The sequence below is a fragment of the Dokdonia sp. 4H-3-7-5 genome (assembly GCF_000212355.1).
Taxonomy (GTDB): domain Bacteria; phylum Bacteroidota; class Bacteroidia; order Flavobacteriales; family Flavobacteriaceae; genus Dokdonia.
The window spans coordinates 2,333,871-2,387,500 of record NC_015496.1; the positions used below are offsets into that span (position 1 = coordinate 2,333,871).

A 53,630-nucleotide genomic window follows, 5' to 3' on the forward strand; every position below is an offset into this window, starting at 1 on the left:
GTGCTTAGCTTTTCATAGTTAAGACGAGCCTTAATAAAATCTGCTACATACTCTTCGTCAGTATCTACGCTTAATACAACAACTTCATGTTTGTTGTTTACCATTAATGTTACTTGAGCAACAAGCTCCTTAGTAACTTCAAATTCTGGCTTGTTTAAAAGTACAGCTACTTGCTCTGTAACTGTTTTTTCTTTGTTGTCTGATGTTGGTTCTGTTCCTGTTGCAAAGGCAGTGTTTACTGCAAGTAAAGCGGCTACCAATAATACGTTTAATGCTTTCATAATTTTCTTTTTTGTCTCGATGTATTCGAGGTTTTTGATGAATTATTACAGTACAAATAGACGACTTATTTCTCGTTTTTCTATGGGAGTTAGTCAAGCTTAACTGTTGTTTAATGCTGGTTATGAGTTGTTAACGTAGGGGGTTTGTTCTGGTAACGCTTTCGCGAAAGCGTGATTATCAATTTCATAATGTATTGATAACAACAGTAAGCATTACGTGAAATATGGAGTGATATTTTATTATAATAGCTTTGGAATCCTTAAAGAAAGTATGGAGTAGTCAATGTTAAGAAAATGACCTATTTGGTAGATGTCTAGCTATAGATTATAATACCTAATGACATTTGTAAAACAAAAAAATCCCACTTTAAAGAAAGTGGGATTTAAAGGATGCTACAAGTAGCATCTATGTATTAAAAAGTATTAAGCTAGTACAGCCTGTACTTTGTCTGCAGCTTCTTGGAATTCAATAGCAGATTGAACATCAAGTCCAGAATCATCTATTAATTTCTTTGCGATATCTGCGTTAGTTCCTTGTAAACGTACAATGATAGGCACGTTGATAGTTCCCATGTTTTTGTATGCATCAATAATACCTTGTGCCACACGGTCACAACGTACAATACCTCCAAAAATGTTTACTAAGATTGCCTTTACAGCTGGATCCTTAAGTATTAATTGGAAAGCAGCTTCTACACGCTCAGCATCTGCAGTACCTCCTACATCAAGGAAGTTTGCAGGCTCACCACCAGATTGCTTGATAAGGTCCATAGTTGCCATTGCAAGTCCAGCACCGTTTACCATACATCCTACGTTTCCGTCTAGATCTACATAGTTAAGTCCTTTCTCACCAGCTTCAACCTCTACTTGGTTTTCTTCACGCTTGTCACGCATTGCTGCATATTCCTTACGACGGTATAATGCGTTATCATCTAGTGATACCTTTGCATCTACTGCCATAATTTTATCATCACTTGTTTTAAGAACAGGGTTGATTTCAAAAAGTGAACTATCAGAATCTGTATATGCTTTATAAAGAGCAGCAACAAATTTTGTCATGTCTTTAAAAGCAGCACCACTTAATCCTAAGTTAAATGCAATTTTACGTGCTTGGAAAGGAAGTAATCCTGTTGCAGGATCAATTTCTTCATGAAAAATAAGGTGCGGAGTTTCCTCTGCTACTGTTTCAATATCCATTCCACCTTCTGTAGAATACATAATCATATTGCGACCAGTACCACGGTTAAGTAGTACAGACATATAATATTCTTCTGGCTCGCTGTCACCTGGGTAGTATACATCTTCTGCAACTAGCACTTGGTGAACTCTTTTACCTTCTGCACTTGTTTGTGGAGTAACAAGATCCATCCCGATGATCTGATCTGCAATAGATCTTACTTCATCTAGGCTCTTTGCTAGCTTTACACCACCACCTTTACCACGACCACCTGCGTGAACTTGCGCTTTAATAACGTGCCATCCAGTACCAGTTTCCTCAGTAAGTCTTTCGGCAGCTGCAACAGCCTCATCCGGAGTCTGTGCTACATAACCGCGCTGGATACGTACGCCAAAACTATTTAATATCTCTTTTCCTTGATATTCGTGTAGATTCATAATCTTCGTTTAAGATGCTTAATTTGCCTCGCAAAAATAACAAATGCGCCACGAGAGCGCAATAGTTATTGTGATTAATTATAAGTATTGGATTTTATACAATTTCTGCACTTAGTCCTGCTTGTAAAAGTTTTGAGCATCGAGGCTCTAGATCTTTATACTCACCAGACTTTACAGAGCATTTTCCTTTGTAATGCACTAGTAACGCACATTGATGTGCTTGATTCTCCTCATGATCACATGCATAAATAAGCGTATTTATCACATGGTCAAAAGTATTTACTTCATCATTATACAGAATAATCTCGTGTGATGGAGTTTCTTCTGTTAGTACATCTACGTCTTCTTGATATTTTTCTTGATTACTCATAGCGTTGAGATTAATGATGCAAATTTACAAATTTTAGAGATTACGCTTTCGCGAAAGCATAATTCTAACAATTATTTATCATCAATAATTTGAAATCATCCTCTTTTTTCAAACTTACAAGCCACCCAATTATTGCGTTCATAATTACTTACAAAGTAAAGTCCATGCTCATTGCACTTTTCTGAAATTAAAGGAATGTCTTCTGTATAGAAGCCGCTTAATAAGAGTATGCCATCCTCAGAAAGGCAACTCGCATACACGCCGATATCTTGTAAAAGAATGTTGCGGTTTATGTTTGCGATAATGAATTCGTAATTTTTATCAGATAGCAAGGAAGCCTCACCTTCATAAGTAGTAATGTGCTTACAGTTGTTGCGTTCTACATTTTCAATAGTATTAAGGTAACACCAGTTATCAATGTCTATCGCATCTATAGGTTGTGCACCTCTCATTTCGGCTAGGATAGCGAGTACGCCAGTACCACAGCCCATGTCAAGTGTTTTTCTGCTAGCAACATTAAGTTTGAGTAAGTGCTTGATCATCATGTGTGTAGTCTCATGGTGACCCGTGCCAAATGACATTTTTGGCTCAATCACAATATCAAACTCAACATCAGTTTTCTCGTGAAAAGGTGCGCGTACGGCACATTTTCCGTCTACCTCAATAGGTTCAAAGTTTTTCTCCCATTCCTCATTCCAGTTTACTTGCTCAATTTCTTCGGCCGTATAGATGATGTTAAACTCATCTGAGTTTAAAATTTGAATATCAGAAAGTAGCGCAGCAAAATCGACTTCACCACTAGGAAATGCTTCTTCTTTCTGGATATATGCAATCACACCACTTGTAGTTTCTGTAAAGCTTTCAAAACCAGCGTAGCCTAGCTCTGCAATGATAATTTCTGTAGCAGGGTCACGTGGCTCAATGGTAAAGGTGTATCCTAAGTAAATGGGTGTCATTCTTTTATAGTTTCTAAGTTATAAGATGCGTTAGGATCAATAGTAAGTTTTATAGATCCGTTTTCTCCAGGCAAAAGTACGGTTTCTGCATTGATGAGAATCTCATCTTTTGCAGTAAAATCTACTCTAGCGTCCTCTATAAATTGCTGATTCTTAATCATGATTTTATACGCGGCATTGATTTTAAAGTTCCACCGAACAAATCGCTGATTTTCAATCATCATATATGCATTAGTTTGAAGCATATCATATGTCATTTTTACAGCTCTCCCTGTGTGTAAAGATCCCGCTCCCCACAATCCTTTAAGTGGTGCGTTTGCTTTTATATGGTCAATATTAGTCGCGCTTAATTTTATAATGCTATTTACTTCATCTACAGATAATGAAGGGTTGAGTGAAAACATAAGTCCTATAGTCCCAGTGACAAGTGGTGCGGCAGGAGATGTTGCTTGATACGGATTATGGACTATTTTTCCATTATCCTTATAATTGTAGTATTGAAAAATATCATTTCCCGGTGCGACAATATCCACAGAGCTATCTAGATTATTTGTAGAACTGAGGTATAGCGTATATTCATTTTGCGGATCATTATCTTTAAAGCCGCCGGTACGCGATAAGTGATATTGCTGCTTCTCTGCATAGTATTTTCCGTTCTTCTCTTCAATGAGAAGTTCATCTGAGATTTCATCATTTTTATGCTGCACACTCCCTACAGATATCACATGCTCATAAGCGCCTGGATATCTCAATTGTTCTCCGTTTGTAACACTATATGCCGCATTATGTGGTACAGAAACAATGACGGTACCAAGGTCGCGCATCTCATTAATTGCTTCTTGTGCGGTTTCATAATAGGTGCGTGATCCCCAGCTGCAATTAATAACTTTTGCGCCTGCTCTGGATAGTTCTAGTAGTTGATCTAGCTCTTTAAAGTTACCATAAGTGGTTGTGTATATGTTACAGTCATAGCAAACTCCTGCTGCGCCATATCCATTATCACCACGAGCTGCAGCGATGGCAGCGATTGTAAATCCATGACCTTTGGAAAGACTGCTTTTTTTATAAACGGTAGTTTTACCTTTGAATTCTGGATCTTCTGGGTCTACATATCCATCAGATATTCCAATAATTACTTCTGGAGAACCAGTGGTGTAATACCAAGCTTGGGGTACACCAAGGAAATCATAATAGTCTAAAACAGCTTGTGTGCCTAGGTTTTTGCCAGTAGTACTTGTAACGCCGTAATCATTAGGTTCATAAATTTGTAGTGATTCATTTGAGATACTCTCGGCAAACTCAAAAAGATCTGGAGCTAGATTCAATAACCCCTCTTTAAAAGTTTTACTCTCTGCAATAACAAAGTACGTGCGTTTTAGTTTGTCTCGCTGCGCGTACTTAAATTCCTTTCTAAATGTTTTAACCTGATGCTCAGCAAATAATTCTTTAAGTCTTGCATCATTACCTAAGTAGGTAACAATGGAGTCCTTTGTACTTATAGGTACCTCCACTTTTTCAGATGTTGTGCGTATGTAAAAGCGATCTTCTTGCGCTTGAAGCAGGCAAGAATAGAATAGGAGAGATAAGATAATGAGTTTAGCCATTATTCTTGGTGTCAGATGGAGCGATAGTTTCTTTGAGAGCCTGTACGTCTTTAGTTAGTTGGTCAATTTGTTTTTCTTTCTCAATGAGGTATAAGGTGAGCTCCTCAATTTTTTTTAGAAGTAGTGCATTCATTGCGCCCAGTTCAATACCGTTTTGTTCAACTTCTGCGGCAGACGGAATTTCAGGTAAATGCCCATTTTGTTGAATGTAGGTTTCAATTTCGCGTAAGCGTGATAAATCATAGCCATCTTCAAAAACGGTATCTGCCCATTCCTTTATATCCACCTTTATAGACTTAGCGTGTATCTGGCCATTTACTTCAAGCTTATCTGTAGGTTCTTTTTTGCCTATTCCCATATTGCCATTTTTTGTAATATAAATGGCGTCAACTTCTTGTGTGTTGTTAAGCAGAACAAGTGTACCATCTTCTTGAGTGCTTGTGGTAACTGCTTGTTGTGAGGTGCAACTACACAAGGTGAGGAGTAGGACTAGCGGTGTAAAAAAGAATTTCATGTGATAAAAGATTAAGCTCTAATGTACTAATACCAATTGATATAAAATAAAATGCGCTTCCAGAGATGGAAGCGCATTGTCAATTCTAAAATTATTTGAGACTATGCAAACGCATTTACAATATCAAAAAAGTCATCTGCTTTAAGTGCAGCTCCACCTATGAGTCCACCATCTACATCTGGTTTCTCAAAAATTTCTTTAGCATTAGCAGGCTTTACAGATCCTCCATAAAGGATTGATACATTCTCTGCTACTTCATTGTTATATTTTTCAGCAACAGTTTTTCTTATAAAGGCATGCATGTCTTGTGCTTGCTCTGGTGATGCTGTTTCTCCAGTTCCTATTGCCCATACAGGCTCATAAGCAAGAACAATATTTGACCATGCGCTAGCATCTAAGTGAAATAATGCATTTTTGAGTTGGCTACCCACCACATTTTCTTCTTTTCCAGCCTTACGGTCTTCTAGTTCTTCACCAAAACAGAATATAATTCTCATATCGTTTTTAAGAGCGCTATCTACTTTTTGAGCAAGTAGCTCATCACTTTCGTGAAAATAAGCACGACGTTCACTATGTCCTAAAATCACAGTGTCTACACCTATTCCTTTAAGCATACCTGCCGAAATCTCTCCCGTAAAAGCACCACTTTCTGCTTGATGCATGTTTTGCGCAGCAACAGTGATATTAGAGTCAGAAAGACTATCAAAAGCACTGTAAAGGTTTACAAATGTAGGAGCGATAATAACCTCTGCATTTCCCTCGTTCTTCTTTTGTTTAAGTGCTGTTATTAAGGTTGCTGTAGCACCTAGGTCATTATTCATTTTCCAGTTTCCAGCGACGATATTTTTTCTCATTATAGTTCTTTTTTATCTCTTCATACAAAGAGATCTCGTTAGTAGTTAATTTCAGAAGCACCAGTTATATAAACCAGTGTAGCATTACATATGGTTTTGAAAAGGCGTATGTGTTTTACTTTATTGTGTTTCGCTTTCGCGAAAGCGAATTCCTTTAAAACCAAATATACTAAGAGTAAGAGAGGTTTGCTCTTGATTTAACCCAGTTTTCACGATTACGTTTTCGTAAAAACTTTGCGACCTAGCGCAGCCTAATTTTTGGATCTAGCCAGCCGTAGATAAAATCTACAAGAATATTAATGATTACAAATAGGGTAGCGATAATAAGCACGGCACCCATGATAATAGGTAAATCCAGTGTGTTGAGCGCATCTACTATTTCTTTACCTAAGCCATTCCACCCGAAAATATATTCCACAAACACGGCGCCTGCGAGCATAGAAGCAAACCATCCAGACACTGCGGTGACTACAGGATTTAATGCATTTTTAAGTGCGTGATTTTTTATAATCTGGTAAGTGGTGAGCCCCTTAGCTTTTGCAGTTCTTATATATTCTTGATTATAAACCTCTAGGAGCGAATTACGCATTAATTGAATCACAACGGCAAGCGGACGTATACCTAAAACTAGTGCTGGTAAAATCAAATTTTTCCACTGGATGTGCACATGCTCACCAAAATCATCCATCTCATACAAGCTACCTGTCATATTGAGATTGGTGTATTTATGAAGGACATAACCAAAGAGCCAAGCAAAAAGAATAGCACTAAAAAAACTAGGAACACTCATTCCTAGTGTACTTACAATCTGTATTGTTTTGTCAACCCAAGTGTCCCGCATTTGAGCAGAAATAATACCTAAAAAAACGCCAATACATATGGCAATAACAATAGCGCTTACAGCAAGAACAATCGTGTTGGGTAACGTTTCGGCAATTACTTGTGTGACAGGTTTACCTGTCTTTTGAAAACTCTCTCTTAGGTATGGGTATTTTATAGCTAGTGTCGTATTTTCTATACCTAATAATGGAGTTGCGCTGTACTTACCAGAAGCAAGAGAGGTATAGTTTTGCTCATCATTAGCGTGCAGAGAGAGCAAAGAAAGGTCGTTTAAGTAGTACGCGTACTGCGTACTTATGGGTTTGTCAAATCCATATTTTGCACGCACTTTTGCTAGCTGTTCTGGATCTTCATTTTGATCTAGCATCATACGAGCAGGATCTCCAGGCAATACCGTAAATAAGAAAAAAATAACAGTTACTACTCCCCACAATGTGAGCAGCGCATAACCTAATTTATATAATAGGTATTTAATCAATTTGATGCAGCATTACCTTTGAGCATTTGCTGTTTTGCAGCAAGCGCTTCGTCCAGAGTTATTTCTTTGTATTCAAAGTCTTGCCCAAAGAGATCTTTTCCATATTGCTCAATAGTTTGAGGAAACCCAGCTGCAGCACGTCTTTCATTTACATCTTGTGGATTTGCTATAGGCCATATAAAATCGGCCATGTTTGGATATGTTGCTCCTTGGGTACCGTAAATTTGAGGTTTACCATTACTCATAAGTAAGCGGTCTTCCATCATAGCAACAAGTCTGTATGGTAATTCTCCATCTTTTCCAGCTTTTTTGATGGTATCTATGTAGGTTGGGATTTTATCGGGATTATGCTGGATTACATACCAAGCAGCAGTATTTGTAGGTTCGCCCACCATGCTTTTGCCAGGATATCCTTTCGTTTTTATAGTATATTCAATACGCTCAAGATTAATACTATCTAGCAATTCTTGTTGCTTCCAGATAAAATTTTGAAATTCCTCTGGAGCTACGCCTAGCTTTTTAGCTTCGGCATTCTTTTCTTCCCCGTCTTGCAAGTACATCATCCGTCTGTACTTTTGATCGAGAATAGCGATACTATCTAGCTCATATTTGAGAGTAAAATCAAGGTTTGGTTTACTGTTTTCTAGGGTTTGTAAGCGCAAGTCTTTCGCGTCATTATAGTGAAGCTTTTGTAAAATAGTTCCTTTATGAAGACTCACAATCCCAGGATTTGCACGTACAATAGTTTTTAAAACCGTTTCATCTGTAAAGTAGAATTTAAAAGGAAGTTTAAAGTCTTGCACAAACTCATCTGTTACATCTTGTGACGAGGAGCTTAGACCTATGACGTTATATCCTTTTCTAATAGCATCTTCTGCAATTGTTCTAATATTATAGTAACCTTCTCGCTCCGTATTAGTTAAGTTATAAGCAACAATTACAACGAGATTTTCTTTCTCTAGAAATTCTGTAGTATAGTTTTCTTCTCCGCGCTCTATTGTAAAATCGTGTACTGGTGGCTCATAACCTTCGGTTGTCTGTACCACCTCGTATGAGATAAACTCTCCGTCTACCTGCGGATAGCCACCTTCTGTGGTAATAACTTCTTCCTTGCCATCAATATTAAATTTCCATTGGTACTCAAACGTAGCTTCTGGTGCGCCTTCTGGAATTTTCATTCCTTCGGCTATGTTTGAGCCTACTTTGTAAGCTCTAAAATCTAACCATGGTAGGTGCTCGAGTACGTGCATACCAAAGAACATACATGCTAAAAATGATACAAAGACAATAGAGGTGTTAATGAGTTTCCCAAAAAGAGGCAGGATATATTTCTGATTAAACATCAAGAAAAGGATAAGCACTAGCAAAATCACATCCTTTGCAAAAGACTCCCAAGGCACTAACGGAATAGCATCACCAAAACATCCACAATCTGTTACCTTATTAAAATAAGCCGAGTAGAAGGTGAGAAATGTAAAAAACGCAATCATTGCAAACAGTAGCCACAGGGTGATTTTTTTACGGTAACCTACGAGCAAGGCAATTCCTAATAACACTTCAATTACCACAAGTATGATGGCAATAAGTAGGGCGTAAGGTGATAAGAATTCAAGACCTAAAACTTCAGCGCTAAAATATTCTTGAAGCTTATAAGAAAACCCTAGAGGGTCGTTAAGCTTTATAAATCCGCTAAAGATGAAAAGTGCTCCTACAATAAAGCGAGCTATGTGTGTAAGTAGTTTCATATATAAACCAGCAGCACTGGAGGTGTGATAGTCACGTTTTCGCGAAAGCGTAACTTTTATTCATAAATACTAATTCTTATGCTTCACCTAAGTGAATCATTGCAAAAACAGCATAATTAATCATGTCTTGGTAGTTTGCATCAATACCTTCAGAAACTAGCGTTTTTCCCTTGTTATCTTCTATTTGCTTCACACGTAATAATTTCTGGAGAATCAAATCTGTAAGGCTGCTCACTCGCATATCACGCCATGCCTCACCATAGTCGTGATTTTTATCCATCATTAACTGTTTTGTGAGTTTTATTTTCTTATCGTAGGCACGAGTGGCCTCCTCAAGTTGCATGTCTGGTTGTTCTACCACGCCGCGCTCAAGATTCACCAGCGCCATTGCACAGTAATTTATGATCCCTATAAATTCAGATTGCTGCCCTTCATCCACTTTTTGCACATCGTTTTGCTGTAAACCGCGTATGCGCTGTGCTTTTATAAAAATTTGATCGGTGAGAGAAGGAAGCCTCAATATGCGCCATGCACTCCCATAGTCATTCATTTTTTTAATAAAAAGGTCTCTACATTGTGTGATTACCGCATCATATTGGGCAGAAGTGTCGGGCATACTGTGTTGTTTGATTTTTGGTAAATTTCGGTTAAAATCTTCAATATAAGAAATGAGTTGCGCCTTAGAAAATAATGCTCACTATTATCCTTTTGAAGCACAGCGTTTATGATGTATTTTTGAAGCAGTATCCCGCTTTCTGTTGCAATTCCTCGCGGCGGTTGCACCAGCCAGCTGTGGGATTTTCACTACAATCGGGGCTATGGAGTAGGGATGGTGTGTGATTAAAAGTAGCTGCTAAAGAAGTAAAACTATCAATGAATAAAAACCAAGTATTTATAAATAATCATCCATGAAAATAAACTGTAAAGGAAAGCTAATAGATCTCTCAAAGCCTAAGGTGATGGGAATACTAAACCTTACTCCAGATAGTTTTTATGATGGTGGTAGGTATAAAGATATGGAAGCTGCTATTGACCAAGTAAGAACAATGCTTGATGATGGCGCCACATTTATTGACGTAGGAGCTTACAGTTCTCGACCAGGAGCTATTAATATTTCGGTAGAGGAGGAGGAGTTAAGATTGATTCCAGTGATAGAACAACTGGTTACATCATTTCCTGAGATTATAATCTCTGTAGACACCTTTCGGGCAAGCGTAGCAAAAAAAGCCATAGCAGCGGGAGCAGCATTAATTAATGATATCAGTGCTGGGCAGTTAGATGATGAAATGATGCCTACAGTAGGGGAGCTGGGTGTTCCTTATATAATGATGCATATGCGAGGTACTCCTCAGACTATGAAGGAACTTGCGGTGTATGATGATGTTTCCAAGGAAGTATTGCATTATTTTAGTAAGCGAGTTGCTCTCGCAAGAGCACATAAAATAAATGATGTTATTGTAGATCCAGGATTTGGTTTTGCAAAAACATCAAGTCAGAGTTTTGAGTTACTTAATAAGTTGGCAATCTTCAAACAGTTAGGCCTCCCTATTCTTGCAGGAGTTTCCCGCAAATCTATGATCTATAAGACTCTTGAGACATCACCAGATAAGGCACTTAATGGGACCACAATATTAAATACAATCGCCATTAATAAAGGCGCTCATATATTGAGAGTTCATGATGTAAAAGAAGCTATGCAAGTGGTTACCCTCTGTGGTGCATGTTTGTCATAATTTAATCTGATTATTTAGCTACTGCAGGCATTGCTAGTGGGGGATTTTATTGTTAATAGTTCTTAACAAATCGAGGCTTCTTTAACGAGATTTTAGCAAAAAAACGCTATTTTTCGCTTCTTAAATAATCCCATAATGAGAATCCTACGTGTAGCTTTAATTCTAATAGCTTTTTCTTTTATAAATACGTCGCTTTTTGCCCAGACATCGGCAGGAGGTTCGACATTTCAGGAAGCAGTTCCTTTTTGTACGAATGATCCAGTTTTTTCAACGCCTTTTGATGCTTGTTTTACAGGTAGCACAGATTCGTCTTGTACAACAGATGCTCAACCTGGACCTAATTATGGTTGTTTAGGTAGTCAGCCTTTTCCTACTTGGTATTTTTTGCAGATAGGTCAAGACGGCGATTTAGATTTTCAAATAACTCAGAATACATCAATAGATGATGACGGAACACCCATAGGAACTGGTCTTGATGTAGACTTTATTATTTGGGGACCCTTTCCTGATACAGATGTTTTTGATCAATTAACTGGTGCAAATATCGAGGATTGTAGTTTTTCAGGAGCAGCTGTAGAGACTCCAAGTATCTCTAATGCACAAGAGGGGGACATCTATGTTTTTATGGTGACTAATTTTTCTGGTCAGCAAGCTGAAATTTTTATAGAGCAAACCAATGATCCAGCTACGACGGGGGCTGGGAGTACAGATTGTTCTATTGTCAACGCGTCATTAGGAGCAGATCAAGATGCTTGTGAGGGAACGACTGTTACACTAGATGCCACAAGTACCGAAGCAGCGAGTTATGCATGGGCTGTCGATACTGGAGCAGGTTTTATGCCTGTTTTAGATGGTGGTGGAGCTCAAGTTACCACAGCGATGCTTGATGTAACTGCTAGTGGTGAATATCAAGTTACTATTACAGATACTGCTGGTGATACAGGAACAGACGAGGTTGTCGTTACATTTTTTACAGTTCCAGTAGCAACAGCACCAAATGATATTTTTGAGTGTGATACAGATGCAGATGGTTTTGCAAATTTTAATTTAGATACTCAGAATTCTGATATTTTAAATGGACAGAATGCCACAGATTTTTCAATAACCTTTCACTTAAGTCAATCAGACGCAGATACAGGTACAGGAGCTTTAACAGGCACTTCATCATATAATTCTGTAAGTGATGAGATTTTTGTTCGTGTAGAAAACAATGGCTTGCCTGCTTGTGCAAGTACGACTTCATTTAACATTGAGGTTGTTGCATTACCTGTTGCAACAATGCCAGCTACCTATGAGATTTGTGATGATAATATAGATGGAGATGATACTAATGGGGTGGCAACGTTCAATCTCTCAACATTAGACAGCCAAGTTCTAAATGGACTTGACCCTGTACAATTTGAAGTGAGTTATCATGTTAATGGGACAGAGGCATCCAGTAATACAAACTCACTTCCTGCAGCTTATACAAATACATCCAGCCCTAATAACGACACTATTTTTGCTAGAGTTGAAAACACTGCATTTACTGGTTGTTTCTCAATAACACCTGTCAATCTAAGAGTAAACGCCCTTCCGGTGCTTACCACACCAGTAACCTTACGTCAGTGTGATGATGATACAAATGGTGTTACGACTTTAAACTTAACACAGTCACAGAGTGAATTAAGTACAAACTCAGCTAATGAGACTTTTACATACGTAGACGCTTCTGGCGCACCTATAACTGATCCAACGGCTTATGTAAATAGTGCTTCTCCTTTTACAGAGGCTATTGCTGTAACAGTTACAAATCTAGATGGATGTTCACGAGAAGGCGTTATTAATGTGATTGTGAGTGCTTCTCAAATTTCAGATGGAACGCTCTTTGCAGATGAGATTGAGTGTGATACTGATGGTGATGGTATCGTTGTATTTGATTTCTCTGCTGCTACCACCGCGATAATGACATCGTTCTCACCACAGGTAGTATCTGTTGCTTATTATGAAACAGAACAAGAGGCTTTATCTGAGATTAATCCTATTACGGATATTGCTGCTTATAGCAACAACCCACTATTTACAAGTGCTGGCGGTGTTCAAGACATTTGGGTTCGTGTAGAGGCAGCTACAGATAGTGGATGTATAGGTCTTGGAGAGCATGTGAGACTCACCGTCACCCCCAACCCAACATTCCTACCAAGCATCAGTAGTATTGAAACCTGTTCTGCTGTAGCCAATGCTGCTACTTTTGATTTAACGCAGCGTATAGCAGAAATTACTGGTGGAGATGCAGATCTAGAAGTTACTTTTTATGAGAGCATTGCAGCTTATACGGCTACACCTCCAGTAGCGATTGCAAGTCCTGCCTCTTTTTCAAATAGTAGTAACCCGCAGACTATTTTCTATAGTCTAAGAAGTACAAGCAGCACGTGTACGACGTTTGATACAGCAATGAACTTTGAGATTATTGTGAATCAGAATCCTGTGGCAATTACGCCATCAGAGCTTCAAGTGTGTGATGATGATGGTGTAGTAGATGGATTTACCACGGTTGATCTTTCTCAAAAAGATGCCGAAATCACTAGTGGTTTTAATGCAAATCTCACGGTAACCTATCACTTGGACGCTGCTGGCGCTACTACTGGCGATGCAAGTATTCCAGATAGCACGATGTTTACCACCACGAGCAATCCTCAGATTGTAGGGGTACGTGTGACTAATAATATAACAGGTTGTTTTTCAACGACGAGTATGAGCATCCGTAGCTTCCCAGTGCCTGTGGCTGTCACTCCAGCCGATTATGAGGCTTGTGATGATGATAATGATGGTGTATTTGACTTTTTTGTACTTTCTTCTAGAGATGCCGAAATCACTGGTGGTGACCCTAGTTTAAATGTTGCCTACTACCTTACCCAGGCAGATGCAGATAATGCGCCTGTAGGTCAAGAGCTGGACGCAGCAATGTATATCAACAACGACCCTTTTGAGCAAATCATTTTTGCTCGTGTGTTTAATGCGATAGGTTGTTATGACACGACACCACTTACGCTGAGAGTACTTAACAGACCGATGCCTAATGAAAACCCAACTCCTTTTACGCTTTGTGACGATAATAGCGACGGACTACAGATTTTTGATTTAAGTACACAGGTAGTAAATATTTTAGGAAGTTTAGATCCTGCAACTCATAGTGTGGAATGGTTTTCTTCTCTCGCTTCCGCGGAAGCTGGAACTCCTGCCATCGCAACTCCTAGCGCTTACACCAGCAATACGGCAACTGTTTTTGCAGTGGTGACAGATACGGCGCAACCAACGACCACAGCTACTTTTTGTAGTAACATAGCGACCCTTTCTCTTGTTGTAAATCCGCTTCCTACTCCGGTGCAAGCTGCCGAATATGAGCTTTGTGATGATCTAGAGAGCGGTAGTGATACCGATGAGTTTGCAAGTTTTGATCTTCGTAGCCGTGATGATGAGATTACTGGAGGTAATGATGACTGGGCAGTGAGCTATCACCTTACCCAAGGTGATGCCGATGCAGGTGCGCCAGCACTTCCGGATGTATATCAAAATACCGTGATGGCCAACCAAACTATTTTTGCTAGAGTAGAGAATATCGTAACTAGCTGTTTTGAAACCACCACCCTTACGTTAGTGGTAAACCCATTACCATCACCTACCACTATTGCAGCGGTAGAAGAATGTGATACCATGGCAAACGATGGAGATGTAGATAATGATGGAGACGCAGTATTTGATCTTACAGGTCAAGTAACTGCAGATATTATCAATGGAGAGACGTTTATGTCACTCACTTTTCATGAGACACTCGCTTCCGCGGAATTGGGTAGTCCATCGATAGCAACTCCTGCAGCTTATGAGACTGTATCTAGAACAATATACGTACGAGCAACCGATACGGACCCAGCAACAGCAACCCAGTGTTACCGTGTTATCGAACTAGTACTTACCGTACAACCAGCACCTGTACTTCCTACAGTAATCCCAGATTTAACCTCTTGCGATGATAATGAAGATGGACAAGCGCTTTTTGATCTTACTCAAAACGATGCAATTGTTCTAGGAACACAAACCACTGCTGATGTTACCCTTACCTATCATGAAACCCTTGCTAGCGCAGAAGCGGTAGTAGGAAGTGCAAGTGATATGCCAGTTGCCGATCCGCTGAACTATTTAGCAAGTGCGCCAACCACGCCAATCTGGGTGCGTCTAGAAAATACAACTACAGGATGTACGGTCGTTGGCACTTTCAATCTAAACATAGCGATGATTCCAGTAATCACACCTCCTGGAGTTTTTGAGCAGTGCGATAGCGCAGGAGCACTGGTAGGCAACGATACTGATGGGATTACAAGTTTTGATTTAACGAGCCTTGATACTTTAATTACTGGAGGAGACACCACTTTAAGTGTTAGCTATTATGAGTCGCAAGCCGACTTAGATGCTGGGGCAACCAATGCTATCATGACCCCAACAGCCTATATAAATACAGGCATGAGTCCGCAGACCATTTTCATTTTAGTTACAAGTGATCAGGCAGGAATGTGTGGTGCTCAAACTACGGTAGACCTTCAGGTGAATCCACTGCCAGTCATTGGAGAGCCATTACCAGCGGCAGTAGCTTGTGATGAAGATAATGATGGCTTTGGAGCATTTGACCTGCAGCAATATAATGACGACTTACTAGCAACAGTAACGAATGTAGCCTTACGTTTTTATGAGACCTTAGATAATGCATCGGCAGATACAGGAGCAGGTCAGATAGATATTACGGTTCCTTATAATAACATTTCAGGAATGACTTCGCTGTATGTCGTTGCACAAGACACGGATGCTACCACAGCCACAAGTTGTACGAAGATCTATGAGTTTGAACTTATTGTATTCCCTATTCCAGAGCTTCCAGCAACACTAGCAACCCTTGCAGCATGTGATGATAACAATGATTTAATGGAGGTTATTGACCTTACTCAAAATGAGGCTGCGATTATAGGAACGCAAGATCCAGCAACCCTTGTCATTACCTACCATAATACACAAGCAGATGCCGATTTAGGAATCAATCCAATTGTAAACCCTACCGCTTATACAGCAACACAGATAACACCACTAGAAACTATCTGGGTAAGATTACAAGTAAGTGACGGCTCTCCAAATATATGTGCTGCCATTGGTTCTTTTGAGATATCAGTTGAGACACCACCTACGGCAAATCCGAATGGTGATGAGCTAGACCTGATGATTTGTGATGATGATACAGATACTTTTACCGTATTTGACTTAAGCGTAAACCAAGCCAGTCTCACTGGTGGTGATCCGCTGCTTACGGTGACGTATTATGAGAGTCTTGCAGCTTTGAATGCAGGAACTCCTATTGCAGATCCTTCGGCGTATACAAATGTTTTAAATCCTCAGACCATCCAGGCAGTAGTATCAAGCCCAGCAGGATGTAGTGATGGAACGACCTTTAATATTGAAGTGTTACCACTGCCAACGCCAAATACCAACCCAGATGCGCTTGAAGTGTGTGATACGACTACAGATATTGACACAGATGGTGACGGAGTGATTGATGCAGGTTCAGGTTCGGCAACAGATGGTTTTGAAGTCTTTGACTTAACACCTGCTATCGCGCAGATTGCTGGAGCTGAACCTGTGAATGTAACGGTGTATACAGAGCTCGCTTTCGCGGAAGCGAACCCAGAAGACACCACGCTAGCCATTGCAGATGTGACTGCGTTTATCAATACCGTGACTGGCAACCAAACATTATACGCACGAGTGGAACGTGATGTGCCAGGCGATAGTGACTTGGATAGCGACGGAAATCTATGTTTTGTAGTTGTTCCTTTTGAAGTAGTGGTAAACCCGCTACCGATCTTGGCAGAAGCTGGACCTGTAGATTATACCTTCTGTGAAGAATTTGATGGTGATGACTCGATGGGAAGTGTCGATTTAACAACCCTCGCAGATTTGGCTGGATTACTTGCTGCGCCGCAGGTAACCAGTGATTTTATGATCACTTACCATGAACTAGAGGTGCAAGCGGCAGCAAATGCAGCAGCGCTTAGCTCGCCATATACGGTGGCAGATAATCAGGAATTATTTGTACGTATAGAAAATGCGACGACAGGATGTGTGAATTTTACCAGCATCATCTTTACGGTAGAATCACGTCCAGAAGTATTCCCAGCAGATAATATCGTGCAATGTGCAGACGATTTTGGAGTAAATATCGCGCCAGAGCAGAGTACGGCAACTTTTGATCTTACTCAGCAAAACGCTGTCATCACTGGAAACGTAGCCGCAACTTCCGTAAGTTATTATACTAGCCTTGCAGATGCGCAGGCGATGACAAATGCGATTGCTACTCCTAGTGCTTTTGAAAACACCATAAATCCGCAGGTGATTTATGCTAGAGCGGTAAACACTGCAAGTAGCTGTGAGAGTAGCACGATAGAGAGTTTTGAGATATTTGTACAACCGTTGCCATACACCAACTTAACTAATGAAGGCGGACAGATTTGTGTAGATGAAATTACAGGCGAAGCGCTTAATCCGTTTATCATTGATGGTACGGTGGAGAGTCCGCAGATTGGGGTTACTTATAGTTATGCTTGGACACGTGACGGCGCATTGGTATCACTAAACCCTGAGGTGACTATTGATGCTGCAGGGACGTATCAAGTAATGATTACCGCTACTTATGGAGATGGTACAAGCTGTGATTATGTGGCAGAAGCGGTATATAGCGCAGAGAGTGCTCCCGTTTTTGAAGCGGTCGTAGTAGAATCTTCTTTTAACAATAGCGGATTATACACGGTAGAAGTAATTAATGTTACAGGAGCAGATGCAGCTTCAGAATATGAGTTTGCGATAGATGATGGGCCGTTCCAGAGCGGCACTACTTTTACAGGAGTAACACCAGGAACACACATTGTTTTTGGGAGACTGGCGAGTGGTAACTGTAGCGTGTCAGAAGTAGAGATAGGGATTATCGATTACCCACGATTCTTTACGCCAAATGCAGATGGTTTCCACGACACATGGAATATCATAGGACTGGGAGTAGCACCAAACTTAAACGCAAAGATCTTCATCTTTGATAGATACGGAAAACTCCTAAAGCAAATCAGTCCAGTGGGCGCTGGATGGGATGGTACCTTTAATGGACAGCCTATGCCTTCAAGTGATTATTGGTTCCGAGTAGAATTTACAGAAGTAGATGAGGAGGGCACACAGAGAACGGTTAATGGTCACTTTACATTGAAGCGATAAGGAAAGCATACATTGATCACAAAAAAGCCTTCAGTATGTGTTACTGAAGGCTTTTTTTTGTTGCTTTCGCGAAAGCGAGATTACACAACTTATTATAAAACTTTTGAAGTAGCTTTAAAACACTTTCATCGAAATTCCGTTACTTTGAGTGTAATAATAAAATTTATGTCTACACCTGTTCTTGAACTCTCACACGCTGCTATATATCAGCGAGAAAATTTAATTTTATCTGAAGTTAATGTTACCATTGAACCAGGTGACTTTGTGTATCTCATAGGTAAAACGGGCTCTGGAAAAAGTAGTTTCATGAAAACGCTTTATGGTGATTTACCGCTCACAGAGGGAAAAGGGAATATTGTAGGGTTTGATCTCAATGGACTTAAGGAAAAGAATATCCCTTTTTTACGTCGTAAACTTGGTGTTGTTTTTCAAGATTTTAAATTATTAAATGACCGAACCGTTATCGAGAATTTAAAATTTGTTTTAAAAGCAACTGGATGGAAGGATAAGGCTGCTATGACAAGTAAAATAGATTCGGTTCTTGATAAAGTAGGCATGAAAAACAAGGGATTTAAATTTCCTTATCAGCTTTCTGGTGGAGAACAACAGCGTATTGCTATTGCACGCGCTTTACTCAATGATCCCGAGCTTATCCTTGCAGATGAACCTACTGGAAATCTTGACCCGCAAACCAGTGTTGAAGTCATGGAGGTGTTACAAGAGATTAATAAGAATGGGAACACTATACTAATGGCAACTCACGACTATGCGCTCTTATTAAAATATCCATCTAAAACACTGAAGTGTGATGGCAATAAGGTTTTTGAGGTTGTACAGAAAACAGTTTAAAATCTTTTCTGAGCATATATATTATCCAATTCATCAATAAATTGGTGTTTGATGGATAATGAAGTCTCCCTCATATAAATTAATGAGTGAGACTTCATATAGATTTTGGCTAGTAAAATGACTAAAACTTCTATTTAGCGTATATTGACATTACTTTAATGCTTTCTATACTTATCCCTACATATAATACTGACATCACAGATCTTGCCCAGTCTATCTGTGAGCAAGCACATCGTGTGAAAATTACTTTTGAAGTGATTTTCTGTGAAGATGCATCTTATCTATACATAGAAAAAAACGTACAACTTCTAGGAAACACTAACGTAAAACGGCTAATAAACGCTACCAATTTAGGTAGAACTGCCACCCGTTCTAAACTTGCTGATAACGCAACATATAGTTGGCTACTATTTCTAGATGCAGATGTTGCACTACCTTCAATAAATTTTATTGAAAATTATGTTTCGCATTTAAATTCATCCCATGATATTATTCATGGTGGTATATCATATGCTATAGATAATAACGATGATTTCACTCTTAGGAGTACATATGGAACACAAAGAGAAACACAACTAGCCAAAAAAAGATGTAAAACTCCTTATTTTATTATTTCTCAAAATATACTTGTAAAAAAGGAAGCGTTCTTAAAGCTCAATATTATTTCTTCAAACAAATATGGTCTGGATAACATATTCTCTTATCAAATCCTTAAACAAGGTTATGATGTCCAACACATAGATAATCCAGTAATACATCATGGTTTAGAAAAGAACGATGTGTTTTTAAAAAAGTCTTTACAAGCGATAGAGACTCTCATATATTATGAAGATAAAGGTATGATGGCCCATGACTTCACACGTTTACAAAAAAGCTATCTTACTCTTAAAAAGTATAAAGGAATACTTTTTTTTAGGGCTATTATAGGTAAGAGTTTGAAGTACGTTGAAAAAAAATTAATAATGAGCGAGAATCCATCTTTATTGCTTTTTGACCTGTACAGATTGCATCACTATTTAAATCTTAAAGAAAATGCCTAAATTTTCGGTAGTCGTACCACTATATAATAAAGAAAAAGCGATTGCTCAAACCATCGAAAGTATCATTAACCAGACGTTTACAGATTATGAAGTAATTATTGTAAATGATGGATCTACCGATAGTAGTATGGATGTTGTCGATAGATATAGTGAACATAAATTCGCTATATTTAGTAAAAAAAACGAAGGTGTTTCCACAGCTCGTAATTACGCAGTAAGTAAAGCACAAGGCACGTATATCGCATTTCTGGATGCAGATGATCTGTGGGAACCTGATCACCTTAAAGAGCTAGATAATCTTACATCCAAATTTCCAGATGCTGCATTGTATTGCGCTGCTTATCAAAAGCAGTATTCTCTATCGTTTACACGTACTATAAAAACTCCGTTGGGAGATAAACCCCAAGGGTGGCAAGGTTATGTAGATGATTATTTTCATGCGAGCCTTAAAGGTGCAGTAGCTTGGACCTCTGCTGTTGCTGTTACTAAGAAAATTTTTCATGAGCTTAATGGATTCGATACATCCATTACTTTTGGGGCAGGTGAAGATACAGATCTATGGATACGACTTGCGCTGGCATACAGAATAGCATACAGTAATAAAGTTACTGCTACTCACATTTTACATAGTGAAAACAGAATCTCAAATACAACGACTAAAAAACGTAGTTTTCTTGATTTAGATAAATACGAGCCTCAAGTAAATGAAAAGCCTAACCTAAAAAAATATCTAGATATAAATCGATACGCACTTTCCATACATTATAAAATAGCAGGAGACCAACTTAACTTCAAGAAGAATAGTAAAAAAATAAACCCCATTAATCTAACAACTAGACAGCAATTTCTTCTTAAAATGCCAAAAGCAATTGTTATAACTTTAAAAGAACTTCAACAATTTCTTATTCGACATGGTATTTACTTAAGTGCATATATGTAGTCGAAAAGTATCGTGTGAGCGTATATAATCTTCCTCATCATAAACATGCGATGCAAGCACCAGACAGACGGATCCTGAAGAAAAATTTTCAAGTTCTCGCCAAATATTCACATCAATCAATAAGCCTTCACTAGGATTATTAAGCATTACGCGTTCTTTAGTTGTACCATTATCGAGTATCACTTCAAAGCTACCGCTTACTGCAATGAGCAATTCTACACATTCTTTATGTGCATGACCGCCGCGATAGGCTCCACTAGGCACATCGTGTAAATAATAAACTCGCTTAATATCATGTGGAAACACACCATTTTCTATAACGGCAAGATTACCTCGTGGGTCTGTTATTCTTGGGATTTCTATAATTTTCTTCATAAGGAATTTATCAGTGCATTCCAGTCATTACTAATCCGTTCTTGTGACAAGTGTGCTACACTGTCTTTGGCATTTGATTTACAATGTGCTAAAAATTGTCCATCAAGAACTAGCGTACGCATAGCTACAGATAGTGCCTCTATCTCATAATTAGGAACTAATAATCCATTATGACCGTGTTGTACTATTTCACTAGGCCCAGACTCGCAGTCTACGCTTATCACTGGAGTTCCTAGTGACAATGACTCTACAAGCACCATTGGGAAACCTTCATAATGACTGGTAAGGAGTGTACACAAAGCTTTTTCTACAATAGATGATGGATTTTCTTGATAACCTATAAAGTAGACCTTGTCGGTCACTTTAAGTTTTTTGGCAAGATTGTATAATTTTTCCTTATCAATGCCTTCACCCATAATTACTAAGGGAAGTTTTAAGTTCGCTTTCGCGAAAGCTGAAATCATCAAACTAAAATTCTTAACATCATCCACCAGTCGGCCATAGCCTAATACATAATCATAAGGAAGCGCTAGAGTATCATTTATTTCTGAAAATCGCGGTATTGCATTATAGATATTGCTAATGTGTTTAAAACCATAGCGCTCTTTTATTTTCTTACATATACGTTTTGACACTCCAACAAAGTAGGCATCTTTATAGATATATTTCGTTATTGCAGCTGGTTTAGGGAAGTACATTTCTAAGTGACCACTTCTGACCATGCATAAAACATTTAAATTACGATACACATATTGTGTATACCAAATTTCTTTAAATAAGGAAGGTCGCGATCTATTATCTATAATTAAATGAAAGCCTTGAGATATTAGATATGATCTAAGTTGCCTTAAGTGATTCCATTGATCTAGCACATTATCATCATTTGATTTATAACTACCTAGATTAAAAAGTGTTCCAGCATATGGGACTTTAATGTCATCTCTTAACGTCACGATATGTACCGAGTGCCCTAGTCTGGATAACATAGTAGATAAAATCCCCAGCGATCGCTCTGCTCCACCACCTGCCAATGAGATGGTAACTAGCGCAATTTTTTTATGAGTATCTTTAGGCAACAGAAGAAATTTTGAATACCAAATATAGTCAATGCGCATCTTACTTGTAGGCGAATACAGCCGACTTCACAATTCGCTCAAAGAAGGACTTTTACAGTTAGGACACGAAGTAACGATTGTGGGTAGTGGCGATGGATTTAAAAACTATCCTGTAGATATTAGACTTGAAAGAGGCTATACTAGCGGATGGAGAAAAAAACTTAAGCTCATTATTCTCAAAATAACTAGCATTGATATTTCTGAGATCGCTCTACGAAAGTCATTCAATCTTTTAAAACCAAAACTTTCTGGTTATGATGTGGTACAACTTATCAATGAATCTAGTTTTGACACCACACCATCATTAGAACTAGAAATAGCTCAGTATTTAAAAAATCACAATAAGAAAATATTCCTCCTCTCTTGCGGTGCAGATTATCCAAGTATCACACATGCATTTACTGAGGAGCTTCCATACACTATAGTAACACCGTTTCAAGAAGAAAAGATAGATAAGAAATCTTTTGCCCCTGCTCTTAAGTATCTCGAGCTTGATTACAAGGAACTGCATAAAGAATTATATGAGCTTATAGATGGCGTGATTGCTACAGATCTTGATTATCACATACCGCTCAAAGATTATGATGCATATATAGGTTTGATTCCTAATCCCATAAACACAGATACCATTAAGAGCTTACCTCAGGAGAATACAAATCCTATTATCATCTTTCATGGCATAAATCGCGCAAACTATTTTAAGAAAGGAAATGATATTTTTGAAAATGCGCTTGCAATAATTAAAGAGAAATATGCTTCAAAAGTTACTATAATTACCACCGAAAGCTTACCCTATAAAACCTACATTAAAAAGTATAATAGCGCACATATTATTCTAGATCAAATTTACTCACATGATCAAGGCTATAATGCACTTGAAGCAATGGCAAAGGGTAAAATAGTATTTACTGGCGCCGGCAGTCACTTTAAGGAGCATTACAATCTTTTAGAAACTGTGGCCATAGATGCTACGCCAGATGTAGATCAAATAGTGCGCAGTCTAGAAAAACTCATTGAAAATCCAGAAACCATTGAGGAGATAAGAAGGAATGCTCGATTATTTATTGAAACTCATCATAATTATAAGAAAGTCGCACAAACTTACATTGACACTTGGAATAATTAATTCTTTAAGAAAAGCTAGAAAACGTTGTTCCCGCAGCTACATTTACTGTAACCTTACTTCCTGACGCTATCACGGCATTATCTCCTATAGTTACACCTTTCCAGATACTCACATTATTTCCTATAAAAACATTCTCACCTATAGTCACAGCTGCGCTAGACCCTGTATCTGATCTTCGGTATTCGGGATTAAGACTATGAAAATTACAATTATAAATACTACAATTTAAACCTATGGTTGTTCTGTCTCCTATAGTTATAGAAGACTCATTTGCAATCGCACAAAAGTTATTATTAATAGCAACGTCTTTCCCAAAGATAATCTCACTGCCCACTTTCCTTGCTTCTATATACGCATAGGTATTATAAAATAATGGCGAATTGATAACACCTATATGTACGCTTTCGCGAAAGCATACTTTTCCTTTACCATTAATTTGCGCAGGTTGATGAAGTACCGCATGGCCATCTATACTTTTATGTGATGAAAGTATTTTATACTTCCATATTCTAAAGGATTGTAATATGTTACTAAGTCTACTCACTTGCTGCAATTATTTTACCAAATAATGGTTTCCGAAAGATAAACAGTAATACCAATAAATGTATAAAATAACTAAAGCAATGTCCCATAGACGCTCCCTCATATCCAAATTTACGCACCAAGTAAATTCCAGAACAATAGATTACTCCTAGAGATATTATCTCTGTTATTAAAAATAACTTTAGATTGTTTGTTGCAATAATTTGATATCCTATCACGATGGAAGCTACCTTAAAAAAATCACCTAAGAGCTGCCATTTAAAAAGATGCGTCATGGGGATAAAATCTTCGGTAAAAACAAGTCCTATAATAAAATGACGTAGTAGAAATATTACCACAAGTCCAACTCCAAAGAGTGGAAGAACAGTTTTATAAAACCCAAATATCTCCTTTCTGAAGGATGCGTCTGTACTTGCCTTTGCGAGTTGAGGAAGTATATACAACGTCATTAGTGTGGCGACAAACTTCACATAATAACTAGATATTCTGGTCATTGCATCCCAGTAACCAGCACCATCACCTATCTCTTTACGTATGGCAATGTATACGAGCGGCAGCACAATCATAGAGAACAAAGCCATAAGTGTGTACGATCCTAGCTTTAGTAGCGCTGCTGTATCAAAGTTTGACCATAAAATACTTCTCAATACATCACCTTGCTTTCCTAATGCAATTAAGGTAATCACAAGTATCACTGCTGGACTTATAACTAGTGCAAATAGTGCACCTTGCACACCGTAGTATACAATACTTAACACCGCTATAGCAAGACCTAAAAGATTAGAAAATATTTGAATGTTAACCACCTTCTTATAAGCCGACTGCCCATTAATAACGGCTAGCAGAATACCGTTAAGTGTTATAAACGGCAAGGCTATAGCTAGCAATTTAAATACGTATATGTACTGTGTCCTTTCTCCAAAAACCTGTGTATTAAAATATGTTGCGCCTACATATAACACCGACGATACAATTAAAGTCGCAACGAGACTCACAATAACAACTGTAGATAATAATTTTGACAATAAATGACTCTTCTCATCACCGGTAGCTACATACTTGACAATACCGTTAGACAAACCTAGATTTCCTGCAGCTTGAGCCGAAGTAATAAAATTGCGCAGATAACCTAGCAATGCCATGCCACGCTCTCCTAGATAAATAGCAATAAGTTTTGAAGTTATAAGACCTCCTAAAATTTGAAGAATTACACTCACAGCATTTATCGAGCCTATCTTTAAAAGAGTATTATTACCTATACTAGCGCGTATTTTACTTAGCATCTAAAGTTGTTTAGCGCTGTTATAATTTCCTCAACATTTTCCTCTGATAATGCTGGTGATAGAGGAATACTAAGTACCTCATTATGCAATTGCTGACAAACGGGAAATGATTGCATATTGTACTCGCTAAGTGCCTCTTGTTTATGAGGAGGAACTGGATAATGAATATTAGTCCCTATCCCTTGATTTTGTAAGTGTGTCTGTAATTGATCTCGATAAACACTTCGTATCACAAACAAGTGCCACACATGATTTTCCTCTTTATCTAATTGAGGTAGTAAAATATGTTTATTATCAATCTTACTGAGATATTGGATCGCAATCTCACGACGTTTTTGATTTTGTATGTCTAATTCTCTTAATTTTATTCTCAAGAAGGCCGCTTGTAACTCGTCAAGTCTAGAATTAACTCCTGCATATTCGGCTACATAGCGTTCTTTAAAGCCGTAATTTCTATATTTTTTTACCACCTGAGCCAGCGATTCATTATCTGTGGTAATTGCTCCGGCATCTCCTAAGGCTCCTAGATTTTTAGTAGGGTAAAAACTGTGTGCACTCGCATCTGCTAGTGATCCGCTGCGATTTCCTTTAACATCCTTCGCTCCGTGTGATTGTGCGCAATCTGTAATTACAAATAGGTTATACGCTTTCGCGAAAGCGTTAATCCTTTCCATATCCGTAAGTTTCCCATACAAGTGTGTAGGTAACACTACTTTCGTTTTAAGAGTAATTTTATGTTCTAGATCTTCAAAATCGAAATTATATGTAAGTAACGAAGCTTCTACTAATACTGGAATCAAACCAGCTTGCTTAATAGCGATAATCGTAGCGATATACGTATTACTTGCAACTAAAACCTCGTCTCCTTCCTGAAGCTGTTCTAAGATTTTATAGCCTTCAAAAATGAGTCGTAAAGCATCGAGACCATTTGCTGTACCTACACAATGTGTTGTTCCACAATACTGAGCATATTCTGCTTCAAAGAGTTGCACCTCTTCTCCTAGTACAAACCAACCTTCCGCTAAAAAGGAATCGAACTTGTTTTTAAACTCCTGTTCAAAGGGAGCATTTATTTTCTTAAGATCTAAAAATGGAATCATACCAGTACGTTATTTAAATAGATATGATTTGCAGTGTTTATTTTAAAGTTTCGATGCACAAAAGTACGTGCGCCAAAACATTCCTTCCAATAAGTAAGTCCTTTATTGAGTTGTTTTCCTGCATTCTCATTTGATGTTCCAAAATCAAAATACCGCTTGTCTTTAAAGGTAATTTTTATAAGATGATTAAAGAGAAAGTCTAATGTACCTAAAGTTTGCTTTTTACTATTTGCCGAGATATACTGGACATGTGCTGTAGTACTTGTCTCAAATATTGTAGCACCACCAACAATTTGCCCATTATGGTAAACATTAAACTGTCTAATATTATTAGGGAACGCTTTCTTTAATAAGGTTATCTCTTCTATAGAGTGTGTAGGTTCCGCATTATGTTGCTCTTTAAGGTTAGGAATTAATATAACATCCCAGAAATCTTCAAGATTATCTTCTTCTTTAATAAGTAAATCGTGTTTTTGAGCTTTCTTTACACCTTCAAGCCTATTAGATTGAATCTGTATGTCATTTCTATAATCAATGACTGAGGCGCTATCCACTCTATAGCAAGCCCCTTGAACGAGTTGTAAAAGATAGTCTAGTCCTTCGCTAGGCAAACGATTGTAAAAACTAGGAATCTGCTTTAAGTAAAGCGTCTGGATATTTATGGACTCTAAATAAGTGAGTAGCTCTTTAAATAACTCTAGTACGTCCGCAATCTTGAGGGAGGCTAGCATTAATAATCCTCCATAAGTAAGTCCTTGATGACTATAGATTGTTTCTCCTTTAAGATTTGCCGGTAGCAGTGCGACTACTTTTTTGTTCTTATAAATCATCAGTGAGTTATCTATAAAACGATCAGAATGATACTCCATAAATGCCCTATTATGAAGAAATGTTGCGTTGCACGATAGCGCGACAAAATCGTTCCACTGGATGGTGTCCTTTTGTTGAAACTTATGGATGGTATAAGATGATTTCAAATACTGGGAGTTGCTCTATTAGTACTGTAAAATACAAACATAATTATATATAATCGTTGTTTTGATAGATGTTAGCCAGCGTATATAGATTTTCGAAATTTAAACGAGCTACCTCAAATACTAGACTTAAAAGCCACTACAAATAGTATCAATCACTATTGCCCATAAAAAAACCTACTCAGTACGAGTAGGTTTTTTCTATAGTATTTTTATTTCTAAGATTCTTAAGCTATTTTAAAACGCTTACGATCTACCTCTTTAAGGTAAACTTTACGTAATCTCAAGTGATTAGGAGTAACCTCTACATACTCATCTTTCTGAATATATTCTAGCGCCTCTTCTAATGAAAACTTGATAGCAGGAACAATCTTTGCCTTATCATCTGCACCAGATGAACGTACGTTAGATTGCTTCTTAGCTTTTGTGATGTTGATGTTCATGTCATCTTGACGAGAGTTCTCACCAATTACTTGACCTTCATAAATATCTTCACCTGGAGATACGAAGAATTTACCTCTATCCTGTAATTTATCGATAGAATAAGGAATTGCATTTCCATTTTCCATAGATACTAAAGATCCAGATATACGTCCAGGAATATCTCCTTTAAAAGGCTGGTATTCTTTAAAACGGTGAGCCATAATTGCTTCTCCTGCAGTTGCAGTAAGTAGTTGATTACGTAATCCTATAATACCACGTGATGGAATTAAGAATTCAATAATCATACGCTCTCCTTTTGCCTCCATAGAAAGCATTTCACCTTTACGCATTGTCACAAACTCAACAGCGCGACCAGATACATTTTCCGGAAGGTCAATAGTAAGCTCTTCTATAGGCTCACATTTTACTCCGTCTATTTCTTTTATAATTACTTGCGGCTGCCCGATTTGTAATTCATATCCTTCACGGCGCATTGTTTCAATTAGTACAGAGAGGTGCATTACTCCACGACCATACACTAAGAATTTATCTGCACTGTCTGTATCATTAACACGAAGTGCAAGGTTCTTTTCAAGCTCTTTTGTTAAGCGATCTTTAATGTGACGTGATGTTACAAACTTTCCATCTTTTCCAAAGAAAGGTGAATCGTTAATTGAGAAAAGCATACTCATTGTAGGCTCATCAATATCGATAGTTGCAAGACCTTCTGGGTTTTCAAAATCTGCAACAGTATCACCTATTTCAAATCCTTCTAATCCTACAATTGCACAAATATCACCAGCTTGAACGCTTGGTACTTTTAAACGACCTAAACCGTCAAAAGTGTGTAATTCTTTAATACGTGTTTTCTTAATAGTTCCATCACGCTTTACAAGAGATACTTGCATACCTTCTGTAAGTTCACCACGGTTAAGACGTCCTATTGCGATACGTCCTGTAAATGAAGAAAAGTCTAAAGATGTAATTAACATCTGTGTGTTACCTTCCTTTACTTCTGGTACTGGAATGTGCTCCATAACCATTTCTAACAATGGCTCGATAGAATCTGTTTCTTTCTCCCAGTCGTCACTCATCCAGTTATTCTTTGCACTACCATATACAGTAGGGAAGTCTAGCTGCCACTCTTCTGCACCTAATTCGAACATAAGGTCAAAAACCTTTTCATGTACAATATCTGGAGTACAGTTTTCTTTATCTACTTTATTAATCACCACACAAGGCTTAAGACCAAGGTCAATAGCTTTTTGTAGTACAAAACGTGTTTGCGGCATAGGCCCTTCAAATGCATCTACAAGAAGACATACACCGTCTGCCATATTCAATACACGCTCTACTTCACCACCAAAATCGGCGTGACCAGGAGTATCGATAATGTTAATTTTCGTTCCCTTGTACATTACAGAAACATTCTTAGAAGTAATTGTAATCCCGCGCTCACGCTCAAGATCGTTATTATCTAAAATAAGTTCTCCTTTAGATTCGTTTTCTCTAAAAAGCTCACAGTGATACATAATTTTGTCTACCAGGGTTGTCTTACCGTGGTCTACGTGGGCGATAATCGCGATATTCCTTACGTCCATAATGGGTTGTATTAATGCCGTGTTTTTGGCGGTGCAAAAGTAAGTATTTTTAATTAAAATATTTACTATTACTATATTATATGTGCTTTCTCCTTTTAAAATGAATCAAAAAGCACTCAAATTATTGAAATAAAACAGCTTAGTTAATATATCAGTCTACTATTCAGAGCGATTACGGCGTCATATTATATGGGCGTTACCCTACGGGTCAGGCTATCCGTTTTTACTCCTCCTCATTAAGAAAACCTCGCTATCAGCTCACATAAAAGTGAGATGGCTCGATGTTCTCAATTCGTGTGGGGTAACCACTACTATCCTTAACGCAACAATAGCTGTAAATAAAAATGCTTCTTCTATGTTATATAGAAGAAGCATTTAAAATAAATCCTAGTGTGTAAAAACACATGTAAGATATGTATATGTTTATTGCGCTAGCAATTAAAACATCTCACGTCCAGAAAAATGGAAAGCACCTTCAATAGCTGCATTCTCATCACTATCAGAACCGTGTACTGCATTTTCTCCCATAGAAGTTGCATATAAAGCACGGATAGTACCTTCTGCAGCATCTGCTGGGTTTGTTGCTCCAATAAGCGTACGGAAATCTGCTACTGCATTTTCTTTTTCAAGAACTGCTGCAACGATAGGTCCGCGTGTCATAAACTCTACAAGCTCTCCAAAAAATGGACGCTCGTTGTGTACTGCATAAAATGTCTCAGCGTCTGCCTTCGTCATTTGAGTAAGTTTCATTGCTACAATACGGAAACCGCTAGCAGTAATTTTTTCTAAGATTGCTCCGATGTGTCCGTTTTCAACGCCATCAGGCTTAATCATTGTAAAAGTTCTGTTTGTCATAATTCTTTAATTTCTGCAATGGCGGTATTATCTCCCTACCTTCACTTAGTTTTTAGATGCCCACGTGTTGGGCTTTTAAAATTTTCGCGAAAGCGTAAAAACTCTTTCTTGAAATCGCGTGCAAAAATACTGCTTTTTAATGTTACCACCATATTAAGTTTTCATCTCCTTGAAAAGCTAAATATTTAATCACAAGCAGAAATAGAGCACAGCAGAAATTGTATATTCGCAAACTATGAATATCTCTCAAATCTCAACAACAAAAGAGTTACTTAAAGACTCAAAAAGCATAGCTGTAATTCCTCATAAAAATCCTGATGGAGATGCTATGGGAAGTACACTTGCACTTGTAGCATATTTAAATAAAAAAGGTCATAAGGCAGTTGTAGTGGCGCCTAATGAGTATCCACATTTTTTAAAGTGGCTGCCAGGTCATGACGATGTACTTTTTTACACATCTAATACAACTAATGCAAGGGATGCAATAAAAACAGCGGACCTCGTATTTACGTTAGACTTTAATCATTTTTCTAGAGTAGGAGACTTAGAAGAGGTGCTTGATAATGTCAAGGCTCCATTTATCATGATAGACCACCACCAGCAACCAGCAGATTATGCTGCGGTTACTTATAGTGATACTGCCATGAGCAGTACTTGTGAGATGGTATATCATTTCATAAAAGCTTTAGGTGATGAGCAGCTAATTACTGCAGACATGGCTAGCTGTTTGTATACAGGCATCATGACAGACACTGGATCTTTTAGATTCTCATCTACCACCGCTACTACTCACGAGGTTATTGCTGCTCTTATTAAAAAAGGAGCAAATAACGACCAGATACACCAAAATATTTACGATACTAATAGCGAGTCTAGACTTCAACTCCTAGGTGTTGCTCTTAATAATCTTGTAGTCTTAAGGGAGTATAGAACTGCTTTTATTACTATGACGCAGAAAGAGCTAGATGACCATAATTTTCAAAAAGGGGATACAGAAGGTTTTGTAAATTATTGTCTTTCGCTAGAGGGCATTATATTTGCTGTGATATTTATAGAACATAAAGCAGATAGTATTATAAAAATGTCGCTTAGATCTAAAGGTGAGTTCTCTGTAAATGAATTTGCTAGAGCTCATTATAATGGTGGAGGACATACTAATGCCGCAGGTGGAAGAAGCGAGGTAGCACTTGCAGAAACTATTGCTAACTTTAAAGAGTTATTGCCTTCATATAAAGACCAATTATCATCATGAGAAATTTAATATTTCTGTTTTCTATATTCCTTATTGTTTCATGCTCTGAGACAGTTGCTCGCAGACCAGTTTCTCAAAAAACAGGATCTTACGTGAAGACAGAAACTATCTCTCGCAACAAAGAGCTTATTGCTCAAGATGAAGCAGCTATTAAGAAATTTATAGCTAGTGATACTTTAAACATCTATAACCCTTCACCTAATGGTTTTTGGTATTCTTATATTGCAAAAGATACACTAGGTAAGCAAGCTCCTCAAGTAGGTGATCTTGTTTTGTTTAATTACAACCTCGCAACAATCAACGGTAAGGAACTTGTTACGCAAGAAGAACTAGGAAATACGGTTACTCAAATAGATCAAAGTAATCCAGATATAATTACCGGAATAAGGGAAGGACTTAAATTAATGAAGGAAGGAGAAACAATGACATTTCTATTTCCTAGTTATAAAGCTTACGGCTATTACGGTTTTGAAGATAGAATACCTAGCAATACCCCAGTGCGTAGTACCGTTACTTTACTTGAAATAAAAGACCAATCAAACGAATAAATAAATCACAAACAATGAAGAAAACAAGTATGTTATTAGTTGCAGTAATTTTATCACTCTTTTCATGTAATGATAAATATCCAGATCTAGGAGATGGATTATATGCAGAAATCATCACAGATAAGGGAACCATGGTTGCAGAGCTTTTTTATAATGACGCCCCTGCAACGGTTGCAAATTTTGTTGCGCTAGCAGAAGGTACACACCCTCTAGCAGATAGCACATATGCTGGTAAGCCATTTTACAATGGATTAACCTTCCATAGAATCATAAAGGACTTTATGATTCAAGGTGGTGATCCTACAGGTACAGGTTCTGGTGATCCTGGATACAAGTTCTTTGACGAACTTACTCCTGAGCGTAGACATGATTCTGCAGGAGTTCTTTCTATGGCAAACTCTGGATATGCGACTAACGGAAGTCAGTTCTTTATTACACATAAAGCGACACCACATCTTGATGGTTATGACTCAAACGGAAATCTTAAAAACTGCGATAACCCTAGAGTAAGTTGTCATACAGTATGGGGTAAAGTAGTTACTGGACTAGAAGTTGTAGATGCTATTACAGAGGTAGAGCTTGAAGATCCACGTGCTGGAAAACCAAAAACTCCAGTAATTATCCAGCAAGTAAATATCATCAGAAAAGGAAGTGATGTAAAGAATTACAACGCTGGTGAGACCTTTACAAATGAACTAGCTGCCTTTGAAGAAAACAAAGCAAAAGAAGCTGCCGAAAAAGCAAAGCAATTTGCTGGTAAAAAAGCAGAACTTGATGCTAAGAGAGAAGGAATTGAAGAACTTCCTAGCGGATTAGGAATTTACTTTGATCAAAAAGGAAAAGGAATAAAGCCTAATACTGGTCAAAAAGTAAAAGTAGAATATGCTGGTTTCTTTACAACGGGAGAGTTATTTGATACAAGTAGCGAAGAAGTAGCTGCTGCAAATAATAAACTAGACGACCGTAAGAAAGCTGCTGGACAATACAAACTTCTTGAAACAGTATATAGCCCAGAAGCTAGACTTATTGCTGGATTTAAAGAAGGATTACAATTAATGTCTATAGGTGATAAAGCAACACTATTCATCCCTTACCACTTAGGATACGGAGCACAAGGTTACCCTGGTGCAATACCTCCTAAGGCAGATCTTGTATTTGAAATTGAACTTGTAGAGATTGTAAAGTAATACAAACATTACAACCTATTAAAAAAGCTATCCATCTACGATGGCTAGCTTTTTTTTATCTAATGATTTGAAGAAATAATCAGCTGTTAAGCAACTGGTATATCTTTCAATATTTCTATTACAAAATCCCAGTACTTTTGAGCACTAGAGATGCTTGCTCTTTCATCGGGAGAATGCGCTCCCTTAATAGTAGGCCCAAAGGAAATCATATCCATCTCAGGATAATTCTGACCTAAGATACCACATTCAAGTCCTGCGTGACAAGCCGCTACATGTGGATTCTCATTATTGATCTCTTTATATTTTGCTTCTAGCACCTTTAAGATAGGACTCGCCATATTAGGAGCCCATCCTGGATAATCACCAGAAAGTGCTACGTCAAAGTTTGCAAGTTCAAACGTAGCTGTAATAGCATTTGCGAGATCATCCTTTGTGCTATCTACTGATGAGCGTGTAAGACAACCTATTTTTATAGATCCATCTTTTACAATCACTCTAGCTATATTATTAGAAGTTTCCACTAGATTTTCTATCTCTGGGCTCATTCTATAGACCCCATTATGAACTGCACTTATTGCTTTAATAAGCTCTTGTTGAGCTTCCATGTTCATTACATTATCAGGGTGATCTGTTTTCTCTGCGGTAATACTAAGGTTTTCTTCTAGCGAATTGTACTCTACTTGAATACCACTTGCCACATCCTGAAAATCTGCTTCAAAAGCTGCCAGCTGATTCTCATCTACTGCAATGATAGCTACACTTTCTCTTGGGATTGCATTTCTCAAACTTCCACCATCAATGCTTGAAATACGTATATCAAAATTTTCTGATGCACTGCGCAATAAGCGGTTCATCATTTTATTTGCATTACCAAGTCCCTTGATGATATCCATTCCAGAGTGACCTCCATTAAGACCATTTACAGTAACTTTATAAGCTACAAGACCATCATCTATTCCTTCTTCTGGGTAATTGCGAGTAGCTGTGATATCTACACCACCTGCACAACCTACACCTATCTCGTCATCTTCTTCTGTATCTAGATTAAGTAAGATGTCACCTTTAAGAATTCCTCCTTTAAGACCCATCGCCCCAGTCATACCTGTTTCCTCATCTATAGTAAATAATGCTTCTATAGCTGGATGTTCTATGGTGGTACTTTCAAGTACAGCCATTATTGTCGCCACTCCAAGACCGTTATCTGCTCCTAGTGTAGTTCCTTTTGCACGTACCCAGTCACCATCTACATACATCTCGATACCCTGATTATCAAAATCAAAATCGGTGTCATTATTTTTCTGATGTACCATGTCAAGATGCGACTGCATCACAATCATTTTCTTGTTCTCATGACCAGCAGTAGCAGGTTTTCTTATGATCACATTACCTACTTCGTCTTCTATTGTTTCTAAACCTAATTTTTTACCAAAGTCTTTCATAAACGCAATGACGCGCTCCTCCTTTTTTGAAGGACGAGGCACAGCATTTAGATCTGCAAATTTATTCCAGAGTGCCTTTGGGGCTAGATTTCTTATTTCTTGATTATCCATTTTCTAAGTTTTACACAAAGATAATGGCTACATAGATGAAAGACTACGCTTGCTCTTTAAAAACAATAGAAAGAAGGATGTACAGAATGATGATGATAGGTATCCCTAAAAACTGGAAGAACACAAGCAGTAACACACTTGCAAGTAAAAAGAGGTAACGCACTTTGTTTTCCCCAAAAGACCAGTTTTTAAACTTTAAAGCAAATAATGGAAGCTCTGCATTGAGCATAAAACAACTTAATGCGGTAAGTACTATAAGGGAGTATGGATTTTCTAATAACGCTTTCGCGAAAGCGTACTCTTCAAACATCAATATAAGAGGTAAGCTTAGTATAAACAAGGTATTTGCAGGAGTTGGAAGTCCTATAAACGAGTTAGTCTGACGATCATCTACATTGAACTTTGCAAGTCTATATGCCGAAGCCATCGTTATTGCAAAACCTATATAACCCAAGTGAAAGTGCTGCTCTTCTAGTGCCGCACCCCAAGGAATACCGCTAGCATCTTCTAGCAGTTGATACATAACCACTCCTGGCACAACACCGCTAGTAACCATATCTGCAAGAGAATCTAATTGTAATCCTACCTCACTTGAAGCATTAAGAATTCGTGCAAAAAAGCCGTCAAAAAAATCAAAGAAAATCCCAAGAGCTACAAATATCGCAGCAAGCTCTAGACGATCATTTACAGCAAAAACTACCGCAACACAACCGCTTAACAGATTACCCATTGTAATTGCATTAGGAACGTAACTCTTTATAGACATTGTTTAATTTTTAGTAAAAGTATGGAAGAATTTTCGACTAATATAGGCTTGTGCAATATCTAGCTCGTTTTATTGTTTACAATGTGTACTAAAAGTGGGATATTTGTCCCATAAATCCTGCTATTGAAAAAATCACTTTCTATACTATTTCTACTCATTTCAGTTACTGCTGTGTCACAAACGGTACGTAAATATTCGAATGAATTTTTAAATATTGGTGTTGATGCTGCCGCTCTTGGTATGAGTAATGCCGTTGTTGCTGGTACGAGTGATGTAAATGCAGGCTATTGGAATCCTGCAGGTTTAGTCAATCTAGAAGATAATCAGATCTCATTAATGCACGCCTCCTATTTTGCAAATATTGCAAATTATGATTACATCGCTTTTGCAAAACCTCTTGATGATAGAAGCGCCATAGGTATTTCTGTAATACGTTTTGGAGTTGATGATATTTTAAATACTACCCAACTTATAGACGATCAAGGAAACATAGATTACAATCGTATCAGTCTATTTTCTACTGCAGATTATGCTTTTACTGTGTCTTATGCAAGAGCATTACCGCTAGATGGTTTGAATCTAGGTGTGAATGCAAAAGTGGTACGTCGTGTGATAGGTGATTTTGCAAACAGCTGGGGTTTTGGCCTTGATGTAGGGTTACAATGGAAAAAAGGAGATTGGGATTTTGGAGTTATGGCTCGAGACATCACCACTACAGTAAACGCGTGGAGTATTGATGAAGATGAGTTTGCTACCATAAGCGATGCCGTCGAAGGTCAAAATCAAGACTTACCAGAAAGTACAGAAATCACCATCCCTAAACTTCAAGTAGGATTCGGTCGCCAGTGGATTTTTCATTATGATTACTCCTTACGTGCAGAACTAGATATGAATTTTAGATTTGCGCAAACTAATGACATTATATCATCGTCTGCCGTAAGTGCAACACCTGCCTTGGGCCTAGAGTTTGGCTATGCAGAACTTGTTTATGTGAGAGCTGGCTTTGGTAATTTCCAAGAACTTACTGCTCTTGATAACTCTACGTCTATAGGTTTTCAGCCTAACATAGGTGTAGGATTCAAGTACAAGGGAATTCATGTAGATTATGCTCTTACAGATATAGGTGACCAGAGCGCCGCTATTTATTCTAACGTGTTTTCTGTAAAGTTAGATTGGGAGCTTTTTAGATAGCTTTTTCCTTTCCCTCAGGGCGTGCCCCTATCCTTCATTCATTTCATTCTTGAAGTTTAGTGACCGGGCTATACGTTCATACGCTTCGTGATGCTGCGCTATCGCTCCACAACACTGCAGGGTAACCACTGCTATCCCTCACGCACGTAATTAAAGGTTATCCATGTATTATAAAGTACTAAAACTTGCTTAAACGCTAAGATTACTTAGCAGATAACTGATATATTTCTATTCTAAACATCAATACATAAAAAAGCCCCCAGTATCATATACTGAGGGCTTTTTAAATCTAGATGATGATTGTTTATCGCTTCAATGTAAAGTGTCCGTTTACGGTTCTTTGTGTTCCTAGCTCGTCTACTTCTGTAAACTCTACGCGGAACCAGTAATCGTTTGATGGCATAGGTTGTCCATTAAAAGTACCGTCCCATCCTGCACCTACTGGGCTGATTTGCTTTAGGAGTTTTCCATATCTATCAAAGATGAAGATCTTTGCGTTTAAGTTTGGTGCTACTCCCAGTCCTATGATATTCCATGTATCATGGAAACCATCTGCATTTGGCGTGAAGAATCTTGGGTAATCAATTATCCCTATCTCTACTTCTGATACGCTACAGTTACCACTCGCCAGTCTTCCAAAAACAGTGTGTGTCCCCGGTGTTACTCCTGTAAAAGTAGTACTACTCTGGAACGGCCCATCATCTATCGCAAACTCATATGCTGAAGCGACATCTGCTCCTGTAACATTAATTACTTCTACCGTGTATAATCCGCTATTGTTAAAGGAAGATTCTACTACGACCGCTTCAAAAACGGGTGCGCTCTCTGCGCTATATACCGCTTCTGCTACATAATCACAGCTCGTGCCATCTCCATAAGTAGCGGTAATCATCACTTGATACGTCCCTGCAGCATCAATAGTCACCTCAGGGTTTAGCGATACTAATGCGCCATCGCGTGTCCAAGCATAACTATAAGTAACCCCAATCTGCGGACTCTCCACCGTACCATCAATGATAAACGGATTAAGCGCTTCGCCTGTAATCTCATCTACACAAATCTGTCCGCCTTCTTGAGTTAAGTTGGTGTATGGTAACGGTTGTACAAATATCTCAAAACTCTCTATCGTGCTACTCTCACAGCTACTTGCAGTGTTTACCGCTCTAGCATAAATCACTTGCGGGTTCGTTGTGTTTTCAAAAGCACTAGGAGTAGCAATCGCATTTGTCATCGCCTGCGCATCTGCAAGGCTAGTATAATAACTTACGGAAGTAACGGCTACGTTTCCAGTGATGACAGCGTTTTGCTGAGTAAGATCAAAAGTTGCCGTACTTTGCTCTGGTGCGATATTTACTCCAAAATCGTCTGCACATTGCACGATATTAAATGCTGGAAATACCTCTGGGCGTGATTCTACCGTAAAGATGATGCTGGTGAAATTCACGCATCCCGTGGTCGCATTTTCTATACGTACAAATAATTCTTGATTATCTGCCACCGTGTATGGCGAGCTAAGCGCTGCTGCATTTGCTGCCGCTTGCACCTCTAGTTCATGGTAAGTGATCATAAAATCACTGGTTACCTGCGGCGCAGCAAGTAATCCAGCCAAATCTGCGAGGGTTGTTAAATCGACACTTCCCATCGCGTCATCACCATCAAATTCTTCACAGAAGGTATAATCTACAGGTCCTGCTGCTGCCAAGATCGGTAGCGGGTTTACCACCACTTCAAAAGGAACTACTACAAAACATAGATTTCCGTCGCTATCCAAGTCGCTATCGCCTGGCACATCACGTTCCACCCTTGCGTATAATGTTTGGTTGCCAGTCACGGTATTGATAAACGCAGTCACATCTGTAATGGCGAGCGTAGTGTCGTCTGGGTTCGCTTCCGCAAAAGCGAGTTCTGTATACACCGTTATATTCACCGGTTCTGCCCCCGCAATCTGTGCAATAGCAGCTGTTAAATCAAAGACTTCAAAACCATCTGTTGCCGAACCTGAACCTGCATCAATCACTCCGTCACCATCTGTATCGATATCTGTAGTCGTGTCACACACTTCTAGCGCATCTGGATTGGTATTTGGCGTTGGCAGTGGTAATACTTCGATATTAAAGGTCGTTCCATCACTACATCCTGCTGGACTTGATACTACTGCCTGGATGGTCTGAGGATTTAAAATATTAGTGTAAGCCGAAGGATCTGCAATAGGAGTTCCGGCATTCAAAGCAGCAAGACTCTCATAATACGTCACCGTAAGCAGCGGATCACCACCAGTGAGACTGGCTTGGTTTACGCTCAAGTCAAATACGGTAAAAGTATCTGTATCATCATCACAAATCATCAGGTCTAGCTCATCACCATTCGGGTTTGCCGTAGGTGGTGTCTCTACCGATATCTGAAAGGAACCAATGGCAGCACATATATTTGGAGAGCCATCACTTACTTGTAAGCGTACCCAGATAGTTTCTAGTGGTGTTATCTGTGTTGCTGTATAAGCGGTAGGGTTTACAATTGGATTGATTCCCAAATCAGCATCTGCTTGTGTATTATGGTAGGTAATGACAAGGGTTGCTGGATCTTGCGTTCCTATAATCGCTGACTCATTTTGGGTAAGGTCAATGATTTCCATTAAATCGTTGTTATCATCACAAGCAGCAAGGGTTGCTAGTGTTGCTGGAAGCTCTGGAATAGGGAATACAATAAGTTCAAACTCATAGATCTTCGTACAACTTGTGGCTGTGGTAGCATCCGTGTCTTGTGCAACGACATACAGCGAAGTCATTCCTGAAATGTTATTATAAGGAACCGTAATATCTATCTGACCTGCTCCTGTATCTGCCGATGCATTATCTAAGGTCTCATAAAAACGTAAGGCTACATTCGTTACTGTTGCTAGTAAGTCGTCATTATATTGCTGCAGGTCAAATGCTCCAAAGCCATCATTATCTTCATCACAAGCTACTGCCGCTGGTAATGGCTCTCCAATGACTGGCAGTGGATTCACCTGAAGGTCTACCGTAGTTTGAGCACCACACATTCCTGCCTGATCACTTGTAACTAAAATGAAAATGGTCTGCGGACTCATTCCTGTATTTACATAAGCTGTTGGAGTAGAAATCGCATTGGTTGTCCCAGCATCTAAGTCTGCTTGCGATTCATAATAGCTAACACTTAAAGTGGTGTCTCCTCCAGTAATTAAAGTATCAAGGCTTGTTAAATCAAAACTTGTAATTCCATCAGTATCGGTGCCTACCAGTGCTCCTTCGCTATCACACTCCTCAAAAACACCAGGAGGTGTGATTGCTGGGATCATCGCTATGTTTAGATTGAAAGTGCCAACGACCGTACATCCTGTAGTTGTATTTTCTAGACGCACCCAGATTGGCATGGTTGGCGCACTTGCTAAGTAGTTCAGCGGATCGGCAACGGGCATATCACTTGCACTTCCTACTACCGCTTCTGCGCTAGCAAGGGTTTCATGATAGGTAAGGGTAACATCAGCAGTGGTTTGTGTTCCTAGAACAATTGCATCGTTTTGAGTAAGATCAAAAAGCGCTTGTCCATCTTCATTATCATCGCAAGAGGTTAAATCTGGAATCACCGCTGGAAGTACAGGTGCTGGTTGTACGGTAAGTACTAGTTCGATAACACGGTAACACTGGGTTGCTGTTGCTGGGTCCGTATCGGTTGCTCGTACATATATTGTTCTAGATGCAGTCTCATAAGCTGCAGGAGTTGCTATCGATGGACTTCCTAGTTCCGCGGAAGCGAGTGTCTCATGAAAAGTGAGTGACATAAACGTCTCTCCATTAATAATATCTGTAGTTACTTGTCCTGTAAGATCAAATATGGCATCTCCATCATTATCTACATCTCCATCGTTTGCCATGGTATCACATTCTTCTACCGCTGCAATAGTGGTAGGTGATGGTAATGGGTTTACCACTAAAGTAAGTGTAGTGGTTTCAAAACAATTAGTTACAATATTCTCTACTCTAGCAAAAATAGTTTGGTTAGCCATCACGGTATTTTGATATACATCCGGAAGTGCTGGCGCACCTGCATCGGCATCACCTTGGGTAAGGTGATAGCTCACTGCCCAGTCATCATTACCTCCAGTAATCTCATCATCACGGCTACGAAGATCAAAACTTGCAAACTCATCGGTATCACTACCGCTCTCTAGATCATCACAAAGCTCATACTCGGCAGGTTGCACTGGAGTAGGAAGCGGATTTACAACAAGAGAAAGGGTCGCTATGTTACTACAAAAAGTAGCTGTGGTCGTTGGTTGTGCCGTATCTGTCACCACTGCAAAAACAGTTGCCGTATTGCTGGTGTAAGCGCTAGGAGTTGCGATGGCAGGAGTTCCAGCTTCCGCGGAAGCGAGAGAAGAAAACCATTCCACACTATGAGTTGCAGGATCTAAACTTCCTAAAATATTTACTACCTGCGTGCTTAAATCAAAAATCTGTAGTCCGTCGCTATTATCGTCACAAAGCGTAAAAGGAGTTGGGTTTTCATTAGGCATCGGTCTGTTAAGTACTCTCAGCGTAAGTGGTGTCGTGTCATAACAACCTATCGCATTAAACACACGAGCAAAAATGATTTGCTCAAAAGGGTCGTTGTTGATATACATTGCTGCGTCCAGCTCTTGACCTACAGGCGCATTATCTGCATCTGCCTGGGTAAGGTAGTAGGCAACATTTAAACTAGGGTCACCACCAGTGATTTCGGCATCTCTAGAAGAAAGTACAAAAAAGTCAAATACACCATCATTATCATCATCACAAGCCTCATAATCGGCTGGAGTGACAGCCACAGGCACTGGGAAGCTACGGATGCTCATACTCGTCGTTGAAAAACAACCTGTTATATTATTAGTCACACGTACCCCTACAATCTGAGGATTGCTCGTGGTGGTAAACATCGTGCTATCTGGAATACTTGCATCGCCAGTAGTAGCGCCAGCAGCGTCCAAGTGATAGGTTACCGTGAGATTTGCATTAAAACCACTAGTGATTTCGGCATCTTTTTGAGAAAGATCAACCGTGGTAAATCCATCTACTACACCATCATCATCACACACTTGAAGCTCTGATGGCGTAATTGCCACAGGATTCTGATTCACAATAATCTCAAAGTTCATTGCTGTATCAAACGTCGTACACGTGCTGCTTGTACTTCTTAGACTATAGAAAATAGTCTGCGGGTTACTACTATTTGAAAAAGAGGCAGGACTTGCAATCGCCACAGGAGCTGCAGCCGTATAAGTTGCAATGCTCTCATAAAAAGTAACTTCTAGATCTGCATCTCCACCAGTAATTTCTGCTATACGCTGCGTTAAATTAAAAGTAGCAGCATTGGCTACAGCAGAACAGGTTTCAATACTACTGATGCTTGGTAAGAATGTTGGGTTGGGAGTGACGGTGAGTTGTATATGCATACCTAAACCACGACAGTCATTTGCAGTGTCACCATCTACGCGTACCCAAATATTTTGGTTACCACTATTATCAGTGAGATTTAGGTTATTAGTATAAGAATCTATGATACTATTAAGTGAACTAATTTCAGTCTCTGCTTCTTGCTGTGTTTCATAATAACTGACTGTAAGCATTTGCCCTACAGGAAAAAGCGCTAGGATTTGTGCCGTCGCGTCCGAAAAATTAAAAATTGCTTCACCATCATTGTCCGTGTCGCATTCAAAATATTCTAATAGAAACGTATCAGGTATCTCAGAGGTGTCAACCTCAAGATTAATTTGTCCCTGAAGAATACAGCCATTTGAAGTAGTAACGGTTACAAATATAGACTCATTATTTACGGTTTGATTTGTATAGCTGGTAGGGAATGATATTGGATTATTACCAGAGTCAAAGTAAGTAAAGGTTTCATTTTGCCAATTAAGGCTTAAAAGTGATTCAGCTTCGGTCAAGTTAAATAGAGCAAATCCGTCTGTGTCAGTATCACATTGACTAAGTAAGACTGGTGTCGCGATTACCGGAAGTGGCGCTACTACAATATCAAAAGTGGTCATAGCAAAACAAGAATCATTCTGATTATTTGAAACCCGTGCAGTTATACTTTGTCCACCAGCATCTGTATTGTAAAATGTAGACGGCAAGGGATTTGAATTTGATGTTGCGTCATTTAGGTTAGCGTGGTAGCTTACATTAAATACGGAGGGGTTTTGGCCATCCAGAATTACTGAATTTAAAGTAAGAAAATCAAAATTTGCAAAGCCGTTGGTGTCACTTCCATCAATCGAATTATCACAGACAATATAATCTCCTGGATGTACAGCAGTAGCTTGAGGGATGATATTCACAGTAATATCTGTAAACTGAGCGCATAAGTTATTATCTGAATTATAGATTCTAGCCGTTATAGTATCAGTTCCATTGACATTAAAAGTAGTTGGGTCAGCAATAATATTAGTGCCACTGATCGCATCACCATTAGTAGGGTAGTAGTCAATATTGAATGTTGAAGCATCTTGACTACCAAGTACTATAGAAGATAAATCTGTTAAATCAATTATTTCAAGTCCATCACCTGATAGATCATCACAAATATTTTGAGTGGTAACAGCATTAGCCGTAGGTTGTGCATCTACAAATAGAGGTATTGCGATTGTGTCAAAACACGAGTTATTAAAATTATTTTCAATTCTTGCATACACTGTTGTACTAGAAGTCTCAAAAGCCGAAGGATTAGAAAAGGATAATACGTTATCTATAGCTTGCTGTTCAGTTGTGTGCCAAGTTATGCTAAAGCTTGTTTCGCTTTGTGTCCCTAGAATAGTTGTTTCAGTAAGAGTCTCTAAATCAAATATTGCAATTCCATCATTTGTAATATCATCACAAATTCTTATTGTAGGTACAAGATTTGCAACAGCTTCGTCACTTATGGTGACTGTAAAGCTTAATTCTTCTGGGCATAAATCTGGACCTCCAAAATTCTCATCATAAACAAATATTGTCGTAGTAGCTGTTATAGGTACAGTCCAGTCTATAACTGTTGTTGTCATATCTGATTGTAGTCCGCTAAAGTATTGAGGGGCGTTGAGAAAATTTCCCGAAAGGGTAGAAGGGGCAGTAAGAATGTATGACTCGCAAGCATCAATATCATTTATAGGGTCTAATGATGGATTATTAATAAGAGTAATTGCAATATCGATATCTATTGGGTCGCAATCTCCAATAGCACTGTAATTATAAATAAGTGAAGGATTTGAAACAGGATCTGTTATTGGATCAAAAATATTTGTACCACTATCTAATGGAGGTGTCCATACTCCTCCAGATGGTGGGTTTCCATTGAAACGCTCAAGTAAATCAATAGGTCCTGCTTGAGAACAAATATCAGTAGTAGTATCTTCTGGGGTTACTGAGAATCCTGAATAATATCCAGCAAATCCTGCAGATTGAAATCCGCCAAACAAACCTGCTGCAATAGGACCATCTGCAATAATCTGTGCATCTCCATTGAGACCACTTACGTAATATGTTTCCCAGTCTGGCGTTCCGGGATTAGCTAGCGCGGTAGAGATGTCTAGTGTATTACCATTTACAGTGACTGTATTTCCTACTCTAGAAGTAATTAAAATGTCTCCTGTAAAATTTTCAAAATTACCAGGGTATATTTCTCGCACAGCTGGAATTAAATCAACAGTGTTTTGAAAAAAACAACTCAAAGGTGGTATAAAATTCATTCCTGGCGTCGCACTAGGAAAATTATTGCCATTTCCAGCAAAGGGATCGTCATTAGTACCTGATCTGCCCGCTAGCATCTGGTAAACATAAATTGTCTTAGAGGGATCGTTGGTTGTAACATACATATTTCTATGTTGCACATTTGCATCAGGGAGGTAATAACTAGGGCTTTCTAAATAAATAAAGTCTCCTGCATTAGCTATAGTCCCCACAAGATTCCCATTCACGTAAATATCAGTATTGTCGTGATTTGCTATTATTAATGGAACTTCAGAACTATCATTACCACCTCCTCGTATAAGCATATATTCAAAACCTGTAGAACTTTCATCCACAATTTGATCAATCAACATATCAGAAAACAGATTTGCATATTGACCTTGATAGAAGTTTCCGTTTAAGTTTCCAGAGTTTACTACAATAGGCTTATCAGATTCTAACAGCGCACCTATAAAACCTTCACTATTTGCTATAGTTCCACTATATCCAGATACTACAAAAGTTTCTCCTGCATTAAGAATAGTAGAGGGGTTTAAACCGTTTTCAAAAATCATATTGGCAGTATCATAATCTGAGAAGGAGATGGTAGTATTATCTTCAGTAGCCATTACACTAGCAAAAAAACTATGAGAACCATTTGTTTCTAGTAGGCGTGCACTTCCTAATCTAAAACGTTGCCCCAGCGCATCTTCTCCTTTGGCAGTTAAATACCCAGCGTGATTTGTTACAAAAGTTCTAAGACTTACATATATCAAATCATCTGCTTCTATAATGATCCCCTTTCCTTGTAGAGCGGAGTTGAGCTCGGTATTATCAACAAGTATTGGAGAATTGTTAAACACATCTATTTCGTAAAAATCTGTAGCGCCACTCCATATCTGATGGGTTGATAGAAGGGTTCCATTACCACTAGATATAGTTACGTTAATTGGAGTAGTTGCATCACCATTTGGGGTAGACAAATAGATGGTTGCATTAGAAACACCCACTCGAGAATGTAGAGGTGGTATGTAATGAGTGTTGCCTAGTTGAGCACTAAGTGATATAAAGGAAAATAGAAATAATACAAGTAAAGAGTAATTTTTAATCTGCATAGCCTTCAGTTGGATGCTGTGAAGCCTTTAAAAATAACAATATAATTGGCTAACTGACTCTTTGCAAGACTTAAAATTATGATTATTGATACATAGCTTTACTGTAAGATTTAGCGAAAATTGAATTACTCAGTATTACTAGTGAATGTTATAGAAGTTTTTTAAAACAAAAAGTCCTGCTCTTTGAGCAGGACTTTTTAATAAGTGAGATGTATTATTAAATGAGGCTCGCGCCTTACTTTACTTTATTGATTACTGCTTCAAACGCTTCTGGGTGGTTCATAGCAAGATCTGCAAGCACCTTACGGTTAAGCTCGATTCCATTTGCTTTTACTTTCCCCATAAACTGAGAATAAGACATACCGTGCATACGAGCACCCGCATTAATACGAGTAATCCATAATGAACGGAAATTTCTTTTATTCTGACGACGGTCTCTATATGCATAAGACATTGCTTTGTCTACTGCATTTTTTGCTACTGTCCAAACGTTTTTACGTCTTCCAAAGTAACCTTTGGCTTGCTTCATCACCTTTTTTCTACGGGCTCTTTTAGCAACTGAATTTACTGATCTAGGCATAATTTAATGTGTTTTTGTAGCAGGCGGTACACGCTGTATACTCTTTTGTTCTCTCTCTTAAGCGGAGAGAAGGCCATACTCCAGGGTTTAAAAATATTTGTTTTAACCGGTTAAACGGATTACTTAAGATTAAGCATCAATTTAACATTACTCGTATCTGCATCGTGCACAAGGCCATCATGCGTTAACGCAAGCTTACGCTTTTTAGATTTTTTAGTCAAAATGTGACTCTTAAAAGCGTGCTTTCTTTTGATTTTACCAGTTCCGGTAAGCTTGAAACGCTTCTTAGCACTGGATTTTGTTTTCATTTTAGGCATCTGTTCCTATTTTTTAAATTATCTCACTTATTTTCTTACTAAACCCTCCTGACTCAAAAGAGTAGGAGGGTTTTATGTCTAGCTGCTATATACTAACAACTTATGCTTGTAGGCAAGCTTATTTTTTCTTAGGAGCGATGAACATTGTCATACGCTTTCCTTCTAGTCTCGGGAGTTGTTCTACTTTTCCTAATTCTTCTAGCTCTTGTGCTAGCCTTAGAAGTAGTATTTCTCCTTGATCCTTATAGATGATAGAACGACCTTTAAAGAATACATAAGCTTTAAGTTTTGCTCCTTCTTTAAGGAACTTTTCAGCATGCTTCTTTTTAAATTCGTAATCGTGATCGTCTGTCTGCGGACCAAAACGTATTTCTTTGATAATCACTTTTGAGGCTTTTGCCTTCATTACCTTCTCGCGCTTCTTTTGCTCATATACAAACTTTTTATAGTCTATAATTTTACAAACCGGCGGTGCGGCATTAGGTGATATCTCTACAAGATCTAGCTCTAATTCTGCAGCTAATGCTTGTGCTTTTTGGATAGGGTAAATCCCTACTTCCACGTTCTCTCCCACGAGTCGTACTTCTTTGGCACGAATCTTTTGGTTGATTTTGTGTTGGTCTTCCTTAATGATCCTAGCAGGACCTCTCGATCTTTTTCTACGTATTGCTATGGCGTTTCTATTTTAAATTAAACTTCAAATGTTTTTATTGTGGATGCTATCTCGGCGTTTACCATTTTCGCGAAAGCGTCTATAGTCATACTACCTAAATCCTCACCACCATGTCTTCTTACAGATATTGTGCCATCATTTTCTTCTTGCTCTCCTATGATAATCATAAACGGAAGTTTTTGCATTTCTGCTTCCCGTATTTTCTTACCCATAGTCTCACCGCGGTTATCTATAATAGCGCGAATTTCGTGATTTTCAAGCAAAGTTAAAACATTCTGAGCATATTTCTCGTATTTCTCACTCAATGTCAAAATAGTGGCCTGCTGTGGCATTAACCAAAGTGGGAAGTTTCCTCCCGTGTGCTCTAGTAAAATTGCGATAAAACGCTCCATACTTCCAAAGGGTGCACGGTGAATCATCACAGGGCGATGCATTTCATTATCACTACCTTTGTATTGCAATTCAAAACGTTCTGGCAAGTTGTAATCTACTTGTATGGTGCCTAGTTGCCAGCTACGACCAAGAGCATCCTTAACCATAAAGTCAAGCTTTGGTCCGTAAAAAGCTGCTTCACCAGTTTCAACAACATAGTTAAGTCCTTTAGCTTTGGCAGCATTAAGGATAGCGTTTTCTGCTTTCACCCAGTTCTCATCTGCTCCTATATATTTTTCTGGTTTTTCTGGGTCACGTAAAGAAACTTGCGCTGTAAAGTTTTCAAAACCTAGAGATCCAAATACATAAAGCACTAAGTCTATAACTTTCATAAACTCTTCATCCAGTTGATCTGGCGTACAGAATATATGTGCATCATCTTGAGTAAAACCACGTACACGAGTTAGTCCGTGAAGTTCGCCAGATTGCTCATAGCGGTATACAGTCCCAAATTCTGCAAAACGTTTAGGTAGTTCCTTGTAACTCCAAGGGCGGCTATTATATATCTCACAGTGATGAGGGCAGTTCATAGGTTTAAGTAAAAACTCTTCCCCTTCGTTAGGTGTAAGTATAGGTTGGAAGCTATCTGCACCGTATTTTTCATAGTGACCAGATGTTTCATAAAGTTCCTTTTGTCCTATATGTGGAGATACTACCATCTCATAGCCTTGCTTTTTCTGTGCAGCCTTAAGAAAGTTTTCAAGACGCTCACGTAGCGCAGCTCCTTTAGGTAACCATAATGGTAGACCTTGACCCACGCGTTGAGAAAAAGTAAAAAGTTCAAGCTCTTTACCTAGTTTTCTGTGATCGCGTTTTTTTGCTTCTTCTATTAATTCTAAGTACTCCTTGAGATCTTTTTGTTTTGGGAACGATGTTCCATAAACACGAGTAAGTTGTGGTTTGTTCTCATCACCTCTCCAGTAAGCTCCGGCAACACTCATTATCTTTACAGCCTTGATGATTCCTGTATTCGGAATGTGACCACCACGGCATAAGTCTGTAAAATCATCATGATCACAGAAGGTGATTGTTCCATCTTCTAGGTTCTCGATAAGTTCTACCTTAAACTCGTTGCCTTCTGCTTTGTATTTATCTAGAGCCTCTTGCTTAGTGACAGAGCGCAAGCTAAAATCGTGTTTACCTCTAGCGATTTCAAGCATTTTGTCTTCTATAGACTTAAAATCCTTGTCAGATATAGTTTGGTCACCTAGATCAACATCATAATAGAAGCCATTTTCGATGGCTGGTCCTATAGTAAGTTTTGCTCCAGGATATAATTTTAAAATTGCTTGAGCCAGTACGTGTGAAGAAGAGTGACGAAAAGCTGTCTTTCCTTCATCATCATTCCAGGTAAAAAGTGTGATCGAACCATCTTCGGTAAGTGGGGTAGAGGTCTCAACCGTTTGCCCGTTAAATTTTGCCGAAATTACATTACGCGCCAGTCCTTCACTGATGCTCTTTGCGACGTCCATAGGAGTAGCTCCCTTGTCCATCTGTTTTACATTGCCATCTGGCAAAGTGATATTGATCATAGTTCGATTGTTTAAAGGCGCAAAGATAGTATCTTCAATGAAGGTTTACAATATATATTACATTCTGTTTGACTATATAATAAGGAGAAAGATTGTTTCGCTTTCGCGAAAATTTAAAATACAATAACTGCTTTGTTTTCATTTGATTAGGGGTTTTTGGGTGGTTTTAGGAGGTCTATTTTGAGATAATTTTAAATATTTTGATATTTATTCTTGTCAGATTAGAACTTCGGTGTATCTTTGCCACCCGCTTAACAGCAAGCGGTTGTTCTTTTAAATGTCTTTAAAAAGTTTGTTTTTATTTCTTCAAATTATTTTTAAAAAGATAGTTTGTAATTAGGAAAAAGGTTGTAGTTTTGCAGCCGCTAACAAATGGAGGTTATTTGGGAGTTATGTTCATTGCGATTGTTGCTTGATTTTAGAGGTTGAAAATTAAATTTTCGATTATTTTTGAGATTAAGTTGTGAGTTTAAAAAACAGTTGTATATTTGCACCCGCTTAGAGAAACAGTAATATATCTAGCGAAGTTCAAAAGTTTTTATTGAGATGTTTTGGAAGATTAGTTATTCTAATTTGAGGTTCGAATCCTTAGCATTTGCAAGAGTTTTCTGCTATTAATAGTGGTAGAGAAAGTTCATTGATTTATTGAATTGACAGCGCGTATTAATACCTTCGGGTATTATTACAAAGAATTTGAAAACTAGAAGTTTATTATTGACCAGATATTTCGAGTCGTGAGGAGTTAAATTTATTTACAATACACGATGAAGAGTTTGATCCTGGCTCAGGATGAACGCTAGCGGCAGGCTTAACACATGCAAGTCGAGGGGTAACAGAGGTAGCTTGCTACTTGCTGACGACCGGCGCACGGGTGCGTAACGCGTATAGAATCTACCTTATACTGGGGGATAGCCTTTGGAAACGAAGATTAATACCCCATAGTATGTTTGAATGGCATCATTTGGACATTAAAGTTTCGGCGGTATAAGATGACTATGCGTTCTATTAGTTTGTTGGTAAGGTAACGGCTTACCAAGACTACGATAGATAGGGGTCCTGAGAGGGAGATCCCCCACACTGGTACTGAGACACGGACCAGACTCCTACGGGAGGCAGCAGTGAGGAATATTGGACAATGGAGGCAACTCTGATCCAGCCATGCCGCGTGTAGGAAGACTGCCCTATGGGTTGTAAACTACTTTTATATGGGAAGAATAAGGTCTACGTGTAGACTGATGACGGTACCATAAGAATAAGCACCGGCTAACTCCGTGCCAGCAGCCGCGGTAATACGGAGGGTGCAAGCGTTTATCCGGAATCATTGGGTTTAAAGGGTCCGTAGGCGGGCATATAAGTCAGTGGTGAAAGTCTGTGGCTCAACCATAGAATTGCCATTGATACTGTATGTCTTGAATTATTGTGAAGTGGTTAGAATATGTAGTGTAGCGGTGAAATGCTTAGAGATTACATAGAATACCGATTGCGAAGGCAGATCACTAACAATATATTGACGCTGATGGACGAAAGCGTAGGTAGCGAACAGGATTAGATACCCTGGTAGTCTACGCCGTAAACGATGGATACTAGTTGTTTGGCTTTCGGGCTGAGTGACTAAGCGAAAGTGATAAGTATCCCACCTGGGGAGTACGTTCGCAAGAATGAAACTCAAAGGAATTGACGGGGGCCCCGGCACAAGCGGTGGAGCATGTGGTTTAATTCGATGATACGCGAGGAACCTTACCAGGGCTTAAATGTAGATTGACAGGACTAGAGATAGTTTTTTCTTCGGACAATTTACAAGGTGCTGCATGGTTGTCGTCAGCTCGTGCCGTGAGGTGTCAGGTTAAGTCCTATAACGAGCGCAACCCCTGTGGTTAGTTGCCAGCGAGTAATGTCGGGAACTCTAGCCAGACTGCCGGTGCAAACCGTGAGGAAGGTGGGGATGACGTCAAATCATCACGGCCCTTACGTCCTGGGCCACACACGTGCTACAATGGTAGGGACAGAGAGCAGCCACTGGGCGACCAGGAGCGAATCTATAAACCCTATCTCAGTTCGGATTGGAGTCTGCAACTCGACTCCATGAAGCTGGAATCGCTAGTAATCGGATATCAGCCATGATCCGGTGAATACGTTCCCGGGCCTTGTACACACCGCCCGTCAAGCCATGGAAGCTGGGGGTACCTGAAGTCCGTCACCGTAAGGAGCGGCCTAGGGTAAAACTGGTAACTAGGGCTAAGTCGTAACAAGGTAGCCGTACCGGAAGGTGCGGCTGGAACACCTCCTTTCTAGAGCTTGTCCCTGTTATTGTGCGTTATGTATTTATATGTAACAATACCAGTAATACACAGCAAACGACTTACGACCGAAAGGTCAAAATAGGTTTTAGTTTTCAATAGCTGTCGATTTAATTTTAATAAACAAGTAAATAGTAGTTAGACTTTAGTATTGAGTTTTTTACTTAAGACTATTACTTAACAACTATAGATTGTTTAATTACAGTCTCATAGCTCAGCTGGTTAGAGCGCTACACTGATAATGTAGAGGTCGGCAGTTCGAGTCTGCCTGAGACTACTAATTAATAAGTAGACATATTTTAAAAGATGTGTTTAATTGTTAGTTACGCTTTCGCGAAAGCTTAATAAATCGCGATGTTCATTTTATTGCATTTTGAAGGAAATTTTAGAAGTTGAGAATCATTACTTCGTCATTCGAAAACTGATGTCATCATCGGAATTTCATAAAAATGGGGGATTAGCTCAGCTGGCTAGAGCGCCTGCCTTGCACGCAGGAGGTCATCGGTTCGACTCCGATATTCTCCACCAAGATAGTTACTTTATAGTAATTATCATCCTTAGGTATAAAGGATATAGTTTTTAAAAACACAGGATTCACGAAAGTGCAATACGTTTTTATTTACATAGATTTTATACTGATTATGGGAAAACGTTCATTGACATATTGGGAAATAATTAAAGAATACGAGAAGTCGTATGTAACCTAGCCGGTTATATACGCAAGAATATGAATATAATATGATTAACTCATTATAATATAAAGGTTTATGTATTTTATACATAAGCCCTTAAAAGAGCAATAAGTACAATAAGCTAATTAAGGGCGTATGGGGAATGCCTAGGCTCTCAGAGGCGATGAAGGACGTGATAAGCTGCGAAAAGCTACGGGGATCTGCACACAAGAATTGATCCGTAGATATCCGAATGGGGCAACCCACTATATTGAAGATATAGTACCAGAAATGGGGCAAACCCGGAGAACTGAAACATCTAAGTACCCGGAGGAGAAGAAAACAATAGTGATTCCGCTAGTAGTGGCGAGCGAACGCGGATTAGCCCAAACCAGTAATGTTACGGCATTGCTGGGGTTGTAGGACCACGATATTTTGTGCTTTATGAATTAGAATACTTTGGAAAGAGTAGCCATAGACGGTGATAGCCCGGTATAAGTAAAGACAGTTACAGATAGTGGTATCCTGAGTAGTGCGGGGCACGTGAAACCCTGTATGAAACTGTGGGGACCATCCCATAAGGCTAAATACTCCTGAGAGACCGATAGTGAACCAGTACCGTGAGGGAAAGGTGAAAAGAACCCTGAATAAGGGAGTGAAATAGAACCTGAAACCATACGCTTACAAGCGGTCGGAGGTCTTCGGACTGACGGCGTGCCTTTTGCATAATGAGCCTACGAGTTACTTTAACTAGCAAGGTTAAGACTTTTAGAGTCGGAGCCGTAGCGAAAGCGAGTCTGAATAGGGCGTTTTAGTTAGTTTGAGTAGACGCGAAACCGTGTGATCTACCCTTGGGCAGGTTGAAGCTTTGTTAACCCAAAGTGGAGGACCGAACCCGTTGACGTTGAAAAGTCTTGGGATGACCTGAGGGGTAGGGGTGAAAGGCCAATCAAACTCGGAAATAGCTCGTACTCCCCGAAATGCATTTAGGTGCAGCGTTGATTTATAGTTTTATAGAGGTAGAGCTACTGATTGGATGCGGGGGCTTCACCGCCTACCAATTCCTGACAAACTCCGAATGCTATAAAATGTTAATCAGCAGTGAGGGCATGGGTGCTAAGGTCCATGTCCGAGAGGGAAAGAACCCAGACCATCAGCTAAGGTCCCCAAATGTATGTTAAGTTGAAAAAACGCGGTTGGACTGCTTTGACAGCTAGGATGTTGGCTTGGAAGCAGCCATTCATTTAAAGAGTGCGTAACAGCTCACTAGTCGAGCGGTCCGGCATGGATAATAATCGGGCATAAACATACTACCGAAGCTATGG

Annotated in this window: 35 protein-coding genes, 2 tRNA genes and 2 rRNA genes (2 of these 39 cut by a window edge); 14 read left to right on the forward strand and 25 right to left on the reverse strand. The window is 38.9% G+C overall.

What is annotated here, in order from left to right; genetic code table 11:
• From KRODI_RS10400 to KRODI_RS10445, 10 genes are all read right to left on the reverse strand, one after another.
• Window positions 1–281, reverse strand: partial view of a hypothetical protein gene (locus KRODI_RS10400; protein ID WP_013751569.1) — the 5' portion only. It extends 55 nt beyond the left edge of the window; the window shows 281 of its 336 coding nt (coding positions 1–281); its start codon is at window positions 279–281; its stop codon lies off the left edge, out of view.
• 423 nt (window positions 282–704) lie between these two features.
• Window positions 705–1,895, reverse strand: a complete 1,191-nt coding sequence (sucC, locus tag KRODI_RS10405) for an ADP-forming succinate--CoA ligase subunit beta (protein ID WP_013751570.1) — start codon at window positions 1,893–1,895, stop codon at window positions 705–707.
• A gap of 94 nt (window positions 1,896–1,989) precedes the next feature.
• Window positions 1,990–2,265 carry an ATP-dependent Clp protease adaptor ClpS gene (locus KRODI_RS10410; RefSeq protein WP_013751571.1) on the reverse strand — a complete coding sequence of 92 codons (276 nt, stop codon included), beginning with the start codon at window positions 2,263–2,265 and terminating at the stop codon, window positions 1,990–1,992.
• A gap of 95 nt (window positions 2,266–2,360) precedes the next feature.
• Window positions 2,361–3,221 (reverse strand): 50S ribosomal protein L11 methyltransferase, encoded by an 861-nt coding sequence (gene prmA / locus KRODI_RS10415; protein WP_013751572.1) that lies wholly within the window; start codon window positions 3,219–3,221, stop codon window positions 2,361–2,363.
• Window positions 3,218–4,825: a S8 family peptidase gene (locus KRODI_RS10420; RefSeq protein ID WP_013751573.1), complete on the reverse strand. Its 1,608-nt coding sequence runs from the start codon at window positions 4,823–4,825 to the stop codon at window positions 3,218–3,220. Before KRODI_RS10420 ends, prmA begins: the two co-directional genes overlap by 4 nt.
• Complete coding sequence (locus tag KRODI_RS15120; protein ID WP_049783445.1) at window positions 4,818–5,339, reverse strand: hypothetical protein; 522 nt, start codon at window positions 5,337–5,339, stop codon at window positions 4,818–4,820. Before KRODI_RS15120 ends, KRODI_RS10420 begins: the two co-directional genes overlap by 8 nt.
• 101 nt (window positions 5,340–5,440) lie before the next feature.
• Window positions 5,441–6,193 carry a triose-phosphate isomerase gene (gene tpiA / locus KRODI_RS10430; protein WP_013751574.1) on the reverse strand — a complete coding sequence of 251 codons (753 nt, stop codon included), beginning with the start codon at window positions 6,191–6,193 and terminating at the stop codon, window positions 5,441–5,443.
• 241 nt (window positions 6,194–6,434) lie between these two features.
• A complete protein-coding gene (locus KRODI_RS10435; RefSeq protein ID WP_013751575.1) occupies window positions 6,435–7,511 on the reverse strand; it encodes an ABC transporter permease in 1,077 nt (358 codons plus the stop codon).
• Window positions 7,508–9,256 carry a BT_3928 family protein gene (locus KRODI_RS10440; RefSeq protein WP_013751576.1) on the reverse strand — a complete coding sequence of 583 codons (1,749 nt, stop codon included), beginning with the start codon at window positions 9,254–9,256 and terminating at the stop codon, window positions 7,508–7,510. The genes KRODI_RS10435 and KRODI_RS10440 overlap by 4 nt, the downstream gene beginning before the upstream one ends.
• Before the next feature lie 76 nt (window positions 9,257–9,332).
• Complete coding sequence (locus KRODI_RS10445; RefSeq protein WP_013751577.1) at window positions 9,333–9,872, reverse strand: DUF1599 domain-containing protein; 540 nt, start codon at window positions 9,870–9,872, stop codon at window positions 9,333–9,335.
• Between the two features lie 292 nt (window positions 9,873–10,164).
• On the opposite strand from KRODI_RS10445, the gene folP reads away from it, so the two are divergent.
• The 5 genes from folP (at window position 10,165) to KRODI_RS10470 (ending at window position 21,099) form a co-directional block, all read left to right on the forward strand.
• Complete coding sequence (gene folP / locus KRODI_RS10450; RefSeq protein ID WP_013751578.1) at window positions 10,165–10,989, forward strand: dihydropteroate synthase; 825 nt, start codon at window positions 10,165–10,167, stop codon at window positions 10,987–10,989.
• Window positions 10,990–11,124: 135 nt separating this feature from the next.
• Window positions 11,125–18,270 (forward strand): T9SS type B sorting domain-containing protein, encoded by a 7,146-nt coding sequence (locus KRODI_RS10455; RefSeq protein WP_013751579.1) that lies wholly within the window; start codon window positions 11,125–11,127, stop codon window positions 18,268–18,270.
• 165 nt (window positions 18,271–18,435) lie between these two features.
• The gene (locus KRODI_RS10460; protein ID WP_013751580.1) at window positions 18,436–19,119 is read left to right on the forward strand and encodes a cell division ATP-binding protein FtsE; all 684 of its coding nucleotides are present in this window, start codon (window positions 18,436–18,438) and stop codon (window positions 19,117–19,119) included.
• A 158-nt stretch (window positions 19,120–19,277) separates the two neighbouring features.
• On the forward strand, window positions 19,278–20,159 hold the full coding sequence (locus tag KRODI_RS10465; protein WP_013751581.1) for a glycosyltransferase family 2 protein: 882 nt from the start codon (window positions 19,278–19,280) through the stop codon (window positions 20,157–20,159).
• Complete coding sequence (locus KRODI_RS10470; RefSeq protein WP_013751582.1) at window positions 20,152–21,099, forward strand: glycosyltransferase family 2 protein; 948 nt, start codon at window positions 20,152–20,154, stop codon at window positions 21,097–21,099. The genes KRODI_RS10465 and KRODI_RS10470 overlap by 8 nt, the downstream gene beginning before the upstream one ends.
• Here the strand turns inward: KRODI_RS10470 and KRODI_RS10475 are convergent.
• Window positions 21,082–21,474: a sugar 3,4-ketoisomerase gene (locus KRODI_RS10475; RefSeq protein WP_013751583.1), complete on the reverse strand. Its 393-nt coding sequence runs from the start codon at window positions 21,472–21,474 to the stop codon at window positions 21,082–21,084. The genes KRODI_RS10470 and KRODI_RS10475 overlap by 18 nt on opposite strands.
• The gene (locus tag KRODI_RS10480) at window positions 21,471–22,550 is read right to left on the reverse strand and encodes a glycosyltransferase (protein ID WP_013751584.1); all 1,080 of its coding nucleotides are present in this window, start codon (window positions 22,548–22,550) and stop codon (window positions 21,471–21,473) included. The genes KRODI_RS10475 and KRODI_RS10480 overlap by 4 nt, the downstream gene beginning before the upstream one ends.
• 31 nt (window positions 22,551–22,581) lie before the next feature.
• Here KRODI_RS10480 and KRODI_RS10485 point away from each other — a divergent pair, with 31 nt between their 5' ends.
• Window positions 22,582–23,715 carry a glycosyltransferase gene (locus tag KRODI_RS10485; protein WP_013751585.1) on the forward strand — a complete coding sequence of 378 codons (1,134 nt, stop codon included), beginning with the start codon at window positions 22,582–22,584 and terminating at the stop codon, window positions 23,713–23,715.
• Between the two features lie 4 nt (window positions 23,716–23,719).
• Here the strand turns inward: KRODI_RS10485 and KRODI_RS15760 are convergent, their stop codons facing one another.
• The 6 genes from KRODI_RS15760 to KRODI_RS10515 form a co-directional block, all read right to left on the reverse strand.
• On the reverse strand, window positions 23,720–24,259 hold the full coding sequence (locus KRODI_RS15760) for a DapH/DapD/GlmU-related protein (RefSeq protein ID WP_013751586.1): 540 nt from the start codon (window positions 24,257–24,259) through the stop codon (window positions 23,720–23,722).
• The gene (locus KRODI_RS10495) at window positions 24,252–25,541 is read right to left on the reverse strand and encodes an O-antigen translocase (protein ID WP_013751587.1); all 1,290 of its coding nucleotides are present in this window, start codon (window positions 25,539–25,541) and stop codon (window positions 24,252–24,254) included. Before KRODI_RS10495 ends, KRODI_RS15760 begins: the two co-directional genes overlap by 8 nt.
• Window positions 25,535–26,641, reverse strand: a complete 1,107-nt coding sequence (locus KRODI_RS10500; protein ID WP_013751588.1) for a DegT/DnrJ/EryC1/StrS family aminotransferase — start codon at window positions 26,639–26,641, stop codon at window positions 25,535–25,537. The genes KRODI_RS10495 and KRODI_RS10500 overlap by 7 nt, the downstream gene beginning before the upstream one ends.
• Window positions 26,638–27,618: a GNAT family N-acetyltransferase gene (locus KRODI_RS10505; RefSeq protein ID WP_013751589.1), complete on the reverse strand. Its 981-nt coding sequence runs from the start codon at window positions 27,616–27,618 to the stop codon at window positions 26,638–26,640. Before KRODI_RS10505 ends, KRODI_RS10500 begins: the two co-directional genes overlap by 4 nt.
• Window positions 27,619–27,842: 224 nt before the next feature.
• Complete coding sequence (gene typA / locus KRODI_RS10510; protein ID WP_013751590.1) at window positions 27,843–29,639, reverse strand: translational GTPase TypA; 1,797 nt, start codon at window positions 29,637–29,639, stop codon at window positions 27,843–27,845.
• Window positions 29,640–30,077: 438 nt separating this feature from the next.
• Window positions 30,078–30,497, reverse strand: a complete 420-nt coding sequence (locus KRODI_RS10515) for a nucleoside-diphosphate kinase (protein WP_041295684.1) — start codon at window positions 30,495–30,497, stop codon at window positions 30,078–30,080.
• A 232-nt stretch (window positions 30,498–30,729) separates the two neighbouring features.
• Here KRODI_RS10515 and KRODI_RS10520 point away from each other — a divergent pair, with 232 nt between their 5' ends.
• From KRODI_RS10520 to KRODI_RS10530, 3 genes are read left to right on the forward strand one after another with little or no spacing between them, the layout of a single operon-like run.
• Window positions 30,730–31,746 carry a DHH family phosphoesterase gene (locus tag KRODI_RS10520; RefSeq protein ID WP_013751592.1) on the forward strand — a complete coding sequence of 339 codons (1,017 nt, stop codon included), beginning with the start codon at window positions 30,730–30,732 and terminating at the stop codon, window positions 31,744–31,746.
• Window positions 31,743–32,294: a gliding motility-associated peptidyl-prolyl isomerase GldI gene (gldI, locus tag KRODI_RS10525; RefSeq protein ID WP_013751593.1), complete on the forward strand. Its 552-nt coding sequence runs from the start codon at window positions 31,743–31,745 to the stop codon at window positions 32,292–32,294. The genes KRODI_RS10520 and gldI overlap by 4 nt, the downstream gene beginning before the upstream one ends.
• 14 nt (window positions 32,295–32,308) lie before the next feature.
• Window positions 32,309–33,481: a peptidylprolyl isomerase gene (locus KRODI_RS10530; RefSeq protein WP_013751594.1), complete on the forward strand. Its 1,173-nt coding sequence runs from the start codon at window positions 32,309–32,311 to the stop codon at window positions 33,479–33,481.
• Between the two features lie 86 nt (window positions 33,482–33,567).
• On the opposite strand, the gene KRODI_RS10535 is transcribed toward KRODI_RS10530, so the two are convergent.
• The gene (locus tag KRODI_RS10535; protein ID WP_013751595.1) at window positions 33,568–35,031 is read right to left on the reverse strand and encodes an aminoacyl-histidine dipeptidase; all 1,464 of its coding nucleotides are present in this window, start codon (window positions 35,029–35,031) and stop codon (window positions 33,568–33,570) included.
• A gap of 43 nt (window positions 35,032–35,074) precedes the next feature.
• Window positions 35,075–35,797, reverse strand: a complete 723-nt coding sequence (locus KRODI_RS10540; protein WP_013751596.1) for a CDP-alcohol phosphatidyltransferase family protein — start codon at window positions 35,795–35,797, stop codon at window positions 35,075–35,077.
• Between the two features lie 123 nt (window positions 35,798–35,920).
• Here KRODI_RS10540 and KRODI_RS10545 point away from each other — a divergent pair, with 123 nt between their 5' ends.
• The gene (locus KRODI_RS10545; protein ID WP_013751597.1) at window positions 35,921–36,988 is read left to right on the forward strand and encodes a PorV/PorQ family protein; all 1,068 of its coding nucleotides are present in this window, start codon (window positions 35,921–35,923) and stop codon (window positions 36,986–36,988) included.
• A 304-nt stretch (window positions 36,989–37,292) separates the two neighbouring features.
• Here the strand turns inward: KRODI_RS10545 and KRODI_RS10550 are convergent, their stop codons facing one another.
• From KRODI_RS10550 to thrS, 5 genes are all read right to left on the reverse strand, one after another.
• A complete protein-coding gene (locus tag KRODI_RS10550) occupies window positions 37,293–45,803 on the reverse strand; it encodes a T9SS type B sorting domain-containing protein (RefSeq protein WP_013751598.1) in 8,511 nt (2,836 codons plus the stop codon).
• Between the two features lie 235 nt (window positions 45,804–46,038).
• Entirely contained in the window at window positions 46,039–46,383 is a 345-nt protein-coding gene (gene rplT / locus KRODI_RS10555; protein ID WP_013751599.1) for a 50S ribosomal protein L20, read from the reverse strand.
• Window positions 46,384–46,502: 119 nt separating this feature from the next.
• Window positions 46,503–46,700: a 50S ribosomal protein L35 gene (rpmI, locus tag KRODI_RS10560; protein WP_013751600.1), complete on the reverse strand. Its 198-nt coding sequence runs from the start codon at window positions 46,698–46,700 to the stop codon at window positions 46,503–46,505.
• Window positions 46,701–46,818: 118 nt separating this feature from the next.
• A complete protein-coding gene (gene infC, locus KRODI_RS10565) occupies window positions 46,819–47,331 on the reverse strand; it encodes a translation initiation factor IF-3 (protein ID WP_262485281.1) in 513 nt (170 codons plus the stop codon).
• A gap of 59 nt (window positions 47,332–47,390) precedes the next feature.
• The gene (thrS, locus tag KRODI_RS10570; protein WP_013751602.1) at window positions 47,391–49,337 is read right to left on the reverse strand and encodes a threonine--tRNA ligase; all 1,947 of its coding nucleotides are present in this window, start codon (window positions 49,335–49,337) and stop codon (window positions 47,391–47,393) included.
• A gap of 761 nt (window positions 49,338–50,098) precedes the next feature.
• Here thrS and KRODI_RS10575 point away from each other — a divergent pair.
• The 4 genes from KRODI_RS10575 to KRODI_RS10590 form a co-directional block, all read left to right on the forward strand.
• A 16S ribosomal RNA gene (locus tag KRODI_RS10575) occupies window positions 50,099–51,625 on the forward strand.
• A 212-nt stretch (window positions 51,626–51,837) separates the two neighbouring features.
• Window positions 51,838–51,911, forward strand: a tRNA-Ile gene (locus KRODI_RS10580).
• A 174-nt stretch (window positions 51,912–52,085) separates the two neighbouring features.
• A tRNA-Ala gene (locus KRODI_RS10585) sits at window positions 52,086–52,162 on the forward strand.
• 279 nt (window positions 52,163–52,441) lie between these two features.
• A 23S ribosomal RNA gene (locus tag KRODI_RS10590) occupies window positions 52,442–53,630 on the forward strand; it runs 1,639 nt beyond the window's last position.
• Together the 16S and 23S rRNA genes with 2 tRNA genes alongside form the textbook arrangement of a ribosomal RNA operon.

Excerpts from the sequence above, each read along its gene's own strand:
- sucC (WP_013751570.1), bottom strand. The coding sequence starts at position 1,895 with ATGAATCTACACGAATATCAAGGAAAAGAGATATTAAATAGTTTTGGC.
- KRODI_RS10410 (WP_013751571.1), bottom strand. The coding sequence starts at position 2,265 with ATGAGTAATCAAGAAAAATATCAAGAAGACGTAGATGTACTAACAGAA.
- prmA (WP_013751572.1), bottom strand. The coding sequence starts at position 3,221 with ATGACACCCATTTACTTAGGATACACCTTTACCATTGAGCCACGTGAC.
- KRODI_RS10420 (WP_013751573.1), bottom strand. The coding sequence starts at position 4,825 with ATGGCTAAACTCATTATCTTATCTCTCCTATTCTATTCTTGCCTGCTT.
- KRODI_RS15120 (WP_049783445.1), bottom strand. The coding sequence starts at position 5,339 with ATGAAATTCTTTTTTACACCGCTAGTCCTACTCCTCACCTTGTGTAGT.
- tpiA (WP_013751574.1), bottom strand. The coding sequence starts at position 6,193 with ATGAGAAAAAATATCGTCGCTGGAAACTGGAAAATGAATAATGACCTA.
- KRODI_RS10440 (WP_013751576.1), bottom strand. The coding sequence starts at position 9,256 with ATGAAACTACTTACACACATAGCTCGCTTTATTGTAGGAGCACTTTTC.
- KRODI_RS10445 (WP_013751577.1), bottom strand. The coding sequence starts at position 9,872 with ATGCCCGACACTTCTGCCCAATATGATGCGGTAATCACACAATGTAGA.
- folP (WP_013751578.1), top strand. The coding sequence starts at position 10,165 with ATGAAAATAAACTGTAAAGGAAAGCTAATAGATCTCTCAAAGCCTAAG.
- KRODI_RS10455 (WP_013751579.1), top strand. The coding sequence starts at position 11,125 with ATGAGAATCCTACGTGTAGCTTTAATTCTAATAGCTTTTTCTTTTATA.
- KRODI_RS10460 (WP_013751580.1), top strand. The coding sequence starts at position 18,436 with ATGTCTACACCTGTTCTTGAACTCTCACACGCTGCTATATATCAGCGA.
- KRODI_RS10465 (WP_013751581.1), top strand. The coding sequence starts at position 19,278 with ATGCTTTCTATACTTATCCCTACATATAATACTGACATCACAGATCTT.
- KRODI_RS10470 (WP_013751582.1), top strand. The coding sequence starts at position 20,152 with ATGCCTAAATTTTCGGTAGTCGTACCACTATATAATAAAGAAAAAGCG.
- KRODI_RS10475 (WP_013751583.1), bottom strand. The coding sequence starts at position 21,474 with ATGAAGAAAATTATAGAAATCCCAAGAATAACAGACCCACGAGGTAAT.
- KRODI_RS10485 (WP_013751585.1), top strand. The coding sequence starts at position 22,582 with ATGCGCATCTTACTTGTAGGCGAATACAGCCGACTTCACAATTCGCTC.
- KRODI_RS10495 (WP_013751587.1), bottom strand. The coding sequence starts at position 25,541 with ATGCTAAGTAAAATACGCGCTAGTATAGGTAATAATACTCTTTTAAAG.
- KRODI_RS10500 (WP_013751588.1), bottom strand. The coding sequence starts at position 26,641 with ATGATTCCATTTTTAGATCTTAAGAAAATAAATGCTCCCTTTGAACAG.
- typA (WP_013751590.1), bottom strand. The coding sequence starts at position 29,639 with ATGGACGTAAGGAATATCGCGATTATCGCCCACGTAGACCACGGTAAG.
- KRODI_RS10520 (WP_013751592.1), top strand. The coding sequence starts at position 30,730 with ATGAATATCTCTCAAATCTCAACAACAAAAGAGTTACTTAAAGACTCA.
- gldI (WP_013751593.1), top strand. The coding sequence starts at position 31,743 with ATGAGAAATTTAATATTTCTGTTTTCTATATTCCTTATTGTTTCATGC.
- KRODI_RS10530 (WP_013751594.1), top strand. The coding sequence starts at position 32,309 with ATGAAGAAAACAAGTATGTTATTAGTTGCAGTAATTTTATCACTCTTT.
- KRODI_RS10535 (WP_013751595.1), bottom strand. The coding sequence starts at position 35,031 with ATGGATAATCAAGAAATAAGAAATCTAGCCCCAAAGGCACTCTGGAAT.
- KRODI_RS10540 (WP_013751596.1), bottom strand. The coding sequence starts at position 35,797 with ATGTCTATAAAGAGTTACGTTCCTAATGCAATTACAATGGGTAATCTG.
- KRODI_RS10550 (WP_013751598.1), bottom strand. The coding sequence starts at position 45,803 with ATGCAGATTAAAAATTACTCTTTACTTGTATTATTTCTATTTTCCTTT.
- rplT (WP_013751599.1), bottom strand. The coding sequence starts at position 46,383 with ATGCCTAGATCAGTAAATTCAGTTGCTAAAAGAGCCCGTAGAAAAAAG.
- rpmI (WP_013751600.1), bottom strand. The coding sequence starts at position 46,700 with ATGCCTAAAATGAAAACAAAATCCAGTGCTAAGAAGCGTTTCAAGCTT.
- thrS (WP_013751602.1), bottom strand. The coding sequence starts at position 49,337 with ATGATCAATATCACTTTGCCAGATGGCAATGTAAAACAGATGGACAAG.